Annotated in this window: 32 protein-coding genes, 1 tRNA gene, 1 rRNA gene and 1 other RNA gene (1 of these 35 running past the window's edge); 9 read left to right on the forward strand and 26 right to left on the reverse strand. The window is 24.5% G+C overall.

Features of this window, described 5'->3' with window-relative positions; genetic code table 4:
- The 19 genes from GE118_RS04175 to GE118_RS04260 all read right to left on the reverse strand — a co-directional run.
- On the reverse strand, positions 1 to 3,439 hold the 5' portion of the coding sequence (locus GE118_RS04175; protein ID WP_158764155.1) for an Mbov_0399 family ICE element protein. 1,733 nt of this gene lie to the left of the window's left edge; 3,439 of the gene's 5,172 nt are visible here — the first part of the coding sequence; the start codon lies at positions 3,437 to 3,439; its stop codon lies beyond the left edge, outside the window.
- A gap of 12 nt (positions 3,440 to 3,451) precedes the next feature.
- Complete coding sequence (locus GE118_RS04180; protein ID WP_158764156.1) at positions 3,452 to 4,051, reverse strand: Mbov_0398 family ICE element protein; 600 nt, start codon at positions 4,049 to 4,051, stop codon at positions 3,452 to 3,454.
- Positions 4,052 to 4,059: 8 nt separating this feature from the next.
- Entirely contained in the window at positions 4,060 to 6,813 is a 2,754-nt protein-coding gene (locus GE118_RS04185; RefSeq protein ID WP_158764157.1) for an Mbov_0397 family ICE element conjugal transfer ATPase, read from the reverse strand.
- 20 nt (positions 6,814 to 6,833) lie between these two features.
- Positions 6,834 to 8,585, reverse strand: coding sequence for an Mbov_0396 family ICE element transmembrane protein (locus GE118_RS04190; protein ID WP_158764158.1), 1,752 nt, complete (start codon positions 8,583 to 8,585; stop codon positions 6,834 to 6,836).
- Between the two features lie 104 nt (positions 8,586 to 8,689).
- Positions 8,690 to 9,076 (reverse strand): Mbov_0395 family pilin-like conjugal transfer protein, encoded by a 387-nt coding sequence (locus GE118_RS04195; protein WP_158764159.1) that lies wholly within the window; start codon positions 9,074 to 9,076, stop codon positions 8,690 to 8,692.
- 11 nt (positions 9,077 to 9,087) lie between these two features.
- The gene (locus GE118_RS04200; protein WP_158764160.1) at positions 9,088 to 10,992 is read right to left on the reverse strand and encodes a hypothetical protein; all 1,905 of its coding nucleotides are present in this window, start codon (positions 10,990 to 10,992) and stop codon (positions 9,088 to 9,090) included.
- A gap of 68 nt (positions 10,993 to 11,060) precedes the next feature.
- Positions 11,061 to 11,474, reverse strand: coding sequence for a single-stranded DNA-binding protein (locus GE118_RS04205; RefSeq protein ID WP_158764161.1), 414 nt, complete (start codon positions 11,472 to 11,474; stop codon positions 11,061 to 11,063).
- Between the two features lie 2 nt (positions 11,475 to 11,476).
- Positions 11,477 to 12,556, reverse strand: coding sequence for a hypothetical protein (locus tag GE118_RS04210; protein ID WP_158764162.1), 1,080 nt, complete (start codon positions 12,554 to 12,556; stop codon positions 11,477 to 11,479).
- Positions 12,556 to 12,684 carry a hypothetical protein gene (locus tag GE118_RS04395; RefSeq protein WP_255473568.1) on the reverse strand — a complete coding sequence of 43 codons (129 nt, stop codon included), beginning with the start codon at positions 12,682 to 12,684 and terminating at the stop codon, positions 12,556 to 12,558. The genes GE118_RS04210 and GE118_RS04395 overlap by 1 nt, the downstream gene beginning before the upstream one ends.
- 75 nt (positions 12,685 to 12,759) lie before the next feature.
- Entirely contained in the window at positions 12,760 to 13,473 is a 714-nt protein-coding gene (locus GE118_RS04215; RefSeq protein WP_158764163.1) for a hypothetical protein, read from the reverse strand.
- A 91-nt stretch (positions 13,474 to 13,564) separates the two neighbouring features.
- Positions 13,565 to 15,271 carry an IS1634 family transposase gene (locus GE118_RS04220; RefSeq protein ID WP_158763855.1) on the reverse strand — a complete coding sequence of 569 codons (1,707 nt, stop codon included), beginning with the start codon at positions 15,269 to 15,271 and terminating at the stop codon, positions 13,565 to 13,567.
- Between the two features lie 49 nt (positions 15,272 to 15,320).
- Positions 15,321 to 16,484: an ArdC family protein gene (locus GE118_RS04225; RefSeq protein WP_158764164.1), complete on the reverse strand. Its 1,164-nt coding sequence runs from the start codon at positions 16,482 to 16,484 to the stop codon at positions 15,321 to 15,323.
- Between the two features lie 11 nt (positions 16,485 to 16,495).
- A complete protein-coding gene (locus tag GE118_RS04230; protein ID WP_158764165.1) occupies positions 16,496 to 16,711 on the reverse strand; it encodes a hypothetical protein in 216 nt (71 codons plus the stop codon).
- 35 nt (positions 16,712 to 16,746) lie between these two features.
- Positions 16,747 to 17,946 carry a DNA cytosine methyltransferase gene (locus GE118_RS04235; protein ID WP_158764166.1) on the reverse strand — a complete coding sequence of 400 codons (1,200 nt, stop codon included), beginning with the start codon at positions 17,944 to 17,946 and terminating at the stop codon, positions 16,747 to 16,749.
- Entirely contained in the window at positions 17,946 to 20,000 is a 2,055-nt protein-coding gene (locus GE118_RS04240) for a type IV secretory system conjugative DNA transfer family protein (RefSeq protein WP_158764167.1), read from the reverse strand. Before GE118_RS04240 ends, GE118_RS04235 begins: the two co-directional genes overlap by 1 nt.
- Positions 20,000 to 21,238 (reverse strand): hypothetical protein, encoded by a 1,239-nt coding sequence (locus GE118_RS04245; protein WP_158764168.1) that lies wholly within the window; start codon positions 21,236 to 21,238, stop codon positions 20,000 to 20,002. The genes GE118_RS04240 and GE118_RS04245 overlap by 1 nt, the downstream gene beginning before the upstream one ends.
- A gap of 238 nt (positions 21,239 to 21,476) precedes the next feature.
- Positions 21,477 to 22,271, reverse strand: a complete 795-nt coding sequence (locus tag GE118_RS04250) for an MAGa4850 family ICE element protein (RefSeq protein WP_158764169.1) — start codon at positions 22,269 to 22,271, stop codon at positions 21,477 to 21,479.
- A 395-nt stretch (positions 22,272 to 22,666) separates the two neighbouring features.
- Positions 22,667 to 23,608, reverse strand: coding sequence for a dihydrofolate reductase (locus GE118_RS04410; RefSeq protein ID WP_158764170.1), 942 nt, complete (start codon positions 23,606 to 23,608; stop codon positions 22,667 to 22,669).
- A complete protein-coding gene (locus tag GE118_RS04260) occupies positions 23,608 to 24,477 on the reverse strand; it encodes a thymidylate synthase (RefSeq protein WP_158764171.1) in 870 nt (289 codons plus the stop codon). Before GE118_RS04260 ends, GE118_RS04410 begins: the two co-directional genes overlap by 1 nt.
- Positions 24,478 to 24,841: 364 nt before the next feature.
- Here GE118_RS04260 and nrdF point away from each other — a divergent pair, with 364 nt between their 5' ends.
- The 9 genes from nrdF (at position 24,842) to GE118_RS04400 (ending at position 31,932) form a co-directional block, all read left to right on the forward strand.
- A complete protein-coding gene (nrdF, locus tag GE118_RS04265) occupies positions 24,842 to 25,864 on the forward strand; it encodes a class 1b ribonucleoside-diphosphate reductase subunit beta (protein WP_158764172.1) in 1,023 nt (340 codons plus the stop codon).
- A gap of 1 nt (position 25,865) precedes the next feature.
- Positions 25,866 to 26,318: a class Ib ribonucleoside-diphosphate reductase assembly flavoprotein NrdI gene (gene nrdI, locus GE118_RS04270; RefSeq protein WP_158764173.1), complete on the forward strand. Its 453-nt coding sequence runs from the start codon at positions 25,866 to 25,868 to the stop codon at positions 26,316 to 26,318.
- Between the two features lie 16 nt (positions 26,319 to 26,334).
- Complete coding sequence (nrdE, locus tag GE118_RS04275) at positions 26,335 to 28,518, forward strand: class 1b ribonucleoside-diphosphate reductase subunit alpha (RefSeq protein WP_158764174.1); 2,184 nt, start codon at positions 26,335 to 26,337, stop codon at positions 28,516 to 28,518.
- A gap of 51 nt (positions 28,519 to 28,569) precedes the next feature.
- Positions 28,570 to 28,643 (forward strand) — tRNA-Gly (locus GE118_RS04280).
- Between the two features lie 96 nt (positions 28,644 to 28,739).
- The gene (locus tag GE118_RS04285; protein WP_158764175.1) at positions 28,740 to 29,222 is read left to right on the forward strand and encodes an MAG0490 family ComEA-like DNA-binding protein; all 483 of its coding nucleotides are present in this window, start codon (positions 28,740 to 28,742) and stop codon (positions 29,220 to 29,222) included.
- Positions 29,144 to 30,484, forward strand: a complete 1,341-nt coding sequence (locus GE118_RS04290) for an MAG0480 family ComEC-like protein (RefSeq protein ID WP_158764176.1) — start codon at positions 29,144 to 29,146, stop codon at positions 30,482 to 30,484. Before GE118_RS04285 ends, GE118_RS04290 begins: the two co-directional genes overlap by 79 nt.
- 7 nt (positions 30,485 to 30,491) lie before the next feature.
- A complete protein-coding gene (gene holA / locus GE118_RS04295; protein ID WP_158764177.1) occupies positions 30,492 to 31,421 on the forward strand; it encodes a DNA polymerase III subunit delta in 930 nt (309 codons plus the stop codon).
- A 10-nt stretch (positions 31,422 to 31,431) separates the two neighbouring features.
- Positions 31,432 to 31,712, forward strand: an RNA gene (rnpB, locus tag GE118_RS04300) — RNase P RNA component class B.
- A gap of 85 nt (positions 31,713 to 31,797) precedes the next feature.
- Complete coding sequence (locus GE118_RS04400; RefSeq protein WP_255473569.1) at positions 31,798 to 31,932, forward strand: hypothetical protein; 135 nt, start codon at positions 31,798 to 31,800, stop codon at positions 31,930 to 31,932.
- Between the two features lie 34 nt (positions 31,933 to 31,966).
- Here the strand turns inward: GE118_RS04400 and GE118_RS04305 are convergent, their stop codons facing one another.
- The 7 genes from GE118_RS04305 to GE118_RS04335 all read right to left on the reverse strand — a co-directional run bounded on the left by GE118_RS04305 (position 31,967) and on the right by GE118_RS04335 (position 46,362).
- On the reverse strand, positions 31,967 to 32,275 hold the full coding sequence (locus tag GE118_RS04305; RefSeq protein ID WP_158764178.1) for a co-chaperone YbbN: 309 nt from the start codon (positions 32,273 to 32,275) through the stop codon (positions 31,967 to 31,969).
- Positions 32,276 to 32,391: 116 nt separating this feature from the next.
- Positions 32,392 to 32,497 (reverse strand): 5S ribosomal RNA (gene rrf / locus GE118_RS04310).
- Positions 32,498 to 32,550: 53 nt separating this feature from the next.
- Positions 32,551 to 40,590, reverse strand: coding sequence for an ABC transporter permease (locus tag GE118_RS04315; RefSeq protein WP_158764179.1), 8,040 nt, complete (start codon positions 40,588 to 40,590; stop codon positions 32,551 to 32,553).
- A gap of 132 nt (positions 40,591 to 40,722) precedes the next feature.
- The gene (ftsH, locus tag GE118_RS04320) at positions 40,723 to 42,720 is read right to left on the reverse strand and encodes an ATP-dependent zinc metalloprotease FtsH (RefSeq protein WP_158764180.1); all 1,998 of its coding nucleotides are present in this window, start codon (positions 42,718 to 42,720) and stop codon (positions 40,723 to 40,725) included.
- Positions 42,721 to 42,755: 35 nt separating this feature from the next.
- On the reverse strand, positions 42,756 to 43,634 hold the full coding sequence (gene tilS, locus GE118_RS04325; RefSeq protein WP_158764181.1) for a tRNA lysidine(34) synthetase TilS: 879 nt from the start codon (positions 43,632 to 43,634) through the stop codon (positions 42,756 to 42,758).
- On the reverse strand, positions 43,634 to 44,182 hold the full coding sequence (pth, locus tag GE118_RS04330; protein ID WP_158764182.1) for an aminoacyl-tRNA hydrolase: 549 nt from the start codon (positions 44,180 to 44,182) through the stop codon (positions 43,634 to 43,636). The genes tilS and pth overlap by 1 nt, the downstream gene beginning before the upstream one ends.
- Positions 44,173 to 46,362, reverse strand: coding sequence for an ATP-dependent RecD-like DNA helicase (locus tag GE118_RS04335; RefSeq protein ID WP_158764183.1), 2,190 nt, complete (start codon positions 46,360 to 46,362; stop codon positions 44,173 to 44,175). Before GE118_RS04335 ends, pth begins: the two co-directional genes overlap by 10 nt.
- Between the last annotated feature and the right edge of the window lie 231 nt (positions 46,363 to 46,593).

The following is a 46,593-nucleotide window of genomic DNA, read 5'->3' on the forward strand; positions in this document are numbered from 1 at the left end:
CGGTAATACTACTATTTAATTGTTTAATTCTTTTATCTACTTCATCAGAAATAGTTTTCTTAATTTGTTCTACATCATTAAGACCATTTAAATTAATCAAACTAACATCTAATGAATATAATTTTCCTTTTAGTTCAGCATCTTTATCTAAAACAAAATCATTAATATCTTTAAATAGATATCAAACTCTAGGTTCTAAAGTGTATAAGTTTGAATCTGCACTTTCTTTTAAATTAGTTTCAATTTGAATTCTAAAGTTATTTTTATATTTTCTATTTCTACTAATAGAAATATAAACGGTATCTAACTTATCAAATTGATCTTCTTCATTAAAGATTTTATCTGCTGTAGTTTCATATTGAATTCTTTGATTTGAGTACCTATTAAGTTGTACATTTTCTTTAATTCATTCATTAACTTTGTCAAAGTTTAATGATAAATTAATGTTAGTTGCAACTCTATTATTAATATAGTTATCTTTGACAGTATCACTATCATCAGTGAAAGCAACATTAAGCACAAAACTTTTATAAACTAAATTATATTTATTTGCATCAACACCAAATTTTAAATTAAGTTTTAAAATGAGTCTATTATCATTTGTTAATGATGCTTCATAAATTTTCACTTTATCTTTATTATCAAAATTAGTTGCAAAATCATCTAACAATAAATTAAATTGACTTTCATTTGATAAATAACGATTAATAAAATCTTGTTTTGATCAAGTTAAAGGTATTTTTTTGAAACTTGGTCTAATATTGATGTAATTATGAGTCCTATTAGTTGAATACTTATTAGCTTCATCTAAACTATATTCATAATTAGCAAATTCAGGAATATAGTTTAAAACTTCTTCATAAGATAGTTTTTTAATGTTTTCTAATGATAAGAATTTAATTTTATTTAATCATTTTTCTAATTTATTACCAATTTTTGAATTTCAAAAAGGAATTATATTAGGTGAATTAACTACTTCAGAGAACTTTTTATTCTTTGAAGCATTTTGTCCTGAAACTGGTTCATAGATATTAATGATTTTATAAGTATTGACTGTTTTATTGTTTTTAGCACTAAATAATCAGTTTCCTTCATTTGAAAAATATGAATCTTTAAATGTGCTTGATGGTAAAACGTGTTTATTTAAAGTGTTAAAATTTCCATTTTGTAAAACATCATTACTTACTGAATAATAAGAGTAATTAGGATTACTTGAACTATCAGCACTTACTAATTCTTGTAAAGCTCCTTTATTTAAACTGATAGCTTCAGCAATAAATCCAGGAAATACTTTTCCACCTTGTTTGAATAAAAATGTTTTGGTACCAATTGGAAGACCAGTAGTAGAAGAATATGAATCTCCTGTTGATGGAACTGTATTGACTCAAACAAGTTCTTTTTTAGTACCAGTACTTGGATCAATTTCTGGATCATAATCAGGATTTGGTATTTTATTACCTTTTTCATCAACTACAACTTTTCCATTTGAATCTTTAACATAAGGTTCTATTTGAGCTTGTTGGTTTGGATTATTAGTAGGATCTCAAGCATATCACTTAAAATCATTAAATGGTGCTTGAGATTCAATAACAATTTTTGCTTTAAGTTGCTGTTTGATGTTGTTTTCATTATTATTAGTGTTTTCCTTGTATTGGACTAACAATACTTCATACTCATTAGTGTTCTCTTCATCACGTTTGAATAATAAATCTTTTTTATCTACTAATCTATTATCAAATAGCGATTTTTTAAATTCACCATTAATAACATCTACAGCTTTACCATTGATATATAAAACTTCATTTTCTTTTGGAGAATTAAATATTAATGTTAATGGAGCGTGGAATACATATGTACCTTTATCAAAAGTACATCCTTCAGCTCCTTCTTGACATTCATTAGCTTTTAAAGGTGGTAAATAATCAAAATTATCTTTAACAAGTTCTGTAGTATTAGTATTGAAATCAACAAATCTAGTTGGTATCATTTCTAATCTATCTCACAACTCTTTATTTTTACTATTATTATCAACTTTTAAATGCACAGCTAAATTTCGAACAACTAACAGCTTATCATCTTCGTCATCATCTAATTTTGTTTCTCTATTATCTATATAAATATTAATATATTTGATTCTAGGATCAGATGAAGTTTCATTAGATAATTCAAAAGAAAAATTAAATTTATAATTATCGCTAGTTTGATTAGCTTCTTTTTCAATTGATTTTAATTGCTTTGCAAATAATTGATTATTATTTTCATCTCAATCTGTTGTTGAACTTGAAGTAAATAAATTATATTTAGTATTTTCAAAATATCTTTTAAAAGAGTTAGCTAAATTATTATTAACTCTAATCAAGTTTCTTGTTTTATTTTGTTTATTTATGATAAATCTATTTTTTATAAAAACTTTTATATTATCAGTTGGACGAATAATTAATTTAGGATAAAAATAATTATTAGCTTTTTCTACTTGACTTTTTCATCAATACATATCAGCAAAAGCAGGTGGTGTTTGATTACTAAGGTAAATTTGATCTACTTTATAATAAGGATCATAAACGTGATTTTTTAAAGTTAAATCAACTGAATTGAATCTATTATTTTGTAAAGTTAAATTTCAATTTATTTCTTCGTCATTAGTTATTGAATTGTTATGATTACTATATTCTCTTATCAAACTTTTTAAAAAGGATGCTTGATTGTTAAAATCATATGATGAAAAGATAGCTTTATAATCTAAATATAAAGATGATAATCTATATCAATGTTCTTCATCTCAATCAAGTCAATTATAATAATCTTTATTATAAGGTTTTAAGATAACTTTTTTATTAACTATTGCTTTAAATTGATCGAAATTTATGTTTGTTGAATTTGAAATTGGAAAATAATTACGCACAATCCGTACTGGAGGATTTGAATTAAAAACTAGATTTGGAACTTTTTCTTGCGTTTCGTTAAATGAATAAACATGATTTAAGACTAATGCTCTTCAATAGTATTCATCTCTTGAGTTTTGCAATCTTCTAACGACAGTATAATTTTCATCATATCATTCAGGATTACTATGTTTATCATTTCCTCAACTATTAGGTCTTCCAAAATATCTTATTGATTCATTTCCGTTGCCTTGATCATATAATAATCCATAATCTCTAGTAATAAGAGTAGTATGACCTAGAAAATATCAAGCATAGAAAAAGGTATCATTTGGAGTTATTGTAAATGTTCTTGATATTTCTTGTTTAAAAACCTTAAAATCATCTTCAGTTCTTATTTTTACACCATCAGAAAAATAGTCATCATCTTCTGAGTTTTCTTCTTCTCATCTTGAATAAAAATCTAATACATCACCTTCGCTTCAAGATAAAGTAGCTAAAGGTATAAATGAAGTTGATCCTAAAATCAAACTTGGTAATATTTTTTTAATTTTCATTATAAATCCTTTCTACAACATAAATTTTTCAATATCTAGTTCATTCTTATTATCTTTATCTTTACTTTCATCCATTTCTTTTTTAAGTTCCTTTTTAATATCATAATCATTATATTTAGCAATATTTTTCAATAAAGCTTTCATATAATCATCAAAATAATCTAATACGTTATTTACTTGTTTCATATCAAGCTTCATTTTTTCATTCTTTGCATTAACTAAATAATTCCTTAAATTTTTAAAGTTTTGATTTTCAGAAACTTTATGCTCAGGATTGATTTTTAATGCTTCCATCATAAAATCTAATTTTTTATTAATGATAACTAGCTCAATATCTCTGTTTTCAAAATCGCTTCTAATTGTTTTTAAAAACGGAGTTAATGAAGCTCACATCGCTTTTCTAAAAGCGTAAAATATTTCTTGTTGAAAATTAGATACATTTCTTTCTAATTCTTCACTTTTTAATTTATCAAGCAAGACATTTACAATTTCTTTGCTTGCTAAAGTTTGCTTTTCTGATTTAATTTTTTGCATTCATTTTGCAATTAAATTAACTTCATCATCATCTAATCCATTAAATCTAACAGTTAAATTATTTAATTTTTTATCCATAATTACTCCTATTCAAAAATTAAGTATTGTTCAATATCGTTATAGTGTAGTTGAATTCTAGTTCTAGAATTTTGATTCATACTAAATAGAACTTGTCCTTTTGACGCTGTAGCTAAAAAGTTAAGTTCATTTTCCGTTAATCCACCTGAAAAACTATACATATCATTAACTGCTTCAATATCTGCTTTTCTTAAATTAAAGAAAGTAGTATATTGACAGTTTTCTAAAATTGCTATAGTTTGAGATTTAATATATTCGTTGTAAATTAACTCAGATGGATTTTGTGTGGTTAAGTTCATACTTGCATTAAACTTTCTTACAGTTTTAACCATTGTATAAATAAAGTCTAATCCTACAGGATTATTACTATCAATGTATAAATGAACTTCATCTACAAAAATATTTAAAAACTTATTTTTATTAGTTAAAAAGTTATTAATTACTAAGTTTTGAATAAAGTTCAAGATAACAAAGATAGCTAACTGACTAGTTGCATCACCTTTAAGTTTCCCAAATTGCTTATTTTGAATCTTCTGTGTGTTAAAAACAATTAAATCATTATCAAGATTAATATTTGTGTGATTATTATAGAATGTTTGATACTTACCTTGATTTTCAAAGAAGTATTCTAACAATTCTATTAAATCTAACTGATCTTGATATTTTCTTAACTTTTCTTCTTTATTAGAAAAAGTAATAGATTTTAACTCCTGGATTAAATCACTAATAATAGGATAGTCTTGATTACTCAATTTTCTAAAATCTAATTTATCATCATAAAACTTTCATTTCTTGTATAAATTTTGTAACGCAACATTTAGTAATAAAGTTCTTTTTTCAGTCATATTGTTTTCAAAAACAATATTGAAAAACAATTGTAAGTAATCAATATGTTTATTAATAATACTTTCATTAGTTATATTATTACCACTTGATAATTGGTTATTAACTTGTAATGGATTAATACTAATACCATTTCCAACACCTAAATCAATTACATTACCTCCAAGCATTTTAGCTAATTTAGAATATTCATTTTGTGGATCGATAATGATTACTTTTCTATCGTTTGCAAAAGCATTTAAAATTTGTTTTTTAACAAAGGTACTTTTACCACTACCACTAACTCCAAAAACAAATTGATTATAGTTGGTTCTGGTCATTGATTTTTTATAGAATTTTTCTCAGATAATAGGTTCTCCTGTAGAAATAGAATTACCTAAATAAAAATCATTACCATCATTTACATAATCATTATTAAATCCCCATCCATTAGCTAAATTAACTGTTGAAAATTGAGTATTATCATTTAGTAAATCTTGATTACTTAAAGCACTAGTTGCTAAAGCTTGGAATTGTCTAAACATTAATCCATTAAGATAGATTTTGAATTTTGAACAAAATCTTCTATTTAGTTCTTCTTGTTTTTTAAGTTCTTTTAAACTATCGCTTTGATTCATTAAAAGAACATTTAAATTTACTAATTTATTTCCATTAGTAATAACTTGATCAGTAATATAAGAAATAGCTTGATATTCTAAATCATTGAATTTAGAACGAATCACGTTCTTTGTTTCTTGAGAATTATCAATTAATTTCTTATTTACTCTATTTAATAAATTATGAGCTCCTTCATCATCATAACATTCAAAATGAACAATTAAATCACTATCACTTTGAAGCAAGATGCTCAATCAATTTTCTTGTAATTGTGTTGGATATCTTCTAATTGATTGAATTGAGTGATATTGATTATCTTGAATGTAATGATTACTTTTAAATATAACTTCATCAAAATCAAAAACTTCATCTAGTGAGATAAAATCTTGTTGTTTTTGAGTTTTGTTTTTTAATTTAACTAAAGTTTGATAAACAACACTATCAACTTCTTCTTCATCATCTTGATCAATTTTGTTCGCTTGCTCTAAAGCAAGTTCTAACTTCTCTTGATCAATCTTTCAGTGATGTAAATTTGCAATAAACTCAACACTAGCTTTAGCATCAAGTAAGTTGCAATCTATTCCAATGTTAGTTAAATCTCACATTGTACTATCTACAAGTTCATTTAACTTTTGATATTGTTTTTCATAGATAACAAAATAGTAGTTATCTACCATTTCGTTATTTGAGTTTTGTAATCTTTCAAAATCATCAAGAACTTGAGAATAATATTCTCCAAATACTTCTTGAGCTTGAATGTTAGAAGTATTTTCTAATTGATCAATTTTGTTTAATCCGTTTTGTTGAATATTAATTAAATTGTCTTGGTAATTATTTTTCTCTTTACGTTTGATTAAACTACCCATTACATTAAATTGATCAAAAATGTTAGCGATTTGATTTAGTTTAATATTCTTATCAAATTCGCTTTCGACAAAAGGATTAATTCCTTTAAAATGAATTATTTTTAAATAATTACCTTTTTTAGTTTTAACACTATCTTTATAGATTTTTGAATATGCGATTAATTGTTTTTTATTTTTGTTCTTATTGTTATATTGCTTTTGAGTAAAAGCATAAGTAATATAACAAAAGACTAAACGATATAATCTCATATTTTGACTTGGGATGTTAATTAAAAAAAGTAGTCAAGGTAATAAAATACTTATTACTATAACTACTTTTAATCAAGAAACAAATGTGATATTTAGTGCGATTGCAAAGGATAAAATTACACCAATAAATAAAAATCCTGCATCTAAGAAAGTTAATTTTTGTATAAAAAAGCGTTGTTGCTTTTTTAAGCTATTAGGCTGTAGCATATGATTTAATTAAGATAAACTTATTTCTTATCTTTGTTAGATAAGTTTTTATAATCTTTGTATTCATCACTTGAAGTATAATCTTTTCAAGATTTAAGATATTCTTCATTTGATTGTTTGAATTCTTCTTCATTTTTGTATGGATTGAGTTTTAAATTTAAATGATCTTTTGCTTTATCTTTGAATGATTGGTGAGTTTCATTTAATGTTAAAATTCTATCATCTAGTCTTCTTTTTGCTTTAGTTGCTTTAGAATCTAAAATACCATTTTTATTCAATTTAGAATTTTGAATTGAAGTGGTTAATCTTGCTTTTAAATTCTTAATTGGAGTAAATTGTTTATTATTATCAAATCCAATAGTATCATTGATAAACGATTCTTTACCACCATTATCTTCATAAAAATTAGATAAATGATCAATTTGATTATTAATATTTTGATTGTGCTCTAATTGATCACTAGATAATACTTCATTACTCTTTGGAACATATAATTGTCTTTGTAAGCTTTGAATTTGATCACCATTATTAAAATCAGCTATTAAGTTTTTATGCAATAAACTTGCATCGCTATCTGATAAATTCATTTTATCTGCATAATTTGCTGCGTAATTTTCTGTTCTACTTTTAGCTGATTTAAATTTATCTGAATTAAACAACTGATTTGTTTTATTTCTAGCAAAATTACCAAATGATTTTGCACCTTTAGCTAATTTATTACCAGCAAATTTTCCAACTAAAGCTTTTTTAGATAAACCTGAAGCTAATCCAGTAGCAATAGCTCCAACTCCTCCAGTAGTAGCTGCAAATCCAACTTTTAATCCAGTGCTTAATGCAGAAGTTGAACGCATTAAACCTTGAAGTTCCATCATATCTTCTTTAGCTGAAACTTTATCACCAATAAAGGTAGTAATAATTGATGAAACAGAGCTAAATCCCATTGTTGAACCAACTAAAATAATAAAGCTATATAAAAACTTTTCAATAAAGTTAAAATCATTATTTGCTCACGCTTGATTAAAAGCAACATTAATAAAAATCGCTCATATTTTTAAACTTAATCCTAAGGACATAATAGCAAGTCATTTACTGATAAACAATTGAAATCAAATTTTAATTCTTGCTCCAGAATCAAAAATTGAAGTTGATGCAATTAATGGACTAATGATAAACATAAAAAATAGTTGAAAGATTTTATTAACTACACCAAATAATGAAGACATTAAAATCATAAATACGACTATTGAAGGTAAAGCACCTAAAAAGATTAATTTAATACCTTCTCCAGTATTTAAATGAGCAAAAGTAGATGATGGTATAAAATAACTTGTATTAATTCATTGCTCTTCAGGAACGCTTTCAGGACGAATGATACTTCATACATAACTTGAAACATCTAAATTAGCATTTTCACCTAAAATTAATTGAGTTATGTTGTTGATAAACAATCCTAAAATTGCTAAAACACTAACTAAACTCATTATTAATAAAACTGAAAATATACTTCATTTTAATGCGGTTTTAATTGGATTAACTACATCTATACTAGTGTTATTTTTGTTTCGATAAAATGTAAATCGTATCATTGAAGCAACAAAGAAGATAATCATCATTAAGACTGATACAATAGCAAATCTTATAAAAGTATAATTAACACTTATGTTTCCAATGATATCTGTATCTTTATTAAAATTAACTCCAAATAATACTAATCCTGGTAATTCAAAAATAATAAAGCTTGCTCCACTTAAAATGTATGTTAAAAACGACATTATCAGAGCAACTGGTAATCAAAAAATTAAGAAGATTGGATAAACTATATATCCAAATAAAGCACCTAGCATTGTTTAAGAAAAATCAAATGATTTAATTTAAATTAGAAATTTAAGTTTGAAACTAAATGATTATTTAATAAATTTGTATTGTGAATAAGTACTGTTTCTAGCGAGTTAGAGCTTGGAGCTAAATCACTAAAAGCTTTTGTTAAGATTCCTGAAATTGATCAAATGATGATAACTGCTAAAATAGCAACACCAATTCATTTTAAACGTTTAATTTCTTCAGCTCTTTTTTGTGAAGTATCACTTGATCCAATTTTGATTCATACAAAAATTGCAGTGATAATAAATCAAAGAGCTAATGCTCCCATCACAACTCCTAATACAATGTTAATATAACCTTGGACAGTATTTGAGACGTTCTGTAAAGATTCTTTAAATTTCTCTGTGTTTTCTGCAAAAAGCGATGTAATTTTACCTATCATTAATGCACCTCCTAATTATCTTGTTTATTTGTTTCAAATTTCATTCTAAGATTTAAATAATCATTTTTGAATTTTTCAATTCTTTCATTAATATTAGGATTAATAGATTCTAGATATTTTTTAATAAATTTAAAAAGTGCTGGATCTTGATCTTCTAAGATCATTTTAAGAGTTTTGTTATTTAAATTTCCGTTTATAGCACTTTCAATTTCACCCAATAATTCTTTATAATCTTTATTATTTTGAATGATACTTGGATCAATAAAATCCCCAAACACTTTGATTATATAAGCAAAATGTTCTTGGAAGTCAGTTCCATACTTTGTAGCAAGATCATCATCAGTAGGAAAAAGGAAAACTCCTCCAACAGCTTGGTCTAAAAAGAAGCTTGTTCCTGTGAAGTTTTCAAATTTTAAATAATTAAAGGTTGATTTGATAAAGTTTTTTGAAGTTTTAATGTAATCATCTATTTTATATTTTTCACCATTATTTATTTTGTTTCTTTCTATAAAGATATCCATTAAAGCTCCAACATTTTCTAGCTGTAATTTTGCAAAATGTAAATGTTTTAAAGCATTAATCATTATATAAATGAATATTCCATCTTCATCATAAATATAATTTGCGTTTTTATAATAAATTGAGTTCTTTTTAGACTTATTATTATAAAGTTCTGTTCAGTTAATTAATTGTGTTGTTGGTGGTTTTATTTCTAACGGAGCAACACCTCTAAAATTAGATAAGATATAATGCTCATTATTTTCAACTAATGCTTCATAAAAAATTTCTTTTTTAAATTCTTTGATTTGTTCAACATCAAATTTTATTGTATCCGTATCTTGCTTTTTGACAGGATTTTTACTATATAACCCTTCTATAAAAGATGAGATTATTCCAGTAGATTTTGGACTATCTGAAAAAACAAATTCTATGAACTTTTTATAATTTACGTTAAAAGCACTTGGAAAACTTCCTACTGTATTTATTTTTTCGTATTCAAAATATAAACTACCTAACACTGAAAATAAATCATAAAAACTTAATTTCTTTCCAAAATCAGGATTAGGAATTTCAATTATTTTATTAGCTTGTTCTTCAGTATAAATAAGATTATCTACATCTAAAGGTAAATCTTTCCTTTTAACTTTAAGAGTTTTTTTAGAATATAAATCTATCTTATTTTTTAAAGCATCTATCTTATTTTTTAAAGCATCTATCTTATTTTTTAAAGCAAGTAATTTATCATCATTAGATTCAAAATAGAATGAATCTTTATGTTCTTCATCCATTTTGATTCTTTCTTCTAATGAAGCATTTTTATACTTAACAACATCATTAAAATGTTTTACAACGTCGTTATAAATATCAACAGTAATGTATTTAATTAAATCATCTCTAAAAGTGTTAAGTTTTGCAACTCTAGTTGCTTCACTAATACTTTTATCATTAATGAAATTTAACATTTGATGAGTAAATAATCCTGTTGAAATAACTTCTTGCTTGTTGTCATTGTGTAATCCTGCTTCTACTGAAAATAATGCTGAACTTAAATATTTTTCATAAGGGAAAAATAAATAATATTTGTAGTCTTTGTTTTGCTCAACATCATTTAAATGTTGTGTTGAAAACATATTAGGTTTATCTTTTAAGACTTTGTCTGGATAAACTGTTTGTCATAGTACTTTCTTGTTATCATTAATTGAATAAGGATATTCAAAATTTATCATTTTTTTACCAACAGGTCATTTATTTTTGCTTGGTTCTGGATCCCCTACATTAATAGGACTAACACCACGACCTCTTTTAGAAAGTCCTCCACCATCAAAATTAATATTACAGCTTGAAGTAATTAAAACGCTAGCACTAGTAGCTATAGTTGTTGTTGCTAGCAATCATTGTTTAATTCTTTTTTTCATCGTTATCACCTCTAATTTTTGTTAATACAAAAATTATATAAGTTTATCTTGTGGTATATCCTTTTTAGTTAAAAATTACTTTCATTTGTGGTATATAAATCAATGCTTTCTTGCTCTTCTGGATCTACATCCGCTGGATTTGTATTTATATCTGTATCTAATGTTTCTTGATTAGTAGTTTGTTCTGTTTTTGGAGATGCAAAACATTTTATTTGTCTTGCACTGATTTCAGTTTCGTAAAAATCATCCCGTTTCTTACTAATTAGAAATCCATTTACAAAAACAGTCATACCTTTCTGTAGCTTCATTGCTACATTCATTGCAACTTTATTTCAAGCTACAACGAAAAAATATTGTACTTTCTTTCCATAATTTACTGCGATACTGAATTTTAAGACTGAATAAGTCTTATTATCCTTTGTAAGATTTGAAAATTGCGGAACGGTTGCTACTCGACCTAGCATCGTTACTTCGTTATACATAATTAATTTCCTTCTATCAATCTTTCATCAAGATAATTGGTTATTTTTGATTTAATTAAATAGTAATTAGATTCAATAATATTTAATATTTCAAAGAATTCTAAATTTGAACAATCTTTGATTTTATCTAAGAATTCTTTAAACATATCTTTATCAATTTCATTAATCTCTAAATTAAAAAACTTAACCAATAAATACCTAATAATAGATTGAATTACTGTATCTGTTTCTTTAATTTCAGTATTATTAAAATAACAACTATCAATTGCTGTTTTAATTAAGCAATCTAATATTTGTGTTTGATAATACCTAATATTGTTGTCAATTGTTAATGTTGGAAGAGTAATGTATCAATTTTTCTTATCAAATTTATTACATTCAACATCTTTACACATTGACACAAGCTGCATTGCTGCTTGATTTTGTTTTAGTATTCAACTAAAAATATTTATATTAATATCGAATTTGTTTGATAAATCATATTTTGATTTTATAAAAGCAAAATGTTCTTCGGTAAAAGCTGCTACATTAATTTCATTTGCTTTAAATTCATAATATGATTTAGCAATATTTGAAGCTTGATCTTTTATAAGTTTGTCAAATTCAATATAAATTTTTTCTATCTCTTCAGCGTTATTTTCTTTATCTTTTTTAAGTTCATTTAATTCATTACTCATTGCTGATATTGAAAGAACTTTTTCTATAGTCTCTTTATTATCAGTTTTAGATGTATAAATAAAATTCTTCTTTCAACTAGGAATAATAATTGTTTCTATATGTCCTTCATCATCAGCATTTGTGGAAAAACTAACATAATTTTTCCCTTTAGAAAACAGCTGAAGATTAATAATAAAATTAACTCGTTTATCTGTGTAAATCATTGTATGCAAATATGCTTCTAATAAACTTGAATCACTTTTAATCATTTGTAAATTTTTGTAAATAGTTTGATCTTGGTAATTTTTAATAAAATCGAAAAACAATTGAGATTCATTCCCTGGATTTAAAACATACCCTTCATAATCTCTTTGAATTGGTGATAGTTGATTTTGTTTTTCTTTAAGTTGGCTAAATGTTTTCATTAATATCCTCTTACTGTTCTTACAATTATTCCAACGATTAAAAGTATCAAAATAGAAATTAATGAATATTTATGCTTGATTGTAAATTTAATTAATCAGCTTATTAATCATTTTAATTTCTTTCTCATTTTGCTCCTTCAAATTTAATTCCTCAATATTTGCAATCGCTTTAAATATGTGATATTCTTTTTTTATTTTCAAACTTATTGAGTTAATTTCATTCCTTCATTTTCTTCTTGAACTTTATCTTGAATTTTATTGTTTTCTATTTTTGGTTCTCTTTGATCTTTATTCATATAATAAGCAAAAGCAATAGATTTTCACTCTCTTGTTTCTACTTCTTCTAATGAATTTTTATTAAATAGAAATTGATATTTATCGTCATCTGATAACGAACTATTATTGATTTTATCTTTTAGTTTGATTCAAGTTTGAAGCTCAATATTTGACTCATATTGTCATTCTTCTAAATTTCTTTTTGAGTCATCGATATTATTGATGATTTCTTTATAAGTTAATAAATTTGGTTCATTAATCTTTCTAAAATCATCCACTTCTTGATGAAGCTTTCACTTATCATTAGAATATTCTCTTCTAACTTCTTCTAATGAAAAAGTTTTAATTACTTCAGATGCTATCTTTCCTGCGTTTTCAATTAGTTTTAATAATTTGTCGTGATTTTCTTCAAATGCTTTTTTAATTCTTTCTTCTTTTGAAAGATTAGCATCAGCATTTGTAAAAGATTTTGCTGTTAATCATTGATAAGCATACTCTTTTGACTTTTGATATGCATCTTCATCTTCAATACCAATTCATTTCATTAACATCATCGCTGATAGCTCAGCTTCGTTTTCGTGTTCTGAACGAAATTGAAGATATTCTAATCCAGTGTGTTTTTCTGCTACGTAATGAGACATTTCGTGCAACAATGTATTATTCCTGACTTTTGCAGTTATGGTTAAAGAAAAGACGAAAACCCCTGTATTTATTGCGTTTTCGTCTTTTTGTTTATCTTTTTCCTAGTATAATAGAACTTAAATTTTCAACCTTACCATATTTAGGTAGTGAATTAATATTAAATGCTTTTAATATTCTTGTAAGTCCTTCATCCATTTTTAATCTTAAAAAATGTTCTTTATCTTCTCCTCAAATGACTACTGTAGCTTTCTCATTTAAGGTTTTTATAATTTTAGATGTAGTTAAATATTGATCATCTTTTTCAAAATTTACTGTTTCTTTTAATAATAATTCAAGATATCTTTGAATAACTAAAGATATATAACAAATTAAGAAATGACCTAAAATAGATTCCTTTTTTCACACATAAACTGGTCTTGCTTCAAAATTGGTTTTAAGCACTCTAAAAGATTCTTCAATCTTTCATAAACCTCTTAATTGTTTATAAATTTTCATTGGATCAATTTCTTTAATATTAGTTCTTATCCCATAAAACCCAATTGTCTTTAAATCTTTATCATATTGTTTTTGATTGAATTCAACGTTTTCAACTTTACTTGAAATATACTTTTTGCCACCTGTATTAATAGATGATTTGTATGTTGTATGGTTCTTTTGTTCAATTAGTTTAGTAGCTTTTTGTTTTAATTTTTCAATGTGATATAAGTCATATTTTGATCTTTCGCTTGAGTAAGTTAAAACTAATTCATCATCTAGAGCATAGACTTTTTCGTCACTATTAACATAGTCAATTACAGGTATTTTTCTCACGAAAAATTTATCTGTAACACTTTCAAAAGTATCTAAATCAAATGCATCAGACACCTTTTTATCTAATGATTTTATTTTTTCAGTAATGATGTAGTTGTAACCTAATTTTTTCATTTCTAATAGGTTATTTTTAGAATTTAAGCCTTTATCAGCAATAATTGTGATGTTTTGGAAACCAAAATTGTTTTTCAAACTCTCTAAAAATGGTAAAAATGTTTTGAATTCATTAGTATTTCCGGGAAAAACTTCATATGTAATAGGAATACCTTTGTTATCAATAGCAAGTGCTAAAACCACTTGTGTTTGATTCACTTTTAAGTCTTTTGAAAAACCAAAATTTCTTAATTCATCAGCGTCAAAACTTTCAAAATAAATTGTTGTTACATCATAATAACAATGTGTTAAATCTCTATTGTACAAGCTTGATAACTGTTTGTTTAAATAACTTACAACCTTGCTTTTTTCTTTACCAATTTTTTCAAGTGATCTATAAACTGACTCAAGAGAAAAGTCATAATTTGTAATAAATTTTTCTTTTTGATTGAAAGTTTGAAGTTTTGATTCAGGTCTTAAAATTCTTGAAGTTACTAAGAATTCTGTAAGTTCAGAAAGTGAGTATTTTGTCCTATAACTTTTATCAACTTTATTGAAAAACTTGTCTAACTTTAGTGTTTTGAATAATTTTCTATAAATCAAATTACCATAACACATAGTGTCTAAAGTTTCGTTATCAGTAAGAAGTACATTATGAAGAAGTGAATCCATAACATCAGTTACTAATTGATTTGCTTCTGATATTTTTGCTTTTGACTTTTTACATTCTTCTTTTAATTTTTCAATAGCAAGTGGATCGTTTGCTATTAAATCTTCTTTTCTACCCAATCTTTGTACAACTTTATGAACTGCTTTCTTTTTAACTTTGTCTCATTTTGATTCCACTAGTGTTACATATTCAACACCACTTACTTTACTAATTTTCACAAACATATTCGCATTATATCATATTCTAACAGAATAACAAGTAAAAAAATTAATATTACTTATATACTATGTATATAAGTAAAAATTTTTTAACTGCAAAAGTCAGGATATTATTGATGATTTCTTTATAAGTTAATAAATTTGGTTCATTAATCTTTCTAAAATCATCCACTTCTTGATGAAGCTTTCACTTATCATTAGAATATTCTCTTCTAACTTCTTCTAATGAAAAAGTTTTAATTACTTCAGATGCTATCTTTCCTGCGTTTTCAATTAGTTTTAATAATTTGTCGTGATTTTCTTCAAATGCTTTTTTAATTCTTTCTTCTTTTGAAAGATTAGCATCAGCATTTGTAAAAGATTTTGCTGTTAATCATTGATAAGCATACTCTTTTGACTTTTGATATGCATCTTCATCTTCAATACCAATTCATTTCATTAACATCATCGCTGATAGCTCAGCTTCGTTTTCGTGTTCTGAACGAAATTGAAGATATTCTAATCCAGTGTGTTTTTCTGCTACGTAATGAGACATTTCGTGCAACAATGTATTATTGTTTTCTTCAGGTAAGTTATACTCATTTAAAACAATTTTTTTGCTTTCTTTTTTAACAAAACCATATGTCCTTGAATCATCACGTTTCATAGTACTTAAATGAGCTTCTTCAACTGATAATCCTGAGTTTTTTATTTTTTCTTTTAAGTTTTCTAGAAGTTTATTATTGATATCTTCATATAATGCTGAATCATAATATTTATCAAAATATTTTGCTCCATATTCTTTAGACTCAGCATTAGTTTGTCTGATATCAAAAACATATCCAACTTTAAAATTTAATGTAGTTTCTAATTTAACACCTTCAGGTACTTCTTCAGGTCCTTTTACATATTTTTTCTTATTTTGTTCATCAATATAGAAAAAGTTTTTAATTGGTTGAAAAATTTTAATACCACTTTCACCTTTTTTGACATTGATTTTATTCTTGCTTCATTCGTTAAATCCCTTAACTTTATAAGCTTTTGGAAATTGATTTACAATTAATAACTTATTTAAAAAGCTATATTTGTTTTCAGGATCAAGAATAAACGACATATTCTGACTTTTCATTTCAGGATTATTAAAGAATTCTAAAACTTCATTTTTAACTAATTCTTTTAATTCCTTAGTTTTATCTTCGTTTGATTTAAATGTTTTGTCTTTGTTGTATTTGCTGTACATAACTAACACCTTTATTTAATGTTTTTAACTAATTGTTCATATTCTTCTAATGTCATTAATGTTGCAGCTATGACACTACCTTGTTCATCTTCGACAGATGCAACGATATATGTTTCATCTTTATAGACAATTTCTTGTCCAAATTTATCCATTAAAAACTCTTGAACAATTGGATCTGATATTTCTAACTTGCAATCTTTGCTAGCTAGTTCTAAAATTAAGTCCATATTTCCTCCAATAAATTTATTTTTGCAAAGAACGATTATTTTTCATTAACCTCCTTTTTATTGATATTATAAATATCAACAATTACACTTAAAGAATTAGTTAGCATCTTAATTTCACTTGCGTTACCAATTAATCGATAAAGTGTAGTTTTTGACAATAAATCTAAATCTAATAGTGGAATTAATTTAGCATAATCACTATCAGTAAATCCATTAAGCTTAAATGCTTCTCTAACAGTTATTAATCTACGTTCATAAAAATCTTTTTTATTTAGATTGTACTTAATACTAATAGTTCCAACATTAGGAGAGCGATCTTGTTTAGTTGTTAATGTTTCAACTAATCCATTATTAATAATCATTTGATCAGTGTTTGATAAATCAGGATTATTCTTGATTAAATTTGCTCTACTTTCAGTTTTAGCAATAACACAACTTAAAGCTTCTTCTTTGTAATTATTATTTAAATCAAATACTGATTGATAATGACTTAAGGGACTTTTTAATCTTTCAAGCATCAAGCTATATCCTTTAGCTAAAATTAGCTTATCAAGTTCCTTTTCGTTTTCAAAAGGTAGTTTTAAACTCTTATCAAAAGCATAAATATATGTTCTTTGTTTCTTTTGAATGCTTCCGTGATTTTTAGAATTTTGACTTGAAGTAAATACAACATACCCTAATTGATTTAAAAACTCAATTCATTCTAAAAACAAAGTTTTATTTTTAGAGATTAAATTTGGTAATGCTTCAGCAAATAAATATTTAGGACGATTTTTCATTTGAGATAATAGCTCTTTAAAATCATTCATAACTTCTGGAATAAAGTTATAAGTGATTACATCTAAATGTAAAGTATCTAACATATCTCCTTTAAGTTTTCTAATATCACCATAATTGCTATTGACTAAAAAACTAGTAGCTATAATCTTTTTCAACAAATCATTTTTGAACATTGAATTAGCAATTGATGTTTTTCCATCATAGCTAAATGATTTTGTTTCTAAAAGTTTATTAACTTCACTCATTGAATTAAGTTTTAATTTGTGCTGATATTTAGAAAGTTTGAAAATGTTATATTTGCTATGAATTAATGCATAAGCTATATTTGCATTAATATCTCATTCAGATATAGCTAAAATATCTAAAATATTCTCTTTATAATCTTTGTTAATTTGATTAATAGCAGTATTGATTGAACCAATACCTGCAAAAGCATCAAAAACCTTTAATTTCATTATTTAATCTCCTTATCTTTATTGTTTTGTTTTAAATACATTATTTCTAACACTTTTATATATGTAGAATAATTCATTTCTGGTAGTTTATATGTACTAGAACTTGTTTCATAATTGAATACAATTTCTTTAGCTTGATTTTGTTGAAGAAAGTTTCCTTCTTCAACTTCAATTTCATTATTAGTATCTCAAGTCATTCTTCTAAAATTTCAAATAGAATTAAGATTAATTTTAATTTTATCTTTTGGGACAAAGAAATATTTTGTATTTGGATTTGCTATAAAATCTCAAACTTTGTAGGCCATATTACTTTTAACTACTAAAGGTAGTTTGCTTTGCATTTGAATTATCAACTCATCCTTGCTTTTTGTTTTTAAAGCAGGAACATCATATAAAGGAACTTTTTCCATTGAAGTAGATACTGATGAACTTGAACTTTTACTTTGAACAGTTTCACTTTTTCTTTCAATATGTTTTGTTCCTAAAGATTTTGAAACTGCTTCAAGTGTTTTTTCGTTATTAGTATTTAAAAAATAAACTAATGCAGCATTATTTTTAATAATTGCATTTTCACCCTTACCAGTTTCATACATTTTTAATTGTTCGTAATCTTGCAACACTAACATAAAGAATATTTTTCTACTTCTTGCAATAGAACACTTATTTGCAAAATCTGGAATAACAGGTAAATTACCAAATTCATCCAAAAAGAAAAATAACTTTCTATCTAGATTATCTTTATTGTTAGTTTGTAAATAATCTAATGCTTTTTTGTAAATTTGATTAACTAAAATACTTACTAGGAATCTAATACTTACTTTTTGATCAGGAAACTTAATAAACAATGCAAAATGTTCTTCTTTGTGATTGTTGAACATTGTTGTTAAATCTAATGTATCAGTTGATGTAAGACGTTTTAAGTTAATGTCTTGTGAAAATAAACTCACTACTTTTGTTGCATTTGCTAAATAACCTTGGACAGTGACTTGAGCACCATCAGCTAATGAAGCTTGTTCAGTATAAATATCATTTCACATCTCGTTATCGCTTTTATGGTGTTTAGCAATCTTTCTTCACTTTCCGCTGCTAAAAGTATCATAATTAAGCATCTTATTTAAATTCGGTAAAGTAAATAAATCTTTATTAAATTCTTTACCTTCTTCTTCAAGAGAAAATAATAATCAAAACTTTAAAACGGTAATAATGCTAGCTTTTGCATTTGCTTCTCAAATAGTACCTTCTGACTTTTTATCTCAAGGTAATCCATTAACAATTTCAATCAAAGATGCAAAAGCTTCTGAATAATCATCTTCAGTTAAATCATTTTTTGCTTTTGAATGTAATTTTTCTCACGCATCAATTAAAGGATTTCATCTACAACTATTTTTATAATCAAACAAATCAACAACCTTGATTGTATATCCTTGATTTTTTAAATGATTACCAGTTTTATTTAGGATTTCACCTTTTGGATCAGATATCACCATTAAGCTCTTTTTCTCTTTTTCTAATGAAGAGTTATAGATTATGTTAGGTAAAATAACTCTTTGAGTTTTACCGCTTCCTGTTGTACCTAAAACAATACTGTGAAAATCACTATCATTTGTAAGATAATTTACTTTGCTTTTATGTGGATAGAAATTTAAAACAAAGTTATCATTATTTTGATTAAGAAGTTTTTGATATTCTTTTTTATTACCTACTTTCAACTTTTCATTTCATAAAAACAAATCATTTAAGTTGTTTCTTAAATCATTATTAGAATTTTTAAAAGTTAGATCATAACTCAATCATCAAATGTAAAAGATAACCAAAGATAAAAAACTAATTAAAAGTAAATAAAGTCCTTTATCACTATCTAGAAAAATTTTTTCTAAATAACTAAAGGTACTTTTTCAAAAATTCAATTTAATATCACTGATAAATTTTTGATTGTAAATAATCAGCATTGCTAAAAATGAAAAGATTATTATTGACAGGACATAGAACAAAGGAAAAGTTATGAGTTTTGCAATTAATCATCGCTTGCGTTGTGATTTAACTTTTAATTTCATTATTCACCTTCAGACATAGCTTGAATTTTTTTGAATAAAGCTTTTGCTTTTAATTCTTCTTGATATCCAGCTCTATTTTCAATTCATAAAGAATTAAAGATTTTAATAAAACTTTTTTGTTGTTGAACTGGAATGTTATTTTGTTTATCTTTTTCTAAAGATGATTTAATAATTTGTTTTGCTATTAATAAATCTAATTCTTTAGATTGTTTTGAAATGAAATCATCTTTTTCTTTTAAAGTCATAAATTTATTTGTTTTAGAAAGTTTAGTAATTTGATTTTTAAATTCTAGATAATCAGTTTTAAAATCTTTGTTAGATGAAAGAAGTAAATCTTTTACTTTAGAAATTGAATTGTATAAACTTTGATTTTTATCTGCATTTAAATCTTGAATTGAAAGTTTAATTAAATCATTTTTAGATGAATAATTTTTCTTTCACTCATCAGCAACAAGTTTTGAATAATGATCAACAGCAGATGATGATTTGATTTTATGTTTTTGATTAAAGAAAACTCTTAAGTTTTTCTTGTGTTCATAAATGCTATTTTTAGTAGAAACAAGATCATAAAATTCTTTAGGAGTTTCTAACACATTAACCAAATCTTGTTTGAACAACTTAATTGAATCTTTTGAAAATGAATTAAATTTTCTAAACTTAGATTTTTCATATAACATTAAGTGTATGTGGGGATAATCACTGTTAGTATGCATCGCTCAAACACCATCAACATTATTTTTGTTCATTTTGTTTCTTTCTAACATTTTAGATAAAAACAAATTAAGATACTCATTTCAATTTTGTTTTGAAAAAGTATTAGTAAATTTTGATAAATCACCCATATTGATAGTTAATTCATAAATTATTTGTTGCTCAGACACTTTATTTTTAAACTCAGCTTTAAAGCTTTCTTTATCAATGTCATTAGCACTTTCATTAAACAAACGATATAAACCTGATTTGTATTTAATTCCTGGATTATCTTGTTTGTTTTTCACTTGTGATTTCATAAACTCAGCATAATCAAGATTGCTATCATAAAATTTATTCATTAAGCTTTCATTTGTTTCAGAATTATCTTGCAAGCAAACAGCACTCGCTCGAGTGATATAATCTACAAAATTTCCGCTTACATAAAATTCTCAATTATGAACTTTCTTTTGACCACCAATTAAATTCTTTTGAATATTTTTTCTAGCATATTCTAATCGAACAAAACCCCAATTAACATTATTCATATAATCCCATCCTAAATTCAACATAGTAACAGACTACATCTACGTTGTAATAAACAAAGTTAACTTCGTTTACTTTGTTTATATTTAGGTCTAAAATTTGGAACTAACTAAAAATTGCATTACCAAAATTTAATAATTCATTAGAGTCCAATAATTTTTTTCATCAACCATCTGAATTAATTAATTAATTAATCCCGTTTACTTCGTTTCTTTCAATAAATGAAATTGATGATAGAAATTAATGTACTAAATATCTTTCGGATGTCAATTTGAAAAAATGCTGATGTTTGTAATATCTAAATTTTTTAATTTTAGTATCAGCAAACAGTGATTGAGGATCTAAAAGAAAGGGATTGAACAATAAAATAGAATCTGATTTATTAGATAAGTCTATTTTATGATAGATTTTTTTAACTAAATATTTTCGTCTATAATCAACTAACTCAAAATTACAAATCTTTTTTAGATGATTATAAGCAGTTGATTTTTTTAAACCTAAATATTTATTTTGTAATAAAACTTGTTTTTTATTATTCGCATTCTTGATTGCATATTGTTCTTTTTTCTTTGTAATTAAAACATTCATTCCATAAAGGAAGAATAATTTTCAGTCATATGATTTTGTCAAAGCAACAAAACAACGTTTATCATCACCAAAATTTAACTTAAATTTTTTGTCGTGGGAAACAATAAGTTTGTTATTAATACAAAATTTTAATGCACGATAAAAAGTTGTCTTAGGAAAATATTTTGCTATCTTGTTAAAGCTAACAAATTTTTTTCTTGCTTTAAATAAATTAGCAACAGCTAAAAATTCACAAACTGATTGCTTATCTTTAATTACATCCAACACTTTTTTAGGTAAATAAAATTTTGTTTTGCAAATTTTATTTACTATCTGCAAAGGAAGTTTATTGTATTTTTTAGAGTTATAAAGTTTTATAAAATTAGCATCACGTTTATCTTCTTTAATTTTCTTATCATCGAAGATAAATTCTTGTTGTAAAACTAAAAGCTCTTTATACTTTCCCATAAAACCTCCTCTTGCAAATAAAAAAGCGCCTGGAAGCGCTTAGGTGAAGGGGATTTTACTCACTCTAAATATTTAGATAATTTATCAAATTCAAATCATTGAGATAATCAACAAAGTTTAATAAGGTTAAATGAAAAATTTAATCAATTAGTTGAACAATACCAAACAAACTACAAGAAATTAAAATATGGATTAATTTCAGGTATTGCAGTTGCTGCAACTACTATCTTCTTTATCTTAATTGCACTATTTAAAAAACGCAAAAAAGATAAAGAATAACAATTTCAAATAAGACAAATCTATATTTGTCTTATTTTTTATTTCCCTTTAGTAATTAAATCACCATTTCCCACTTTATACCTAAAATAAAAAACAGCATATATTGCTGTTTTAAATTAGTCTAATTTAACTGTGATTCTAGGATTAGCTAAATGTTGTCTTGTTTTAACATTAGTTTGATCAAAAATAAACTGTGCTATTTTTTGATCTGTAGTTCCTTGGTATTTGTTTGATTCATAAACTATCTCTTTAATTCCGCTTTGAACAATGGTTTTAGCACAGTTTGAACAAGGAAATAAAGAAGTATATAAAATACCTTGGTCAACTGAAACTGTTGCGTTTAAAATAGCGTTTATTTCAGCATGAATTACATATGGATATTTATTTAAACCTTCTTCTTTATCTCTATCTCAAGGAAAAATTTTATCTAACCCTTGAGGCATTCCATTATATCCAAGAGCTATAACTCTTTTTTTATCATTAATAATGCAAGCTCCTACTTGAGTATTTGGATCTTTTGATCTAAATGCTGAAGTTTTTGCTAAAAGCATAAAATAATCATCTCAACTAATAGCATCAAATAATTTAACTTCTTTTTTAGTTCAATATTGAACTAAAAAATCTTGATCTTCATCAATGGTTTGAGTTAGTTGATAATCACTTAAATCTCAATCTAAATAAACATCACCTTGATAATCGTTTTTGATTCTTGAAACTATTAATTCATCTGCATATTTATAATATTTCTCATAAATACTTTTACCACCAGCAATAAATAAAATATCTTTTGAATCTTTAAATTTTTTAAATAATTCATCTAATTCTTGATCATTGTGAATGGTTTGATCTGCAGCTTCTATGTCATCGCTTGATAAAACATAAATAAACCTATCATTTAGCTTGTTAGGAAGTCCTAAGAATGTATTTCTACCCATTAATAAACTATGATTGATTGTAGTTTGTTTAAAGTGCTTAAATTCGTTTTTAATAAGTCAAGGCATCTTATTACCTTTACCTATTAAATTATCTTTTCCTAAAGCAACTATTAATTTAATCATTAAACTGCCACCTCTGCTTTAATTGTTGAATGTGATTCATATCCTTCAAGCTCAATATCTTCAAAAGTAAAATCAAAAATATTTTTGATTTTAGGGTTTAAAACTAATTTAGGTAGTTTTAAAGGTTGTCTTGAAAGTTGTAAATCAACTTGTTCTAAGTGATTTAAGTATATATGAGTATCTCCAATTGTATGAACAAATTCCCCAACTTTTAATCCACAAACCTGAGCTACCATTGATAAAAGCAATGAATATGAAGCAATATTAAAGGGAACACCTAAAAATAAATCTCCACTTCTTTGGTAAAGTTGCAATGATAATTCCATATCTTTATTAACATAAAACTGAAAGAAGCTATGACAAGGCGGAAGTGCCATTTGATCTACTTCTAATGGGTTTCAAGCACTAATAATTAACCTTCTTGAAAAAGGATTTAATTGAATTTGCTTAATGATTTCACTAAGTTGATCATATCCCATAAAATTACGTCATTGTTTTCCATATACAGGTCCTAATTCACCATATTTTTTAGCAAATTCTTCATCATCTTTAATTTTTTGTACAAATTCCTTTAATGTTTCATTCTTATAATCTTTACTTTTTTTATAAATTTCATATGGTCATTCATTTCAAATATTAACATTATGATCCACTAAATATTTAATATTAGTATCACCTTTAATAAATCATAATAATTCATAACAAATAGCTTTTCAAGCCATTTTTTTAGTAGTTAATAGTGGAAAACCTTTTCTTAAATCATATCTAGTTTGAGTACCAAAAACAGAGATTGTACCTACTCCAGTACGATCTTCTTTTTTTATTCCATTATCTTTTACATTTTTTAATAATTTTAAATATTCTTGCATATCAACCTCTTTTTTTAAGTGTATTATTTCAATTTAAGATAATTATTACAAATTTCAAAATAAAAAAATTTATTTCATATTTATTTCACAAAAGTGGAAAATTTTAACCAATTATAAATAGCATATTTTCCATATTTTTAATTAAAAAATAAAAAAATCTTTTTGATTTTTGTTTTTTGTTTTTTGAATTAAAATCATTGTAAGACTAAAAATTGAAAACCTTTTAGAATACAAAATAAATAGACGTTCTTCAATAATAATTGTGTTTATAAAATAAATGAATATTGACTAAATATTCAATTTTATTACACCAATTTTTAGCCTTATTTTAATAAATACTAAACATTATACAAAAGAGGTTTATATGAAAAATAACAACGAATATTACTACAAATCATCTAATCCTTTAGATTTTGTTAATAAAATGAATATGCAAGGACCAATGCGTGCAGTTAACTGAAACGTAATCAATGATCCTAAAGATTTAGAAGTGTGAACTAGAGTTACACAAAACTTTTGATTACCAGAAAAAATTCCTGTATCAAATGATTTAAAATCATGAAATGAAATGGATGCTGATTGAAAACAATTACTAACTAGAACTTTCACTGGTTTAACATTGTTAGATACCATTCAATGTACTTTAGGAGATATTGCTCAAATCCCTAACTCTTTAACTGATCATGAGCAAGTTATTTATGCTAACTTTGCTTTTATGGTTGGGGTTCATGCAAGAAGTTATGGAACAATTTTTTCAACCTTAAATACAAGTGATGAAATTGAAGAAGCTCATGAATGAGTAATTAATAATGAAAAATTACAAGCTAGAGCTAAATTCCTAGTTCCATATTACACTTCAAAAGATCCGTTAAAATCAAAAATTGCTGCTGCTTTAATGCCTGGATTTTTACTATATGGTGGATTTTACTTACCATTTTATTTATCTGCAAGAGCTAAATTACCAAACACAAGTGACATTATTAGACTTATTTTAAGAGATAAAGTGTTACATAACTATTATTCAGGTTATAAATACCGTAAAAAAATTGAAAAATTACCTAAAGAAAAACAAGAAGAATATAAACAATTTGTGTTTGATATTCTTTATCAACTTATTGAATTAGAAAAAGATTTTTTAAGAGAACTTTATGATGGATTTGGTCTAGCTGATGAAGCTATTGCTTTTAGTTTATACAATGCTGGAAAATTCTTACAAAATTGTGGTTATGAATCACCTTTTACACCTGAAGAAACTAAAATTTCGCCTGAAGTTTTTGCTCAATTATCAGCAAAAGCGGATGAAAATCATGACTTCTTTTCAGGAAACGGAAGTTCTTATGTTATGGGTGTAACTGAAGAAACATTAGATGAGGATTGAGAATTTTAACATGAATACAACAGAAAAAAATATTGAAATTAAAATCAAAAAACCAACAACTGGTATAAATGCTGTTTATTTTTCATCAGAAACAGGAAACACTGATAAATTTGTAACTAAATTAGGTTATCCAAAACATAAAATTCCTGTAGATATGAACCAAGAATTTTTAGTAGATTTTGATTATGTTCTTTTTTGTCCAACTTATTCAGGTGGATTAGATGATGTTAAAGGAAGTGTTCCTAAACAAGTAATCAAATTTTTAAATAATCAACAAAATAGAGAACATTGTATAGCTATTGTAGCAAGCGGTAATACTAATTTTGGTGATACTTATGGACTTGCTGGATATGTTTTACAAGCAAAATTACAAGTACCTTTATTACACATTTATGAATTAATAGGTACAAAACACGATGAAGAAATCGTTAAAGAAAAAATAGAAAAATTATGAAACCAATAATTTAAAAGAGGAATAAATGAATAAAAAACAAAACTTTAAAGAAACTGATTTATATTTAGCATATAACGCAATGAGTAAATTAAATGAAGGTAAAGATTCAACCAAAAATGATACTATAGCTGTAGAAATTTATATGGATACTCATGTTAAACCTAGAACTATGGAATTTCAAGATATCCATCAAAGAATGCAATACTTAGTAGAAAATAACTACTATGAAAAAGAAGTGGTTGATCGTGTTTCTAAAGAACAATTAGAAGAGTTATATAGCATTATCAAAAAATACAATCACAAATTCCCTTCATTTATGGGAATAGTAAAATTCTATAACGCTTATTGTTTAAAAACTTTTGATGGTAAGCAATATCTTGAAACTTATTCTGAAAGAGCATTAATGAACGCTTTATTTTTAGGTGGAAATAACTTCCAAGATATTAAAAACATCTTAGAGGAAATTCTTTCAGGAAGATTTCAACCTGCTACACCAACTTTTTTAAACGCAGGTAAAAAACAACGTGGTGAATATGTTTCGTGTTATTTATTAAGAGTTGAAGATAATATGGAATCTATTGCTAGAGCTGTTTCTACATCATTACAATTATCTAAACGTGGTGGAGGAGTTGCTTTATGTTTAACTAACTTAAGAGAATTTGGTGCTCCTATTAAACAAATTAAAGATCAAGCTACAGGAGTTATTCCTGTTATGAAAATTCTTGAAGATTCATTTTCATATGCTAATCAATTAGGTCAAAGACAAGGTGCAGGAGCTGTATATCTTCATGCTCATCACCCTGATATTATGACTTATTTAGATTCAAAAAGAGAAAATGCTGATGAAAAAATAAGAATTAAATCCCTTGCTTTAGGAGTTGTGGTACCTAATATTACTTTTGAATTAGCTAAAAATAACGAACAAATGGCTTTATTCTCACCATATGATGTTGAAAGAGTTTATGGAAAACCGTTTTCAGATATTGAAGTTTCTAAAGAATACTACAATATGTTAAACAATGATAGAATTAAAAAATCATATATCTCTGCTAGAAAATTCTTCCAAACAATTGCTGAATTACACTTTGAATCAGGATATCCATACTTATTATTTGATGATACAGTAAATAATAACAACCCTAATGCAGGTAGAATTGTAATGTCAAACTTATGTTCTGAAATTGTTCAATCTTCTTCTATGACTGAATATAATGTTGATTTATCAATTAAAAATTTAGGTGAAGATATTGCATGTAATTTAGGTTCATTAAACATTGATAAAATTATGCAACCTCATCATGATATTGAAAATTCAATTTATTATGCAATTAAATCATTAGATCACGTTTCTAGAAGCTGTGATTTGTCATGTGCTCCTTCTATTAAAAATGGTAATGCTAATAATCATGCTTTAGGTTTAGGAGCAATGAACCTTCATGGATTTTTAGCTAATAACCAAATTCATTATGATTCTCCTGAAGCTTTAGAATTTACTGATTTATTTTTCTACACCATTGCTTATTATGCTTTTAAAGCTTCAAATAAATTAGCAATAATTAATCAACAAACTTATAAGAATTTCTCTACATCAAAATATGCAACTGGTGAATATTTTGATAAATATACTAAGTGTGATGATAACTTATATCAATTTAAATCAACTAAGATCAAAGAAGTATTTGATAAAGCTAATATTAAATTACCTACTAAACAAGATTGAATTGAATTAACCAAAAATATTATGCAACATGGTTTAGCTAATTCACATCTTTTAGCTGTAGCTCCTACAGGTTCAATTTCATATCTTTCTTCATGTACTCCTTCTTTACAACCTGTTGTTTCTCCTGTTGAGGTTAGAAAAGAAGGAAAAATTGGACGTGTATATTCATTAGCTTATAAATTAAATGAAGATAATTATGAATACTACAAAAAAGGTGCTTATGAATTAGGACCTATTCCATATATTGATATAGTAGCTCAAGCACAAAAACACGTTGATCAAGCTATTTCATTAACTTTATTTATGAACGATACAGCTACTACTAGAGATTTAAATAAAGCTTATATCCATGCTTTTAAATCAAAAGTTTCTTCTATTTATTATGTACGTATTAAGCAAGAAGTTCTTGAAGACTCAGAAAATATAGATTGAGAAAAAGATCAACAAAATTGAAACTTAGAACTTGAATGTGAAAGTTGCAAAATTTAAAAAATTTTTATTGCAAAACAAAAAATAGTGTTATAATATTAACACTATATTGCGAGTGTAGTTTAATGGTAGAACTTCAGCCTTCCAAGCTGACTGTGAGGGTTCGATTCCCTTCACTCGCTCCATATCAAGAAATTGACCATCTAAACAAGCTTAGAGCTTGTTTTTTTATATTTTTGTTCATTTTTAGTTCGCTTTAATAAAAAAATTATTTATTAAATATGAAGAAACATCTGCTAATTATTATTTTGATATTTGCTACTTTTGGTATTTTCTTTGCTTCAGTATATGTATTGAAGCAAAAACCTGATCCTATTGTTGAAAGCAAAGTTTATTTATACAAAGTATCTGGAGCTGCTTTGCATACAAACCAAGTTAAAAGTACTAAGAAATTAAGTTATAAAGAACTATTCTTTTTGGTTCAAATTTTTCCTTATGCTGATATTTCGAATTTCCCTTTAAATAATTATGCTCCAGAAAATAATGAAATCTTTATCCCTTATAAGAAAAATAAAATACATATTTCAAAATTAAAAACTATCAAACAATTAACTAATTTAAATATTGATAAAAATATTGCTCAAAAGATTATTCAATTAATCAAAAGCAAGAAACATAATATAACATGAAAAAATATTTTGTCAATCCCAAATATGGATGATATAACATATCAAAAATTAAGCAATATTTTGATTATCGATTAGAATACTTCAATTACTTTTTAATTGTTTGTTCCTTTTTATTTTTGTTTTATAAATTTAATTATTTATGGTTATCTTTAACCTTTATTCCGTTAATTCTTAACTTAATATTATTTAGAAATGCTTGAAAGATTATTTTAATATCTTTAATATTTTGTTTAATAGTTATTTTTATAAATCACCAATGAAACAAAATTAATTCTAAAGATATTAATAATTCTATTTTTACTGTAAAAGATGTATCTTCAAAGTATTTAATTTTGCAAGATAATACATTCAGAAACTTTGTTATTTTTAATAAAAATTATGATTTATTTCTTTTTGATAAAATATTAATTCAAGCAAAATTAAAACCTATAGAACTAAATAACTATTGAGAATCAAAAAATATATTTTATGAATTAGAAATAATTAACTTACAAAAGGTATCTAATTGAGATTTTAGAAATTATTTATTTAGATATCTCAACGCTTTAGGTATTTCATATAATAAATTTCTTATCCCTTTGTTATTTGGTTATAACTTTGACAGCAATAATGAATTGATTACCAAACTAAAAGATATGGGTGTTATTCATTTGATCGTTATTAGCGGTCTGCATTACTATATTATTTATAAATTGATCAAAATTATTTTTAAAAAGATTGATAAATATAATCTATTAAGTTTATTTTTTATTACTATATATACTTTTATAAATAAAAATACTCCTTCAATTTTAAAAGCATTTTTAATGATAATTACTTGTGAATATATCTTTTTTAAACAAATTAAAAACAATCAAATTAATAAAATTATGCTACTATTTTTTGTCTCATTAATCACATTATCCATTAATCCAAAAATAGTATTAAATTTTGGGTTTTGATTGAGTTATTTGTTAACCTTTTCTCTTTTAATTCTTAATAAAACTAAATATTCAAGAAATAAAAAATTAGATAATTTAATCAAATTACTAATAATTTGAATTATTGCTAATATACTTTTACTTTCTTTTAATACTAAATTTAGTATTATGTCATTTATATTTAATTTATTATTATCTAATCTTTTAGAATTAGTTTTAATTATATCTTTACTATGTCTACCGTTTGCTATTATTGTTGATGTTATTTATTTAAATTTTAATTATTTAATTAATATATTAAATAATGTTAATTTAATCATAGTTATTGATTTTACTGCATACATATTTTTATTGTATCCACTTGTTTATTTCATAATTCTTTACAATACAATATTAAGTAAAAAATTAAGTATATAATTAGCATATGACTTTAATTTATGGAAGCGAACCTTATTTAAATGAAGAAAAATTAAATAATATAAAACAAAAATTTAACCCCGCTGATATAGTGGTTTTTGATTCTAAATCAATAGATTATAAAATGGAAGAAGCATTAAGTTCAATGTCGCTTATAGGTAATAAAAATTTAATTATCCTTAATGATTTTTATTGTTTATTTGAAAAAAACTTAAAAGCTAATAGTGATTTATTCGATAAATGAATCACTATTATTAGTCAAAGTTATCATGAAGTAGTTATTTTTTCAAATAAAGATAGCATTATTAAAAATAAATTTACTAATTTTTTAAATGAAAAAGCTGATGTTTTAGTTTCTTCAAAAATCAATAAAAAAGATTTAATTCAATTTGTAATTAATTATATTAATTCAAATAAAGGTTATATTAGTTATAATGATGCGGTTTATTTATTAGAGATGCTTCCGGAAAATCTTTTTATTATTACCAACGAAATTAAGAAATTATTAAACTTATCTAAAAAAATAAATATTGATTTAATTAAAAACAATATTCAAGATACATCATCCAAACCTTTTGCGTTTTTAAATGCAATTGAAACAGGAAGATTTGCAAATATATATACTAAATATCAACATAGTTTATTAGAAAATGATAATATCATTTTCTTAGTATCACAATTAGCTTCATATCTTACCTTAAGCTCTTGTGTATATAATTTAAAGAAAATGAATTGAGACAATCAAAAGATAGCTAAAGAGCTTAATATACACGAATATCGTGTAATTAAAGCAATGAATTTAATTAAATTTTACGGTTATAAAAAAATTAAAAATATTATTTTTAATTTAGCTAAAACCGATTTATTAATCAAAAGAAATAGTAATTCGGCAAAAATTATTTTCGAAAATTTTTTAATAAAAAATTTCTATATATAGTATGATTTAAAAGCATTAATCGGTAGCTGCATAATCTTATGTAGAGGAAAGTCCGTGCTAGCACCACCTGCGATGGTGGTAGTGTTCATGTTAAGCCTAATAAGCTTAAGCTTAGACGACAAGTGCCACAGAGACGAGTGTAGTGAAACGAGGTAAACTCCATGAGCTAGAAACCCAAATTTTGGTAGGGGAACTAGAGATAGTAAATGAACAATTCTCTGGAATGTTTATAACATTAGATAAATTACCGATGCTTTTTCTATGAAAAAGAACAGAACACGGCTTATTATGCTAAAACACAGATTATTCTGTGTTTTTTTAGTTCAATTTTTGACCTTTATAACTATTTTTTTAATTTATAAATTGGAGACAAATTATGAAAAAATCAAAAATAACGAACAATAAATTCCAAACCACTTTGACACATTTAAATTACTTATTAAGTTTAGAAAAAGTTTTTAATTTACAAATTAAGAAACTTTCTTCATTGCTTATTCAACAAATTAAATAAAAACAAGCAACATTAAATTGTTGCTTGTGTATGATTAAAATTTTTCAATGTATTCTTTAAGTTGTGTATAAGGTTTATATCCAGCAGCTGATTCTACTAATTTTCCATCTACATAAACTTGTGTGAAAGGAATTGATGCTACACCAGCTTCTGTAGCATATTCTCTATTTTGGTCAATATCCACTCTGTAAATTTCTACATTATCTTTTTCGCTAAGTTCTTCTAATGAACTTTTGTACATTCTACAAGGACCACATCAAGTAGCATGGAAAACAACTAACTGTAAACCTTTACCATCTTTAACATTTTCAAGAATTTCATTTTTATTTGATTCTTTTAACATAAAATCACCTCTTCTAATTGATTTATATGTTAATTATATACAAAAAATGAGTTTTTTATATAAATTTAATCAAAAAAAGCACTTTTTGGTAAAAGTGCTTTTTTAAAGGTATAAAAAAATAGCAGCTCCCTATTTTCACCTTTCGGCTATCGTCGGCACTAAAGGGCTTAACTACTGAGTTCGGAATGGATTCAGGTGATCCCCTTTGCTATAACCACTGATAATAGTATAGCACTATTTTTTTAAAAGCAAAGAACTTTTTTATTTTTTTGTTCTTATTTTGATTTAAGTAAATTAATAGCTTTAATTTTATTAATATTAATTCAACTAATTACTGAAGTTAAGATAAATGCTCCAAACACAATTAATATAGTATACATAACATTTTTAGCGGTTAATACTAATGGTAGCGATATAGCTACTGTAGACGTTAAGAAACTAGCAAATAAGTACATAATACCAAATGCTAATGGTAATGCTATTATTAATGAAATAATAATAAATGGAACATATATAAAGAAAAACATTTTAATTTTTTCTTTAGTTGAATATCCTAAAACACTTCATATAGCTATGTTCTTTTCATTTTCATTAATTAATATTGTTGAAATAATAATCAAGATTAATATTGATATAGCAAATGATAATATCGAAATAATAGTAATAACTTTTTGAGCTACTGATCCTATTGATTCAGTAAATCCTATTTCAATGTTTTTAGCGTTTAAGTTAAATGCAATAGGAATATATAGATTATCATTAAATATATTACTGTATTTCTCTATACTTGATGATAGAATTTCATTTCTTAATTCTTTATATAAATCAGGTAAATTACCATTTATATTAGCATCAGGTCTAAGGAATAAAATAATATCTTTATCACTAAACCCTTGCTGTTGAAGTACTCCAGGAGTATGTATTGAAGGATCTAAAGTAGATGAACCAAATAAAGCATTAAACATACTTATTTTGTTTTCATCATTTAATGTTGTTAATGAATATGTATCTGAACTTGGTCAATATCCACTAGGCGAATATAACCCTGTACTTCATACTAACTGTTCAGGTTCAACAGATGTTGAAACTATACCATTAAAGAATTCATAATTTTTATCATATTTATGAATATCTGATAATAATTTTTCTTTTAGATCTTTATTTATCAATAAATCATCTGCAGCTTCTTTAGGAATAATGAATTCTGAATTAATATAAGTTGTATTAATTCCATAAACTTTAAATTTATACAACTCATTATTATTAACTACTTCTTTATGCGTTATTGCATTTGTATATCTATTGTATTTGTTATATACAGGAAGATTTAAAATACTTCCTGTTTTTAATCCATATAGATCTGCAGCAACACTATTAACAATTAAAGGTATTTCTTTAATGTTTTTAGCTTTATTTTCTTTATAAAGCTTTGCAGCACTATTTAACAATTCATAATTTAATGCATCATAAGCAAAAACATATTTAGAATTTTGTTTATAACCATAAATTTTAATTAAATTGTTATTTGTTTTTGAATCAACATAAGTATAAACTTCATCAAATTTTGGATTTACATAAATTCCACCAAATGAAACAAAGAAATCTTGAACCTTTTGGTTAGGATCTGCATATATTTTTGCATATCCATTAACTAAGAAATCTCTATATTCTTGACGTTTATAATCTGTTGAAATTACTAATTGTTCAAATTCATTTTGATTTTCATTTCATTTGAAATATCAGAATTTTCCATCAATAATTTTATTTTTATTAGCTACATATTTAAAGAAACCTAATTCTTTATTGAGTTTTTTGAGATTTAAATAAGTTTGCTCTAAATCAATCTCATTAGTTCCATTTACATAAACTAATCCTTCTTGAGTTTTTTCTAAAGCATATCCTACTTTATCTCTAACGTTTAAAATTTTAATTTTTTGAGTGTCTGGAAGTGAATTATAAACCACATTAAATGGATCAATTGATACTGATGTATTAATTTTAATACTTACAGAGAATTGAGAAATAATGTGAGGACTATAAGGATTTGGATTTCCGTTAGGTAATCCTTGATCCTGTTTGTTTATTGCTTTAGCATTAATTACACTTGAAAATCCAGGTTTAAAGTAATTATTTTGATATGAATCTATTTCTGAACCTGTACCAATAGGCACATATAAACTATCCTCTAAGGTTTTTTTATCAATTTGATAAGTATTTAATAATCCACCTTGAGACGTTGGAGAAGTTAAATCATATTTATAGTTATATCTTCTATTGATATAGGTATCATTAATTGTTTTATCAAAAATACCAAACAACGAGAATGCAAAAATTGTAGTAACACTAGCTAATATTGCACTTATACCAAATGAAACCAGCTTAAAGAAACTATTAAATGTTAAAGACATACTAAATTTAGTTTTAACATTTCTTCTTTTAAGGATTTTATAGAATTTTTGATATATATTACCTACACTTAAATCAGCAATACCACTCATTAAATCAATTGATTTATATTTTAAACTTCTTAATGAAATTAAGATGATTAAAATAGACATTGCTACTATAGGTATTAAAATACTTACTAATAATGATAAGAAGTTAAATTGAATGGTTTGGATTGGGATAGTTCAGAAGTTTTTAATTAATGATAAAGCTACTCCGTGTAAACTAAATCCAATAATAAATCCTAATACACCACCAATAAAAATTGTAAAGAATGCAAAAGTAGTTAATGATAAACCAATTTCAATTGGTTTATAACCTTGAGCTACTAAGATACCAATAACTTTATTTTTATTTGAGATATATCTTTTAATAATGAAAATAGTTGATATTGCTACAAGAATAATTAAAGTAATAAGTACTGTTAATGAGAATGATTTAATTGAATTAACTATTCCTTCTACTGTACTTACTCTAATACTTCTTTCAGGATTAATTGGATCTAATTCAGTAGCAAGATAAACGTTTTTAATTTTATTATTACTTGGAACTAGTCTATCAACTAAGTTTTGAATATTTTCTTTTTCTTGCTCTAAATTAGGATTATTACTTTTTACAAGTAAGTATTTTTTAATAACATTTCCTCTATAAGCTTGTTTAATACGATCAAAACCTTTATCATTTACAAAGACAACTGCTTGGTTTTGAGGATTTACTTGAAGGTTTTCTTCATTAATAATAGGATAAATATAATCATAAGAAAAATCATCACCTATAATAATAAATTCACTACCATTAATATTAATCTTATATTTAGAATCTAGCTTAGTTACTAATTCATTAATTAAAATAGGGTCACTAGGTATTATTCCTTTGTAAATTTCTTTATTATTTTTTTCTAAAAATGCATAATTAACTTTTGCGATATATGATGAAGGTTGATTAAATTTAGCAATGTTAAAACTATAATTTACTGTTGTTATAGAGTTAATCATTTTTTCTAAAACATTAGCTAAATTTATATCAAATGGGTTATTTAAATTAGCATTTTGATTAATTCTTTTATAAAGAGTATTTAAATAATCATCATCAATAGATAGTTTATATACAAAGTCCTTTTCAAAAACAGGACTTGGTATTTCACTTGGTTTATACTTTTTAATAAATGAATAAATAAACTCATATGCTTTTTCTTCATTGTTAGTTATTTCTTCAAAATTAACTATTTTATTATTAATTAAATAAGCAATATTACCTACAACATTTTGATTATTTACTTTTGTTGCATCAGTTAATAATCAAATAATAATTTGAGGCACTTTTTTTCTTAATAAACGATTTAATAAAATGTCTGAAATTCCTAATTTTTCCAATGAAAGACTTTGATAATCCTTATTTAAAACATTATTAATAGAATCATAATTATTTAAAATTGCTTCATTTTGAAACACACCATTAATTAAATTATCAAAAACATTTGAAAATATGTCTGGATATTTTTTATCGGTATTAATATTATCTAAATAATATAAATGAGCTAGTCCAATATAACTAAATAATTTAGTTAAAGCAAGTTCATTTTGTTCAATAAACTCACGATAATTATAATTTAAAGCAGCTATTTTTTCTAATTCAACATTTGAATAATGGTTATTTTCTTTAGCAAAGAATAGTTCTCTCATTTTTTCAATATTTGCTATTGATCTAGTTATACCAAAACCTGTTCTTGAAGCACCAATAATATTAGATGATGAAGGTTGGAATAATTCAAAAGAATTAAATGAATTTAAAGTATTAGGGTTATTTGCTAATGCTAATAATAAATTATTTAATTGATTTTTTTGAACAAAATCAAGACCTTTAATACCTAATACTTTTCAAAATACATTAAATAAAGCATAACCATCTTTTGTAAAAGTAAATAAGTCATTTAAATCATAGTTATCTAAATCACCTAGTAATTTATTAAATAAATTAAGGATTAATAAACTGTTTTTCTTACTTGGTTCAGGATTCGCAGCTGCATTATTTAAAACATAGAATAAAGTACCTATTTCATCATTTGGAGTTAGTTGGTTTTGTTGTTTAAATGCAAACAAAGGTAATATTTTACTTCATTGAAGTAAAAGATCTTCTACATTTTCTTTAGTTAATTCTTTTTTATTTAAAATTTCACTAAGAATTTTTCTTTCATCATTTTTTAATGTGTCAATATTGATAAATTTATCATTTTGGAATTTTTCGACTAAATTCTTAATTAAATTCAATTTATCTTTTGATTTATTTGTGCTTGGACCATTATTTAAAAGATCTAATAAATCAAAATAATCAACTTTTTTTGGATCGCTAGAAGGTACTGCAAGTCTTTCATTTTGTCCTAAATCAATAACTTTTGCTGCAGAAGATAAATTAAACATTTTAATAATTTCTTCTTTAATTCTTCTATTACTTCCCGGTTGATTAAAGAAACCTCTTAAAACAGCATAAGCTAAATCGCTAGGCATAAATGATCCTGCACGATAGTATCTAGTTACTTTTAAAAATGCATCAATATCTTTCTTATAAATTTCTCCTTGAATTGAGAAATTATTAAGTTTAATTTTATCCATTAAAGTATTTTTAAATACATTTAAATCAAAAATATTAATAAAGAATTTTAAACCATCAATGATATTTTTGTATGAATTACTTGCATCATTTTTATACGCATTAAATTGGTTAATTATATTAATGAAGTTTTTTGGTAATTTGTTAAAGAAACTAAACACCATTAAATGTTGATTGTCTAATAAGCTAGTATCAACATTATTTAAAATGTTTAATAAACCTTTTTTAAATTCGTTTTGATTAATTGAATCTAATATTCAAATAAACATTTCATAAAGACTTAATTTTCTTTGATATACATTATCTTTATCATTAGATACTTGATCTTTAGAAATTTCTTGACCATTTTCATCATAATATTTGTTGTAATCATTAATAAAAAATTGATGAGATAAGTCTGAAAAATGAACTCAATCAAATGAGTTAAATATTAAAATCAATGAATTAATTAAATCAACAGGATCTTTGATTAATTTAATAACATCTTTAGGTTGGAAAATTCATTCATTAAAATCTACATTTGTAAAATGTTTAATGAAATTAAATAATTTTTCAATTTGAGTTCCTAGATATTCTTTTTGTTGATCTAAAGGTTGCTCTAAAATCTTTTGTTTAATTCTATTTAAGAAAGTATTCATTATACTTTGTAAATAATTTCTGTTTGAATTATGTGTAGCAAAATAAATAGTGTCTAAAGTTCATTTAGGTAAGATATTTAAATTAATTTCACCACTAGAAAGAACCCTAGAAGCACCATTTAAATTAGCTCCTTTTAATAATGCGTTAGTTAAACCATATACTTCTTCTTTAGTTAAAAATCCATTTTTAACTAAATCAGTATCTAATAAGGCTTTTTGAATTAATGAAGCTCCTGTAGAAAATGAACCATTAATTCTAGCATCAACTTCTATTTCACTTAATGGACTTCTATAACCAAAAGGTATATAAACATTATTAGTAAAGCTATCACTAACTTCAATTCAACCATCTGGATTAGGTAAATTAGCTCCTAATGTTAATTTGTTTTGAGTTAAGTATTGTAAAAATTCATCTAAACTAAATTCAGCATTAACATTATTAAATGATTTTGTATTGTAATTTTCTCAATACAAGAAGTTCTTATTTTCATCTAAAACAACGTGTAATAAAACTAATTTATCATTAAATCAAAACACACCTAAATTAGTTGGTTGTTTTGAAGGATCATCTTCATTGTTAATCAATTTATAAACTTTAGCATTATAAATTGGAGTAATTTGATTATTTCTATAGTCTATAAAATTAACTGTTTGATAATCAAAATCAGGTCTAATGTACTTAGGATCTGGTGTTACATTATTTTTAGATTGTTGAAGAATAATATAACTAACATATGCTGGTAGAGTTTTACTCTTAAACACATTAGTTACATCATCTGCTATTTTATTTAAGATAGTAGGATTGTCAATTTCATTAACTAATTTATCGACATTAATTGGAATATTTAAAATACTGCGTTTTGAATCACCTTGATTAACTAGATGATAGACAAACTTTTGGTTGTTTTCAAAAGCATCTACAGTTAATGTTTCTCTTATACCAATATCATTAGAGCTAATATTTAATTTAGACATTAATTCATCATATATTTTCTTGTTTGTAATATTTGATGCTTCATTTTTAATGTAAGTAAAATAATAGTCATTAATATTTTTGTTAGTTATATTGTTGTATTCGTTGTTTGATAATTTAGAACGATCATTAATATTTTTTTCATTATTTAAAGTAATTTCAGCTATTGTTTCTGGATTATCTAAATGATAAATATCTAATAAAGTTTTACCATTATAAGCAACTTTATTTAAATTCACTTGATCTAAATCACCTTGGTAAAGCAATAAAGGAGCTTTGTTTACTTCATCAAAAGATACAACTGGATTAATTTCAAAATTTAATTTACTATTTAAATTAGGTTGAGCATTTAATTCTCCAGTAATTTCATTAAAATCAAAAATAACATTCTTAATAGTTTTGTTTCAATACGAAAAGCTTCTAGGTATTTGTTTTGATTTTAATAAGTTTTCTACTGATTGAACATATGTTCCACTTCATTTGTCTTTGTTATATTCATCAAAAGTATTTGTGTATTGAGTTCTATCGTAAAATGTATATTCTTTTTTGATAGAAGCTCATTTAGTAGGTATTATATAACTTTGATTTTTTGCAAATAAAAAGCTTTTAGTATTGGTTGCTTCTATATTTTCTTGATCAATTAAAGCACTATAAGGAACATCGTTTTTAAACTTACTTTCCATTACATTAGGATTCATTTCTAAAATATCACTATTATTCAATGAATGTGGATTTATTGAATAAACATCATCTCCATCTTTAACAAATCCTAATTTATTTAAAACTTGATCACCTTTAATAACATAAACTAAATCCTTGTTTGTTAATCATTCATTATAAATAATAGGATTTAGTGTCATTTGATTATTTTTACTTAAATTTAAATAAATATCACTTGCTTGAGAAGCATAAATTTTATTTTCGCCAATTGTTAAAAATACAAAATCAGATAGTTTATATTCTTTATCAAAATGTAAAATTGGATTTTGACTTTTTGATAAAGAAATACTTTGTTTTTTTAATTCATAAGTATTGTTATTTAATTTTTGATAAACATCTACTCAATAATTATTTTTTACAAACATTGATTTAACTTTATTTTTGAAATTTAAATCAATTAATGGTTGTTCATCACTTGTGAATTCAGGAATATAAAAGTTATAAAGTTTTTGAAAATCATCTTTTTTAATATAAAGATTCTTATATTGTTCTTTTTCTTGAGGGTTAAAAAAATTAGTTAATTCGATATAACTATTATTGTAATTATCAATTGCGTTATTATTGTTTTCTGAAGTTCATCGACTAAAGTCAATGATATTTTGTCCTTTAACAAAATTAGGTTTATTGTCTTTAATTTCAATATATTTTAAAGGTTTTTTGTAATCATCACTATTTTCTTTATTTCTAACTAAAGAATTAATATAAAAGCCATCATTAAAGGCATTACCATTGGTTTTTAAATCTAAATCAACAGTAATATTGTGAGCATTAGATTTTTTTCTATATTCATTATATTGGTTTTGTAAGGATTTACCAGCGTCACTAAGTAAAGTAAAAATACCAGTTGTTAATAGGATCAACATAGTTAACCCAAATACAACAACCTTATTCTTCTTTAAAGATTTAAAAACTTCTTTGAATAATTTTTTCATCTTCTTATCTCCTTTAATGGTGATTTGTTATATTTATTAAATAATTTTAGTATTTTTAATTAAAAATAAAAATTTTTTTATTTTTGTGGTATTTCCTTTTATTAAAAAATAGCGCTTAATGCGCTATTAAAATTATTCATTATCTTTGTGATCGTTTTCTTCAGGAATGATATTATCAGTCTCTTGAATCAATTTATCTATATCGTATTCTACTTTTTCTTCAATTTTTTCTTCTTCTTTTTTAGGAGGAAGTTCTAAGTGTTTTGCTATATATTCAATTTCTTCAGCAATAATTGTTTCTTTTTCTAAAAGTAAAGTTTTAATTAATTCTAATAATTCTTTATTTTCGCTAATAGTTTTTGTTGCAATTGATTTTGCTTCTAAAATAATTTTTCTAACTTCTAAATCAATTTCATGACTAATTTGGTTAGAAATACTTGAACTTGTTGCTAATGTTTTTCCTAAGAAAGGACTTCCTGATTCATCCATATATTTAATAGGTCCTAAATCACTCATTCCAAACTCAGTAACCATTCTTCTTGCGATTGTAGTTGCTTTATTAATATCATCAGAAGCTCCAGTGGTTATTTTACTTTCACCATAAATAATTTCTTCTGCAGCTCTACCACCCATAAAACTTGCTATAGAAGCTAATAATTCTTCTTTAGTGTAGTTGTATTTTTCGTTCTCTGGCATCATTAAGTTATATCCACCAGCTTGACCTCTAGGAATAATAGTAATTTTTTGAACTTTATTTCCGCCAGGTACCTTAATACCAACAACAGCATGTCCAGCTTCATGGTATGCAACTAAAGTAAGTTCTTCTTGAGTTATAGTTCTTGATTTTTTAGCAGGTCCTGCCATAACTCTATCAATTGCTTCATCAATAATATCTAACGAAATTAAATCTTTGTTTTCTCTAACAGAAAGTAAAACAGCTTCATTAATAACGTTTTCTAATTGAGCTCCTGAGAATCCTGGAGTTCTTCTTGCGACCCTTGCAAAATCAACATTAGGTTCAAATCTTTTTCCTTTTGCATGAAGTTTAAGAATTTCTTCTCTTTCTTTTACATCAGGTAATCCAACTGTAATAACCCTATCAAAACGTCCTGGTCTAGTTAAAGCAGGATCTAAAACGTCAGTTCTATTTGTTGCAGCAACGAATAATAATCCTGAGTTTTCTTTAATACCATCCATTTCAACTAGTAATTGGTTAAGAGTTTGTTCTCTTTCGTCATGTCCTCCACCAATACCACTTCCACGAGTACGTCCAATTGCATCTAATTCATCGATAAACACAATTGCAGGTGAATGTTTTCTAGCTTCAGCAATTACTTGTCTAACTCTTTTTGCTCCCATACCAACAAATAACTCAACAAAGTTAGATGCTGATACAAAGTAAAATGGTACATTTGCTTCTCCAGCAGTTGCTTTAGCAAGTAATGTTTTTCCTGTTCCTGGAGGACCACCTAATAAGATACCTCTAGGCATTCTTGCTCCTGAAACTTTATATTTTTCAGGATTTTTTAAATAATCTACAATTTCTTTAATTTCTTCAATTGGTTCTTTATTTCCCGCAACATCACTGAATTTTTTATCAGATTTAATTAATTGTGCAGGACTTCTATCTCCAAAAGCTCCATTACCATTCATTGCATTCATTTGCATTTTAATTACATATAAGATCATTGCAACAACTATTATTGTTGGTAAAAATCCTAATAAATATGATCATCAAGGAGTTACTGGTGCTTTAGCAATGCTAAAACCTTTAATTATTTCAGCATGTTGACCATTAGTTAAAAAATCTCAAATACTTTTACCATTTGTTAAGAATACTTCTTGTAATATTCTAGAATTAGCTCCTAAAACATAGTTCTGATTCTTAAATGTATAACTAACTGTATTTTGAAAATCATTAATATTTAAATTTGTTATTTCAAATTCTTTTTGCTTTAAACCTGAATTTTCAGGTAATAAAATTTGGTTTAATTGACTTTGGAATTTTGATAAGTCAATAGTTTGTGGCCCAGTGTATCTATTTACTAATCAATAAACCAAGAAAACCAAAAGAAGTGCTAAAAGAACAGAAGTTAAAACTATTTTTCAAGGTTTTCTTTTTTTGTTCATTTGTTCACCTTTCATTTTATTAAAGTATGAAAATATTATATATTATTACTTATAATTTTTCCTTTTTCTTTTTCTAGATATATGTCGTCCTTTAATTTATATTTACTTGTTCTTCTATTAGATAAAATAAATTTTTCTATACTATGAACTTTTTTAGAACTTAAATTAATATTTTCCTTAGGAAAGTTTTTATAAATTAGCATATGAATTAATTCAGATTTATATTTTAATAATTGGAATACATTTTGCTCAAATTTAACTTCTTTTCATAATTTATATTCTCTTAATACTGATTTATATGTACTATTTAAAAATAAATTTTTAATTCTAAATTTCAATATTCATCAATTCTTTTTAATGATATTTATATTATTTAGCATAATTCTTATTCTATTTCTAGAATATTTAGGTAATAAATTAGAATAATCCAAAGCATAATCTATTTTATTTTTATAACAAATCTTCTCGATTTGTTTTTTTGTATATTTAAACAATAAAGGTCTATATACATTCATTTCATCAATACAATTATGTTTTTTTATTCCGTAATAATAAGTGAATCTTTTGTTGATTTTTTGAAAAATTGCAGTTTCTAGAAAATCATCTTTTTGATGAGCTGTAAATAAATAATCACATTTTTCTTTTAGGTAAATTTCTTTAAAAAAAGAGTATCTTTTTTCTCTTGCTCATTCTTGAAAATTACCTGTTTTAAATTCATCTTTTTTTAAATTTAAAACATATAATTTAATATTATTTTTTTTACAAAAATTTTCTACAAGTTTTTGATCATATCAACTTGTTTTTCTTTGGTTGTAATTAACATGAGCTACAATAATATTTTTGTTTTTATATTCATTTAATAAAAACATACTATCACCGCCACCGCTAATTGCAAGTAAATATTTTTTATCCATTATTTTTTATTAAAACTATTCATAATTAAATGAACATCATTGTAAATAAATGAAATTGCAGCATCTGCAGCTTTATCTAAAACAGGTTCTAAAGTAGCAAATTGTTCAATGGTAAATCTTCCTAAAACAAAGTTTCTTAACGGTTCTTGATGTGGTGTATTTATACCTATTTTTAACCTTTTAAAAGATGAATCATTTAATTCTTTAATGATGCTTAACACACCATTATGACTACCTCCAGAACCACCTATTTTAATTGAACTTTTACCTAATTCAAAATCCTTTTCATCATGAATTACCATAATATTATCCGGACTAATTTTAAAAAAATTAGCTATTGAATTAACAAAGGTTCCTGAAAGATTCATATAGGTCATTGGTTTAGCAATTATTACTTCATCTAACTTAACATATTCACCATTAAATTTATTTTTATTTAAAGTAATATTTAACTTTTCGCAAATTTTATCTATTGCTAAAAAACCTACATTATGTCTTGTAAATTTATATTGATCTCCTGGGTTTCCTAGTCCTACTATTAATTTCATTGTTCTCCTTTTAATAAATTTAATAAATTAGTATTTCAAACATCTTGTTTTAAGTTATAAAGTACTAATTTATCATAATCTAAATTATCATTAATTAATATACTTAATTCTTTTATTGCTCTAGATGTTCCTGTATAAAGCATTTTTTTACTTAGCATAAATCTATGACTAGAATGCACAATAAATAATACTCTATCTATTTCACTACCTTGGAATTTATGAATAGTAATTCCATATGCTAAATAAATTTGGTCTCTAAATTCTTTTTCAGTATAAGTAACATTAATTTCATTATTTTGTTTAACAAAACATACTTTGATAATTTTTCCACTTTGAGTTTCTTTTGCTTCTTTAATATAACCAATATCACCATTATATACATCATCATTTGGTCTATTTTCCAATTGAATTACACGATCATTTATTTTATAAACTATTTCTTTATCTTTTCTTCTGGTTGTTAAAACTACTTTATTATGCGGATTAATCTTTTCTTGAATTAAATTGTTTAAATTAATTAAACCGTTTTCTCCTAAATATGTTGGACAAAGTAATATAACATTGTCTATTCCATATTTCTGGGCGTTTTTTAAATAAATTTCGCTTGCAGAAATTGCAAATCTATCAGTATTTAAGATGTGTTTATTAACTATACCTTTTTTAAAATTTGGTGTTTGATTATTTTTTATTGCTTGAAAGTGCTTTCAAATTTCTATAGAATCACTTCTGAAAAACTCTGTTAAGTAATAAGTTTTAAATAAATGAGAATAAATAATATCGCTTAATAAATTACCAGGTCCTATTGCTGGTAATTGCTCAACATCACCTATTAAAATTAATTTTGATAAATTTGGACAGCTACTTAATAATTTATGAAAAATATTTAAATTAACCATTGAAAACTCATCAATAATAATACATTTTATAGGTTCTGTTTCACTTATATCATATACATTTTCATCATCATTTGCTATTTTTAAGAAGCTATGAATCGTTCTTACTTTTTGTTGTATTTTAGTACCTATATTAGTAGCAGCTCTACCTGTTGGAGCTAGAATTGCAAAATCTTTATTAATTTCATATTTTTGTTCTTTTAAATCTTGATAAATATGTTTGATTAAAAAGCTTTTTCCAGTTCCTGGACCTCCACTTATTACTACTACATTATTTTTTTTATATAAATTAAATGCTTCTTTTTGTTCAAAAGATAATGCTTCAGTTGAAATTTTGGTAGTTTTTGTACCAAATAACTTACTTTTTTGTATCTCTTTTAAGAAATAACTTACTTCAACTTCTTTGGTAAAAGTTTCTGCTAAACTAATATATTCTTTATCATTTTCTTCAAATTTATATAAGAAATTATTCTTAACAAAAACTAATAATAAACCTTTTATTTCATCCTTTGAAATAAAAAAATACTTAGATAAATCATCTATAATTTCATCTATTTCAAACTTAGTTGAATTATTATTTTCTTTTTCTTTTATTATTCAATGTAAATAAGCTTTTACTCTTTGAGGTGAATTTTTTGCTCAATTTATTAATAAAGCAAATTTATCAACATCTTGAAGTTTTTGTTTGTAATCTATATATAAAATATAAGGGTCATTATATTTAAAAAAATCTAAATAATTTATTGGTTCATTTTTTGAATTAAGTCTCTTTAGAAGTAAATAAATATTTTGTAAATTATTTGAATAAAAAAACTTAATGTTATCAACTTCGATATTTGAACCACTTGTGAAAATCGAAATCAAATCAGGATTATTTGAAGCAAATTCTTTAAACCCTTCAATTTGTCTCGTTGAAAGTAATTCTAATAATTCAGCTTCATTATTTTCTAAATCCATTATTTTATTAAAAATTTCATTACCATATACTTTTACAATTTGAGCAGCTTTTTTTGGACCTACATAAGAAATATTTTTTACAAGAAAATCTTCTAAATTTACTTCTTTTGGATCTAATAAAACAGGAACGAAAGAAAGTAATTTTTTATTATTTCCTCTATTTGAATCTTCTAGTTCTACTTCATACTCAGTATTTAATTCAGGTAAATTTTTAACAGCATACACAACAAAATTTACTTTTTTTTCACCTTTAAAAATGAACAAACCTCAATCTTCTGTACCTGATATTTTCTTTATAAAATACCCTTTATATTTATTTTTTTCTACCATAAATTTTATTATATCATTTTAATTTTTTGATATTTTTTAGTTTTTAAAAATGTCAAAAATAATTGTTAATTATATGTTAATAACTTTTTGATAAATATTTTATTCACATTTTAATTAACAAGTTATTAACATATATTAAAAAATGTTAATAAATAACCATTATGTAAGAAAATCAGTATATTTTATTGTTAATAAAATTGTATTTGTATATTTTATTAACAGTTTATTTAA

It is taken from the genome of Mycoplasma sp. NEAQ87857 (assembly GCF_009792315.1).
Lineage (GTDB): Bacteria > Bacillota_I > Bacilli_A > Mycoplasmatales > Metamycoplasmataceae > Mycoplasmopsis.